Origin of the sequence: Nostoc sp. DedQUE07 (assembly GCF_034530975.2) — a bacterium.
Taxonomy (GTDB): Bacteria; Cyanobacteriota; Cyanobacteriia; order Cyanobacteriales; family Nostocaceae; genus Nostoc.
The window spans coordinates 1-57,671 of sequence record NZ_JAVRCC020000043.1; the positions used below are offsets into that span (position 1 = coordinate 1).

Consider the following 57,671-nt stretch of genomic DNA (forward strand, 5'->3'; position numbering starts at 1 on the left):
ACCTTGATTGAAACCAGATGGAGGACGAATAACAGTATCGTCGTTTGATTGTCTCGGAACCGTTTCGTGGTTTGAGCCAAGATTTGAAGAAGGTTGCGATCGCCCAGTAAGTTCTCCGGGTACGCTGGATTCGGTGGCAAATTTGGCAGCAGCTTGTAAAGCTTGATTTAGTTCTTCTACTGTTGCAAATCGGTTGGCTGGGTTTTTTTGGAGACATTTCATCACCACCGCTTCTAATTGTTCGGGTAAATGCTCACACCCTGGTTGCTCGCGCAGTGGTTTTGGTGGCTCATAAGCATGAGCTAATACCCAAGAAGCCTCACTCACATGACTACCCTTAATGCTGATTCCAAAGGGGTCGGCTGCACTCAGCATTTCATAAAGGATAATCCCTAAGCTATAAATATCACCTCTAGCATCCAGGTTGCGATCGCTTTGGATTTGTTCAGGAGGTGCGTAACGAAATGTACCGATAAATGTACTAGTTATATTTGTAATATTGGAATTTTCTGAAGATTCACTACGAATTTTGGCAACACCAAAATCCAAAACCTTCACCCATTCTCCCAAATCTGTCGGCATCAAAAATATATTATCTGGTTTCAGGTCGCGATGAACTACCTGAATATGTTCAGTGGTTTTGCCGCCATCCCGTTGGAGAGTCACTCCTTGATGAGCAAGCTGTAAACCCTTACAAACTTGCGCCATAATCTTCACCGTCCGCTCAACAGACAGCCGCTTTTCGCGCAGCAGTAATTGCCTGAGCGTTTGTCCCCGTAAATATTCCATGACATAAAATGGAAAACCTTCCGGGGTTACACCACAATCACTAATCTTCACAATGTGGTCGCTTTGCAAAGCAGCACAAACTGCCACCTCCCGCTCAAAACGCTTTCTCATTTCTTGTGATGCCACTAGCGTATCTTTGAGCAACTTCAACGCTACCTGCTGACCTACACGGGTGTCCGTTGCTAGGAAGACTTCTCCCATGCCACCCCCGCCTAACCGTCTGTCTAAACGGTATCGCTGGTTATCACCGACGAAGCGACCATTCCAAGAATTTGAAGAAGGTGGGGATTTCATCTGGGGCAACCCATCCTAGTTACTTTAAGTGTTAACTTTATTCAGAGATAATACTAGTATTACAAATATGATTGCTTCATAACTTAGATGAATATTAGTAATATATACTACTAGTAGTTATCTAATTATACTCAGCTTAACATATTAGTAAGTTAAAGTAATATGATAAATTTGATAAAATGTTTAAACTTTAGACCTAATAGCAGTTGAAATTTGTTCCTGATATTAAGTTAGCGCGAGTTGCCGAGAATCGTCTGCTTCAGTAGTACTGAGTGACTAAAAGAGTAAAACCGTAGAGCGCAAACTACGAGCCTAGCAAGTCAAACTTTACAGACAAGTAATTGAATTTAACACTCTGATTAAATTACACTGCTAATTTTGACTAGCAAATCAGGAGGCTAAGATGGAAAGCAACACCACAACATGGTGGATATATGCATTATTGTCAGCTGCCTTTGCAGCATTGACAACTATCTTTGCCAAAATTGGGATAGAAAATGTGAATGCTAATTTAGCAACAGCAATCCGAACTGTTGTGATTTTAATAGTTGCTTGGGGGATTGTATTTTTTCAGGGAAACGTAGTTAATATCTCAGCTATACCCCAAAAAACCATGATTTTCTTATTATTATCTGGATTATCTACAGGGTTATCATGGATTTTTTACTTCCAAGCCTTACAAGCAGGAAAAGCTTCCCTTGTTGCACCAATTGATAAATCAAGCTTAGTATTAGTTTTATTATTTTCAGTCATTTTTTTGGGAGAAACATTAAGCTGGAAGATCGTTTTAGGAACTGGGTTAGTAGTTATCGGCACTTTAGTTTTAATCATTTAAAATCTTAATTAAGCTCTACTCGCTCCCAAATTAAGAATTAGGTTTTCTTTATCCGGTAAAATCCTAGCTTTTTGACAAATACTTTTTTCACATCACAGATTATCGATGAAGTGAAAAAAGTAAAACCACTGTCCCATAAAGGTTTAAGTTGAAGCGTTCGTGCTGATAGTCTTGGCGACAACAGGACTTAAAGTTTTGCAAAATAGATTATTCTATTAATGTACTCTGGCGTACATGATTAATATGTGCTATTGCCATGAGGAATCAGGATGAGTAATGTGCTATCTATAGCCGCAGTGACAGCAGTACTAAAAGTCTTGCTGGAAAATGGTTTAGTCAGCGATCCGATCGCTGCTAGTGTTGGTGATGTGATTGTAACTGCCTTACCGCCGGATCGAATTTCAGTTGAAGCTGACGAGCGTGCCCAAATCAACCTTTTTCTCTATCAAGTGACGCAGAACCGCAATGTCGATTGGGTATCTCAAGAATTTCGGAGCAGGCACTCACGGATTAATGGAAACCCACGCTCTCCAATTCCACCACTAGCTCTCGATCTCCACTACTTACTCACCGCCTACGGAGCTAAGGATTTTCAGGCAGAGCTTTTACTCAGCTATGCAATGCATTTATTACACAAAACACCAGCGATCGCATCTGATATTATTGAAAATACTTTGATAAATGCATCTACAACCAATACCTCAAGTGCTTTTTCGCAAGCCGTAGCAAGTGTGTCTGTATCCGATTTAGCTGAACAAATTGGGCAGATCAAACTGACTCCAGAGTTTTTTAACATGGAAGAAACTTCTAAGTTATGGTCTGCTTTACAAACACACTATCGACCTTCAGCTACCTATTTAGCATCAATGGTATTGATTGAAAGTAGTAAATCTGACAAAGAAGAAGATTTCTACATGATGCCCTTGTCTCAACCGAATATAGAGCAAGTTATAGCTTCAACAAAAACTGAACAAATGATTGTTGCAGGTACAAAATTAGTAATTCGTGGTAAACGATTACGCGGTGAAATCACACGAGTTCGTTTTAGTAATACGGAAACATTACTAGTACCCCAAGAAGTAAAAGAAACGCAAATCAGTTTATTAGTCCCGCCAGATTTATACGCAAGTATACAGGGTGTCCAAGTTGTACATCTAACAATGGGTAATGCAGAGCAAACCAATCATCTAGTTGAATCAAACGTGGCGGCTTTTGTCTTACATCCAACAATTACAGCATTCGTCACTCAAGTAGAAAATAGCGGCGACAATTTACGCACGGCAGAAATTACCGTTAAATTCCAGCCGAAAGTAGGTAAAGCGCAGCGGGTAGTTTTGCTACTCAATCAGGTATCAAGTGAGAATCCGGTAGCTTACTCTTTTTTGGCTGCACCACCTACCCAAGACACTGATGCGATCGCGATTCCGGTCAAAAATATCAAACCCGGAACTTATATTGTCCGCGTGCAAGTAGATGGCGCCGAAAGTCCACTTCACAAAAATCAGTTAGGGGAATATGATTCGCCACAGGTGACAATTTTATGAATGCTACAACAATTAATCACAATTGGGATGAGGCAAACTACCGCTACCTATCAGCAGCTCTAGCTGTAGTGCGTGGTATTTTGGAAAATCACACGGCAAAAGATGAAGAGAACCACCAAGAGCATTTACAGCAAGCGTTACAGGAAGCTGCTGCTGCTATGCCTGCACCATCGGCATTGGAGAGAGTCTGCAAAATGTTTCGCCTCTCATCCTTTGAACGTAATTTGTTGCTGTTGTGTGCAGGTATGGAATTAAATGGAGATTTTGCCAAATTGTGTGCTATAGTTCACGACGATTCACAACGAGCTTACCCAACTTTGGGTTTAGCTTTGGCAGCTTTACCTGACGTTCACTGGGATGCGATCGCTCCAAATGCTCCCTTACGTTATTGGCGGTTAATTCAAATTGGTGATGGTCATGCCCTAACTCTTAGTCCCTTAAGAATTGACGAGCGGATTTTACATTATCTCACGGGTATTCAATATCTTGACGAACGGCTAGCTGGTATTATTGAGCCATTACCAGAGGTTAGCGATTTAGTACCTTCGCATCAAGATTTAGCAGAGCGAATCGCAGCAGTTTGGTCGCAAGCTTACAAGGTTAATAGCTTGCCAATCGTCCAGTTATCTGGTAGTGAAACTGCTAGTAAACGTGCCATTGCCGCCACAGTTTGTCAGCTTCAGGGTTTAAGCTTATGGATAATGCCCGCACAAGTCATTCCTTTAGCACCTGGGGAGTTGGATAATCTCATTCGCCTGTGGACTCGCGAGACGATTTTAAGTAAGAGTGCCTTACTGATAGACTGCAACGAACTGGATACTAATGATACAGCGCGGCTGAATGCGATCGCTCGTTTCATCGAACGCATAAACGGCTTTTTAATAGTTACGAGTCGAGAACGCATCGGCTTATCACAACGCCTAGTAGTTAATTTTGACGTACATCAACCAACTAGTAAAGAACAAGGTGCAGTTTGGCAAGATGCATTAGGTGCGAGTGCATCGCAAATGAATGGGCAAGTCAAAACCTTAGTGGATCAGTTTAATCTCAGTGCTGCAACCATTCGCGCTGCTTGTGCAGAAGCCGTAGGACAATTAGCACAAACACCAGAAACCGATATCACCAGCATTTTATGGGATGCCTGCCGCGTGCAAGCACGTCCGCGCTTAGATGAACTCGCCCAACGGATTGAGCCATCTGGTGATTGGGATGATTTAGTATTGCCAGAGGCGCAGAAACAAGTTCTCCGCGAAATCGCGGCTCATGTGCGCCAACGTAGTACTGTATATAACAATTGGGGTTTTGGAGGCAAGAGTGCTAGGGGATTGGGAATCAGCGCTTTATTTGCAGGTAGTAGCGGCACTGGTAAAACTTTGGGAGCAGAAGTACTGGCCCATAAATTACGCCTCGACCTCTATCGGATTGACCTATCATCGGTAGTCAGCAAATATATTGGTGAGACAGAGAAGAATTTGCGTCGGGTATTTGATGCCGCAGAACAAGGTGGAGTGATTTTGTTATTTGATGAAGCCGACGCTTTATTTGGTAAACGCAGTGAAGTTAAAGATGCGCGCGATCGCTATGCCAATATTGAAGTTAGCTATCTATTGCAACGGATGGAAAGCTACCCAGGTTTAGCAGTATTAACTACGAACTTGAAGAGTGCAATTGATACAGCCTTTCTGCGGCGGATTCGCTTTGTGGTGCAGTTCCCCTTCCCTGATACTATGCAACGAGCCGAGATTTGGCGGCGTGTCTTTCCAGCCGAAACCCCAACCGCAGATTTAGATGCTCTACAACTAGCACGGCTAAATGTTGCTGGGGGTAATATCCGTAACATTGCTTTAAATGCCGCTTTTTTGGCTGCCGATGCTGGGGAACCAGTGCAGATGAAACACGTATTGCGGGCGGCTCAAACAGAATATAGTAAGTTAGAGAAACCCTTGACTGATGCGGAAGTTGGCGGATGGATGTAATTTTGCAATTTTGACCTTATACCAATTTGAAAAATGATTGCGACAGATGGATTCACACCAAGCCAGACGCACGAAAGCAATTCCAAATCTAAAATCTAAAATCCAAAATCTAAAATGATATTACTCTGGTAATTCACCAAACCTTTCCCGATAGCGAGCAAGCATAGACTCCATTTGAGCAAGTTGTTGCTCGGCTTGCTGACGCTGTTGCTGTTCTTGATGTGCTACTTCTTCTGGCGTGGGGGTTAGTTGTCCATCGGGAGTGAAAAAGCGCAACTTCGATTGATAAACTCCCAAATATAACTGCAATTGCTGACTCCATAACCAACCAGCTTCATTTGCTTGCAGTTCTTGATAACGACCATCTAGTAAATGAAATCCTTTAAATTCTAAACTTACCGGGTCAAACCAAAAATAATCAGGAGTCCGCCAAATATCCTGATAGATTTCCTTTTTCAACCCTCTATCAGTAGCAGCTGTTTTGTCAGAAAGAATCTCTACAATCACATTTGGGTATTTGCCATCTTCTTCCCAAACTACCCAGCTTTTGCGTGTTTTGCGTTGGGTATTTAAAACTACAAAGAAATCGGGGCCTCTAAATTGCTCAGACTTGCGTTGACGCGGACTGTAATAAATCGTCATATTACCGCAAGCGTAGAAATCTTGACGCTCTTGCCACAACCATTCCAAACACTGAATCAACAGCAGTATTTGCCGCAAGTGAAGTTCTGTTTCCAAAGGTGGTTCATCACTGTATAAATCACCAGGAGGAAATATAACATCTTCTGGTGTGTCTTCTAAAATTATTCCTAAATCTTGAGCAGAAGACATAATTATTTCTCGTTTGACAAGATAAATCTAACTTAACCCAATTCATTCACCTGCAAAAGCGATCGCCCCAGCTTTCTAGAATTATAAATCTCACTCACACAGAGTCACTGCTAGCACAGAATAATTTCTACTTAAGTCGATAGCGATCGCCACGAAGCAAATTGTATAATTTGATTCAAAAATATGCTTGAGGATGTGAGATGAGCGATCGCATATTTAAACCCAAGAAAGCAGGTATATCCACTTCAAATCCGTCGCTGCTCTCAGCAACAACTCCAACGCTGGCAAATCCAGTGCGTGGCTTTGACATCGCAAATAAAGCTCCAATCCAAACATCCTCTGAGGTATCAACAGACCTGCAAGCAGCTCGGTCTGCTGGCGAAGAATCCTGGGAATCACAAGCTATCAAAAAAAAGCCTGTTCACGACATTAGTAGTATAGCGTTGCGTCGTCCACAAGCAAAACTGACGGTTGGAGAACCAGGAGATCGGTATGAGCAGGAAGCCGATAGAGTGGCTAATCAAGTCATATCAATGCCTAATACTGCTATGCAACCGCAGATGACACCAGAAGAACAGACTCAAGAGGAAGAAGTGCAAACTAAACCTCTCGATGTTTACTTTGGGCAAAGGAAATCGGCAGGGAATAATCAGTTGACTCATGTAGTACAACAGAAAGGTGGGATATTGCAGAGAGATGTGTTGCAGAGAGCGCCAAAAAACTCAGTAGTTACAGAACTTTCGACAAAATTGCCACTGACGGAAGCCAATGCAAAATTAATTGATGCTTGTCATAATTTAGGTAGTATTTATGTGGATTTATCTGTAGCAAATACTGATTTAATCAGTACAAAATTAAAAATTTTCTCTATAAATTACGATATGGCTTACAGCAATTACTCAAGAGTAATTGGTCAAGGAAGAGCAGAAGCACAAAATCAAACTCTTTGGAGAGGAATATTTTTAGGAATAGGAACGGGTGTTTTAGCAGGTCTTGCCGCCGCCTATATTGCTCCTTCTACCGCTGCTGGATGGTTTGCTCTCACCCTAGCGGATGCAGGTACAGCAGCCGGTTCTTCATTTTTACAAGGAGCTGCCTCTTCAGCAGTAGCTCTTGCTGTATCAGATGCCATCACAACGCGAGGCAGTGATTTACAACCTGGTGGTCTTTCACCTGATATGCTGCGAAGTAATATTTGGCAACACGTTGCATCAATGTATCGTGGTGCATTGCAAACCAATAAAGTATTAGCAAACCTACATAAGAATACTGTTATTCTTGAGCGATTAATTGCAGAAATTAGGGTACAAATTGCTGGTGGTGCATCGTCATATTCGCCAGCAGATATATTAACAGCAACTAATGCCATGAACGATCGCATTAATGGAATGGCAAGTGTCTTTAGTGAATTGAGACAAAAAGCAACTGCAATGAGTGCCTTCGGTAATTCTATTTTGGCTTACGATCCTACTAAACCTGGAGTCGATCAAATAGAAAAAGATATTTGGATTATGTGGATGGGAACTTTAAGTAATGATGACTCAGACATTCTTGATTTAGATAATATTGAGGATCATTTGAAGAGTATCGGGATTTTAGGTAATGGTGGTTTATTAGGTGTAGATTTTGGAGACTATACCTCGGAAGACGATGAACTAGCGGCTTTAGCAGCAGCTCGTCCTCGCGCTGCAACTATAAAAGGGAAGTACGATCAAACCACTTCTCAATGGACTGCACCAAGTCCTTGAGTCAACTTTTAATTATTTACTTTGATTTGTTTGCAGAGCCGTTTACTAAATCAAAGATTTTTACCTCGTTTCCAATCTCCGACTGGTGACACAGATTTGAGCAGCGCAGTTTAAAACTTTTTCAACTTGTTTTGGTGCTTTGATTTCAGTAAATAGCTGAATCGCTCGATCGAGATTGATTTGACTTTCATTAGGCTTCAACATCTTTTGATTAGTTAAACCCAATTGAAAATAAGCTTCAGCCAGATCGCATTTAGCGCCTATTTTATCCAAAAGTTCGATTGCTTCTGTATGCTTAACAAGAGCTAATGCAAAATCTGTTTTTTGTCGATGGATTTCTGCTAAACCATTGAGTGTTTTTGCTTTGACTTGCATATAATGACTTTCTTCAGCAAAAGTAAAAGCTTGCTGGAATATCTGATTTGCCTGAGAAAATTCACCTAAATTGACATATGTTTGACCCAAAATTTGCATGAAATAGACAAATCTCCCAGTTTGTTCTACCAGTTTTTCCTTCGTAATATTTTGATAAGCTACATCTGCTAATTGATATGAAGAATCGCGCAAACCTAAATAAGAATACACCAAAGCTAAACAGACTGAAGCTTTCTCTGCCCAGCGATGATGCTCGGTATTTTGAGCTAAATAAATTACTTGTTGAAATAATTTTGCGGCTGCCTCTAGTTCCCACAAATCTATTTTGTAAAGACCAATACTTAATAAAGAATCTACCTCTAGCATCCTCAGATAGTAAACTGTATGTTTATTTTCTGGCTGAGGTACAAGTGATTTGAGTGCTTGGGTTGCGAGTGCAATAGTCTTTTCTTGACAAGCGATCGCTTGACTAATTTTACCTGTTATCCAATATAAATCGCCTAATATATTATAAAGTTCGCTGAGATTTTGGTCATCTTCTAGATTGTTAACAACTCGCTCAATTGCCGTAAGTATCGGTTGAATTAAACCCATTCGATACAATGTGCTACCAAGAGGTAAAAACTGCTGCCATTGATTATTTCGGCTTTTTAAAATGACCTTACCCGCCAAATTAAACTCGTGAATTTCTATGTAGTGATAATATGCTTCCAGAGCTTGCAAAGCATCTTTAAAGGTTTCAATTTGTTGAACACTAATTGTCCAAAATTCTGCGGCTTTGTGGTTGGCAATTTGCCATTCATCGGTGAGGCGTAAACGCGCGATCGCTTCTTTTTGAATCACCGGATGTAACCAATATTCGCCTTTTTCACACTCCACCAAAGACCGATTTCTCAAGGAGGCGATGATTTGGCGATGTTGATCGGCTGGAACATCCCACAGTAAACAAAACAATCCTTGTGATGAAATGCTGGGTATATCTTGGTAACGATAACATCCTAAACGGCAAAGGAGGCGATATGCTTGGGGATCGAGAGCTTGCAAACGATTGATTTGACTAACGGCTAAATTTTTTAAGTCGGTTGCGGCTAACGGATCGGCATAATTTTCTTGCCAATAAAGAACCATGTCACCGTCAAAATCTTCCTGAATCGAACCGCAGAGAATTCCCATTGCTTTAGCATTACCGCCATAAGTGCGATGCATGATTTGCAAGGTTGGCGAGTTGATAGTTAACCCACGGTTGCTAAAAAACTGTTGCCATGCGCTTTCATCCAAACCAGGAAGCCGATAGTGATTCACATTTAACCCAGGTTCACAAAGGCGATCGCGACTAGTAATCAAGGTAACAGATTGCACCCTGGCATCAGCCAACACTCGCAATAGTTCTACATAGTTGCGGTGAGAAGCAATCAACCCACCTTGTCGATCTAATGCAGGTTCGAGATTGTCAATTAACACCCCAATGCGCCGATTGTGGAGTTGGCGTTTGAGCCGCGCCAAAGTTACCCCAAATTCTACCCCAGGTTCTTCGTCAAAATCTTGTTTAAGCCATTCCTCTACAACTCGTTCAGCGGGGGTGATGTTTTGCGTTTCCTTCGCCATCAGTAGTTCCAAAACCAAATCAAACCCCTGATGGAGATATTGCTGCGCTAGAGTAGTTTTGCCTAAACCGCCTTCACCTTGGATCACAATCACTTTTGAGCCTTGATTTACCAAAGTATTTAAGTGAGCGATCGCTTCTGTTCGTCCAATAAAATTGGTATCCTCTAATTTTGGGGTGGGTTGGGGCGATCGCGAGTAATCAATCAGACTTGATATCGCAGAAGTTTTTCTCAGAACTCGCTCTAAAGTAGCGCGACAATTACTTTTGGTAATCTTTTCTCGCAATACTTTAGAAAGCAACTTCCATAACTGAGAACCTGCATCCTTGGCGTGTCCTTCTGTACAACCGTAAGAATGAGCGATATCCAAGTATTTTCTACCCAACCAAACTTGCACGAGAATCACTTTTTGCAAATCGCTCAACCGTTCCCCAGTCTGCGGGGGAATTGTAGCGTCTAACCATGCTAATGCTGCTTCAGCGTCCATTGTGTAACGACAAGGGTAGTTCAGATTTTAGGGACAACTATAAATTACTTTACAGTTATGTTGCTGGAGTTTTCGGATAAGATTCTGTAAACCCGACTTTTTTCCCGACTTTTGCAAACTTTATTCAAAATTCAGCAGCAAGTTATTGAAGGGAAGATTCGGTCACATCAAGCTACATCATCCAACAAAAACAATTGCACTACCATAACGAATACTGGCTACTGCTAAATTGTATAAACAAAGAAGAGTCCATTTTTCCGATCCAAATGCGTCTTTTTCCAATTCTTGCTCTCTTTCTGCACGCAATGCTCCAAAATGAGGAGTATATTCACCTAAATCAAGATTTAATTTTATTGCAAGACATTGTAATTCGTCACGAAAAGCAATACTCGATCCTAATAGAGGAGATCGATGAAACAACAGCGACTTGAAATAAACAGGAACATAGTAGCCACTAATTTTGGGTAAACAAACTATGTGTGATTGACCCTTTTGAATAATCTTCTTATGTGATGTCGCTGATATTGGGTAATAATCTTGTCGATTGATAGGAATAATCCAGTTTGGATTCTCAATAAACTTAGCAGCAAGAAGCTCAAGAGGTTCGCTTGTTGAGTAGAGCCATTCAATTTCAGGTAGATCGCTTTCCTCAACTTGCGATGTATGAGGCTTATTATAAGTAGGAAGATGCTCCTCTTCAAGTATCTTATTGATACGTGCAATCTCTCTTTTACACTGATCGGAGTTACATCCTTCCAAAAGATAAATTGATAGTCCCATTAGAATGAAATAGCCCTGATTACTTCCCTTTAAATAAATAACTTCTAAGACTCTTTTCTTACGAGACGCTACGCAAACGCTTACGCACAATAGCTTCGGAATTAGCAGCCAAGTCAGCTTCTCCTTTGAAACAGCCGATAAATTTACTTTGCTTGAGTTTCGCTAACGGATCTGTTTCTTGTTGCTGAAGTTGTTGATAGCGCAGTTCAATTGAAGATTTAATTGCCTCTACTGTATCTTGGTCAGCCTCCTGTTGGATGTAGGCAAGCTTTTGAGCATATTCTTCATCTAGCTGAATATCAAAATTCTTCATTGCCACTAACTAGGAACGTTTACCTAAAGTATATCGTCCGCCTCGAATCGTCTAGAATAAAAATCATTAGGTAACACCACCATCATCATTACTTATGGTGAAATCAGACCCCCGTCAATTGCCTAGCAGTGCTGAACTTCCTTGTTCAGACGATACCCCTGTGGATAATGAAGACCAGAACTTTATTCCCAACTTGCTTCTCTTCTTGCTGCAATATATTTGGGCAAACCGTAATGACTGGTTTTTCAGCGTGGATATGGGCGTTTACCATACCACAGGGGTTAGTCCACTTGTGCCAATTGTCCCAGACGGATTTTTGAGCTTAGGTGTAGAACGCCGCAAGGCAGATAAATCTCGTAAAAGCTATGTTGTCTGGGAAGAAAATAACATAGTGCCTATCCTGGCTTTGGAAATTGTCTCCTTAACTCCGGGTGGAGAATACGACAAAAAATTAGACACTTATGCCAAGTTAGGGGTACTGTACTACATTATTTATAATCCAGATTATTGGCAACGCGATCGTCACCAACCTTTTGAAGTTTATCGTTTAGTAGATGATAGCTATCAACTGCAAATTGGTGAACCCTTTTGGATGCCAGAAATTGGTTTGGGAATTGGTAGAGGGCAATACGTATCTGGTAATATCCAGCGTCAGGTTTTGTATTGGTATGACCAACAAGGAAAGCGCTATCAAACTCCAGAAGAAGTTGAGCAGCAAACTCGCCAGCAGTTAGAATTAGTGCAACAACAACTTGAGCGTTACCGTCAGCAATTTGGAGAACTGGCAGAAGGTTAAGCAGCTATTATTGGTTAAGATAAAATGCTTAATTAGTAAGAATTATTCCCTTTGGTGAACCATACTTTTGAGCGATTTCTCCTACTATTTTACAGTTTTTACGAATTTTATCATCATAATCATCAGTACCATAATCTTCATCATCATAGTTCCTGGACAACTCTGGCAGAATTGTCCCTACTGTCTCTAAAGCCTCTGCGATCGCTAACATCATGTTCGTCAAACTTGGAAACCATAACTTATCTTTAATGTCTTCTCGTTGCAGGACTGGAGAAGTCTCAATCTGAGTTTCCGAACCAACAATTACTAGCTTGCCATTCTCATAGGAAACGAATGGCAAGCACTTTGGATCATATATATCCGCATCCCTTGGAGAATAATATTTCTCAGCTTCCTCTAAGGATAGAAAATGAATTAAATCGTCTGCACCTTCTAACAATTGCTCCAAGAAGCAATAATAAGTTGAGTTGTCATTATAAGAACCATCCCAACCGTCAGGCTGTCGATCCCCAGTGGGCGCACCAGCCCATTGATAAAACTCGTAAGCTTCATCAGACAGCCGGAATGGGAAAAAACGAAGTCTTCTTTCAACCTCTTCAAGACTCATGCCCTGTTTAATAAAATGAACACCGCTACTTATTCTTTCAAGCGCCTCAGTCAAAATCGACATTACCTTATTATTCTCATGAATTTAAATCGAGTTATTGTTAGGGGTTGTCAGGCATTGCATTGTTAGAAATCGTTATATATTCAGCAATTTTGAAAAAACAAAATTATACAATTTCATTGTTATACCATCCAAAAACAAATAAAAAAGTTATATAATTTGACAAAATCTTTCCCTGTAAGGATTTGGGAATATTTGCTTTAAAATTTAGTGACATCGCATTCCAAGTACAAAGCTGAATCAACAGGTTGAGTTTGCGAGGGATGCGATCGCACTCTATTTCACTTTACCTGTAGCCACTAGCATTGAGTGACGCAGCATTTGTACAGGCAAGATTAGCCGCATTAGTCACAGCAGTTTGGCTCAGATTCATGAAATCCTCTAAACCCCAAAATCGCTTGGCATCACGGAAGTTAAACTCGATTTGAAAGCGGAGTTTGTAATAATCTATTATTTTGTCAAATGATAGCTCCAAGTCACTAGTAAAGAGAATTATATGGCTGCGAACATTGGTTTTGAGATTGGTTTTAACCATAATCACTACATTGAGGAGCTGGGCAAATTCTTTATGAAGAAGAGTAGCTTGGTAAATATCAGTTTGAATTCCATCTTCAATATCACTTTTATATAAGTATTGGTCAGGTATATGACGACCGAGATATTCCCAACATTGTGACTCGGACATTTATCGCTAACATGGCTAGTATTATCCGGTTCAACTGCCGCATTGTTGTAGCGTTTATTTGCGGTAGAAGGCATTGCAATAGTGATAAGATGTCGGGTATGGGGGAAGAGTGGTTTCTGAGTTGTCGTTGTGAGAGACAATAACTCTACTACGAAACCCCTATCTCTTCATGCTCTTATTTTGGCAACGGTATTGCTTCGACTATGCATTTAGCATATTTTTCCAATTTTTAATAGGCGATTCAACCTCAACATTCGACGAAACATCTGCTTGTTGAACCATACTTACCGCTTTGCTTCGCGCTTCTATAATTTGACCGATCTCACGTCCCAAGCTTGGTTGACGTTCAATCATCATATTTACAGCGTCTGAGTAAATAACAAGAACTTGCAAATCGTCAACTGCTTTGATTGATACCGGACTCGGTTCCCCAGTAAACAGTGCCATCTCGCCAAAGAACTCACCACGCAAGATAGTCATTACCTCCAATTCCATACCAAACTCGTTTGTGACGGTGACTAGAGCCTGACCCGCAATGATAATATACAAAGCATTACCAGGCTCGCCCTGCCGGATGACTTTCTCACCCGCACCGAATTGTTGTACAATAGTTCCCTTAGCTAAGTCATCCAAATTTTTTGGCTCCCTAGTTAAAGGCATAAATCCGGGAATTGAATGCAAGTGGTTTAACTTACTTGCAGCGCTATCTGCCTTATCAGCAGCTTTTACAGCTAACTCGTATCGGTAGCGATATAGCGTCAGGTTGTTTCGCTGCGCTGCGTACCAGACTCGCGTCATGAATCTATCAAGTATCTGCTCCACATCCTCAAAGTTTTCGATAAAGAACTCCACCTCATACATAATTGCAGTCTCATCATAGGATGTAGTTTTGCTCTCTGGTTCGGGTTCGGCTAATATTCCCTGTGTAGCCAAAGCAGTACTTTGTAGTACCTGCTTCACGAGGTTAGGGGGGCTATCGTAGGAAAAGCCAATATTGATGCGTTGGTTATAAATGCGTTCTGGTTGGCTGTAATTATGGATTATTTCTTTGCCAATGAACTGATGGGGAACGACAATCACCTGGCGCTGGAGAGTTAGCAGGCGGACAGATCGCCAATTGATATCAATTACCTGCCCTTCAATAACCTGGTCTTCGCTATTGCCAACGCGCAACCAATCACCCACGCTGAAGGGGCGTTCGAGAAGCAGTGCAATGCCAGACATGATGCTACCCAATGTATCCTGAAGCGCCAAACCGATCACAATCGAGCTAACACCTAATCCGGTAGCAAGACCTGCCAAATCTGCACCCCACACTGCTGCCAGCACGATCGCACTGCCTACAAGCACCAAAAACAACCTGGAAAGGTCGATCAACAGTTTGGGCATCCTTGCCCGCCATGTATTTGCCTCTGCTTCTTCAAACAAAATCACATTAAACAGCGACAGAGAAGCGTAGATAACAGATATCCAGAACAGAGTTTCGACGAGCTTGGCAAAATTCCCGTTTACGTCAAGCTTCAGGACATTCCTGATTAAAAGCATCAGCATTAAGACGGGCAAAACGAGGTTTCTCACAACCCGCAGCGTAGCCGCCATCGGTCTACCGCGCCTTTTTAGATGATAAATAATTTCTCCTAGTAAAACTACCAGGAGTGGAAATCCTAATCCGACAATTACCGCCCAGGTGTGCCAGTCGCTGGAAAACCTTAAATTACTCATATACTTCTTCCTCTCGAACACTTACTGTCTGCTTAGAATTTTTGAGTTGCCAAGCCATTAGCTTTTCTTTTCCAGGTTCTTGAATTTCACCAAAAAGCTCAAAATCATAGAGATCGTGCAGGCGATCGCAGACGTTCTGAGAAACTAAGATAGCTCCTGGCGGACAAGCCGACTTCAACCGATTGGCAATATTTACGCTATCGCCCCAAACGTCGTAGAGCAATTTATTTTTGCCAATCACGCCTGCAACCACATCTCCAGAATTGATGCCAAGCCGTAGGTCTAGATGCAAGCCTTTTTCATAATTAAATCGGCGGACAAACGAAAGCATTTCCAAAGCAAAATCTATCGTGCGTTTGTCATGATCCAGACGCAATACACTCAGCCCGCATACAGCCATGTAACCGTCACCAATAGTTTTAATCTTCTCCAAACCGTATTTATCTGTCATTTCATCGAAGGCTGTTACCAGTTCATTAAGCAAGCCAACAACTTCTTGAGGAAACATTGATTTCGTGAGCTTGGTGAATTGGTCGAGGTCGGAAAACAAGACCGAGACATTAGAAATCTGATCGGCAATTTCTCGATCGCCTTGTTTGAGGCGTTTAGCGATCGCGGGACTAAATATATTTAAGACTAATGCTTCATTTTCACGATTTTTCTGTTCGATTAGTTGAGTCTCGGCACGAAGGCTGCCTATCGTTTGGTTAAATGACTTAGCTAAGTCTTCAAATTCATCTTGCGAACCGGATTTCACAATCGCATCAAATTCCCCGGTTCCCACCTTGCGAGCGCTTTTGATTAAAGTATTGATCGGTTTGACAAAGATTCCGGTCAGCCACATGGCAACAAGCGTGATTACGGCGATGACTAAAGTAGCCCCAATCAAAACTGTTTTTTCAAACGAGTGAATTGGGGCATAAGCTTCAGAAACATCTATTTCTGCCAAGATAACCCACCTCAAACCATCAATATCTAGTGGAGCATAAGAACTCAAAACCGGAATATTACGATAATCGTCGATCGCCTGCGTACCCTGTTTGCCAAACAACGCTTCCTTTACTGCTTTTGTTTGTACTTGTTGTAGGAGAATTGTAGTATTGAACTCTTTGATTTTGTTGATGGTCTTTTCATCAGTACCTATAGAGGCTAGGGTTTTTGCATGACCTTTTGGGTCTTCAATCTGGAAACGAGACGCAGAACGCATTTGATAATCCGATCCCACCAGATAACTTTCTCCAGAATCGCCCAGACCATTTTGCTTCCACTGTTTGTTACCAGTCATCACATTGTTAATTTTGTCAACCGGAAGCTGGAACGCCAAAATACCAATGAATTGGGAGCCGTTAAAGATTGGGGCAGCGATAAAAGCCGCAGGCGCTCCGTAGGAAGGGTTGTACGGTTTAAAATCTACTATTTTTACATAGCCCTTTCCGTTTGCTTGTCGTGCGGCAGCGATCGCTTCTGCTAAGTTACTATCTTTGTAGGAACCGTTGATGAAGTTTGTGGTAAAATCGGTTTCTTTAAAAACCGTGTAAACAACGGTTCCGGCGGGATCGACCAAAAACATATCGTAGTAACCGTATTTTTGCACTATATTGCGAAAAATCGGCTGGTAGCGGGCGTGAACGCGGCTGTAGTCACTGCCATCGCCTGGGTCGTCAAGGAGAAGTTTCTTGCCAACGGGGTTGGGGTTAGCGACGGTGTAGTAGTACTGTAGGTAACGGGCAGCAGTTGTTTTTGGCGTGTAAGATGCCACAATCGGCGAACCCTCGCTAGTTCGCGCCAGTCTGGGGAGAAATTGTGTTTGGTAGTAAGTATCAATTTTTTTGTCAAAATCTGCTGGTACTGTTGATTTTTCCAGTTCGCGGTAAGCTGTCTGAAACTCCTGCATGGCGGCGACGATTGTCAAATCTTCGCTTAAAGTTTGGCTATGGATGTAAAGGTTTTCAAAATAATCTTCGATTTGATAAGTTTTGGCAGCCCGAAGGCTGGTTAATTGATTGAAGACTCTTTCCGTCAGAAGAGACCTACCAGCAGTAGAGCATGTAAAGGTGCTTGCCAGCATAGCGCAAAGGCTAACTACCAGCAACATGACTATGAGTTTTGTCTTTATACTTAATTGCTTAAATAATTGCATATAAATTTTATTGATATTTTTTGCCTTATTTCTGAGCTATAAACCAATAACATTCTATAGAGACGCGAAATTTCGCGTCTCTATAGGTGTAAAATCAGTAACAAAAATCCTCAAATCAAGCGCATCGATACTATAATCAAGGTTTTTGTCAAGACTAATTTAAGATGTGTTTACCCTGCAAGAGCAAATTATGTTGTCACCGGGGATGCAGCAGCAGAAACAACGTTAAGGTTAGCAACTAACCCATAAGTTGATACATAGTCTTCTAACTCTTGCATATCAACCGTGCCATTTTTATCGGAGTCAAGAGTAGCAAAAAGATAATCAGTTACGTACCTCCTAACATCTTCAGAGCTACGTTCACCTGTTGTCATATCTTCTATTCGACCTAAAAGTTCCATAATCTCGTCTTTATCGAGTGCATTACTGCCATCTGTATCCAATTGCTGGAACAGTTTTCTCACATCTTCTGTTGCCATTCTCGAAGAACGCAGTGTTTCTCGCAATAATTCATTACCAAATGAATTCATAAACAATATTTGCTCGACGAGTGGTATGCAGAAGAACCCCAGCGCTGCCCAAAAAATTGCATATTTTACGGCTTCAGGATTTGCAGTTGCACTAACTCCGAGGAAAAGAGCAGCCCAAAGGAAAAAGTTGGGATTAACTAGCAGGATATAAGCATCTCTGGCTTCTGCTTTGATCAGCTTGCCTTTTGTAAACACTGAAGTTAAGGCGGCAAAGACGCGCATTAAGATAAAGACTAATGTTGCCACTGCTAGTTGTTGCAGACAAGCTAGCGATCGCGTTGCATCCGTTGAGAAAAATAAATCGCTCAAAAATGTTGATGGAGTAAACTGAAACCCAGTTGCTAAAGCCATTAATGCGACAGCAAGCACTCCAATAAATTTCCAGTTCTTACTGTGGTGATTTGATTCAACAGGAGATTTGTCACGCCAAAATTGAGCGATCGCTCCCGGTATTGCTAAACCAACAATTAGAATCACACCGAAAAATATCAGGCTGGAACTATTAATTGGTAATTGTTTTGCCAAACCAAATGTCACAATGAGTGCAACTGGAGCGATGATTGATAATGTCCTTGATAAGATAGCCGAGGGATAAAGATTACCACCCCAGAGTACCGATAAAACTGGGGAAGTAAGGGCGGGTGGAACCATCCAAAAAAGCACCCACATAACTTTGTACAAATCTCCCGGATTTTGATACAAGATTCCAGAAAATATTAAAAGTAGCCCAACTACCCATCTCACCAACATCCAGGCGTAGACTAAATACTTTACTGTTGGAGTTACTTTGCGTTTACTCGCTGCAAAGTCAATGTCCAGGTAGGTATAAAACGTTGAAGCCGCCAGACAAGCAACGATAATCGCTCGAAATAGCTCTGAGGGAATTCCGACTGAAGAGGCACTGATTGCCCTAACCAAGCATCCCAGTAAGAAAGCAGCAGCATAGAGCAAAATTGCCCACATAATTGACAGATCGTTGATCTGTTTACGCACCGAAGCTGCACCGCCGGATTCCTTATCGCGAAACTTGATTAGCTCCTCACCACTGAGAGCTTTACCGTTAGGGAGTTTCAGGTGTTCATAAGCAGTCGGTGGTAAATCACTTAAATAAAGTGCTAAAGGCTCCAACACATATTGGTGGCACACTACTAAAACAGTTTCACCCCGTTGCAAGTGCGGTACAATCCGCTCCTCATAGAAAGAAGCAGCGCGTCCGTAAACTTGTGCAATCTTCTCGCCAGCCGGAGGTGCTTCGTTATGGGAATGCAACATTTCCTCGAAACCTTCGTAGCCAAGGGCAAGACGAAGTAGATTTAAGTTACGTCCCGCAAAGATGCCAAAGGATTTCTCACTAATTCGATGGTCGATCTCAACAGGAATATCGGGCGACTTCAGCGCTTGACTTTCAGCAAGGGCGATTTCACAAGTTTGCCGCGCCCGCCTCATGTGAGATACATATACTGCATCAAACTTCACGCCTTTTTTCTTAATGTCAACACCTGCACGGCGTGCCTGCAACCTACCAAATGCTGTGAGGTCAACATCCAGTACTCCTGCAAAAATGTTACGTTCGTTGCTGGTACTTTCACCATGCCGAATAAAGTAGGCACGTCCTGGATAATCATCCTTTTGTGCAGCAAAAGGGTTGTTATTGTCAGTTTTTACCACAATTGATAATAAATAGTTTATCGATTATTTAGTTTTTTAGTTCAGCGAGAAATAGGTAAAGTTGTTGTGTTTGCGTACGGTTATATTACTGTGAGCCATGAGTTACACAATTAGTTACTTTTGTCAATTATCTAAATTGTCTATTTGGGAGAACGATCGCACAAATGTCTGTCTTCCTCCTTCACTTCGATATTAGTGAGCAGATAATCCCGTACCCAATCGCAACCCGCTGCTACTACCTTATCTAGCTCTACAGACTGCTCTAAATTCCACAAAATAACCGTTCTGTCCTCAGAAGCTGAAGCCAAAGTTTTACCGTCAGGAGCAAAAGCTAATCCCTTAACTCCAGCACTATGTCCTATTAGATTGGTCAGCAATGTGCCATTACTCTTCCAGAGTTTAATTATCCCATCATTACTTCCTGTAGCGAAAGTCTTGCTGTCAGGGCTAAACGCTACGCTCCAGATGCCAGAATCATGTCCTTTAAGAGTATGCAGTAACTTTCTGTCGCGACTCCAAAGTTTAACTGTCTTGTCTTCACTTACCGAAGCGATCGATTCGCCATTAGGGCTGAAAGCTACGTTCATGACTGCACTACTATGACCTTGAAGAGTCTTGAGTAAACTATCCTCACCGAGAGAGGCAGAAGGCAGAGGGCAGAGGGCAGAAGGCTTATTTTTATATCCAATTGTCTGATGCCTTCTGGCAATTGAAAAGAAGCAAGGGTTTGAAGCCGAGTCCTTATCTTTTATTTGGTGGCTTCCAACTGGTTCCCTTGTGCCTTCTACCTCCTGCCCTCTGCCTTCTTCTGATTGAGAATCTAGCTCCTGCTTTTTATTCAAAACTGAAGCCAAACTCCAAAACTTTAGTGTCTTGTCGCCACTGCTCGAAATAAGTGTCGAACCATCGGGACTAAAAGCCAACCCCCAAGTCCCAGCCGTGTGCCCTCTAAAAATAGCGATTTCGGTGCCGTTGACGCGCCAAAGTCTAACCGTGCGATCGCTACTCGAAGATGCAACCATATTACTATCAGGGCTAAAAGCGATTCTCCTAATATCGCCCTGATGTCCTTTGAGACTATGAAGCAACGTACCGTTTGGACTCCAAAGCTTAATCGATCGATCTGCTCCAACAGTAGCGATCGTTTTCCCATCTGGAGCGATCGCTACTGAGCTAAACTGAGGATTTGGCCCGTTTAAGCGCCTATTGATAATCCCGTCGGAGCGCCAGAGGATCGTCTCCTTCGGACTCGATGAAGCCACTAACTGTCCGTCGGGGCTAAAAGCGACTCCCCAAACTCCAGCCGTATGCCCTGGCAGAACTTTCAGCAACCGAGTGCGTAATTTCCAGACTTTTACCGTGCCATCCCAAGATGCAGAGTATAGTGTCTCGCCGTTGCGACTCAATGCAAGGTCTTTAATGGTACTATCATGGGCTTTAATGGCATTCAATAAAGTACCGTCAAAGCTCCAGAATTTTAGCATCTTGTCGTCAGAGCCAGAGACGATCGTCTGCCCATTTAGGCTGAAAGCTAGGGCGTTAATTGCAGCATCGTGTGCGGTGAATGTCCTTAACAAAGTGCCGTCACGTCGCCACAGTTGCAACTTGCCGTCTCCATTGCCTGTTGCCAGGGTTTTGCCGTCAGGACTAAAGGCAATTGAGAAAACAGGAGATTTCATATCTGAAAGTGTTTTCAGCAATCTGCCATCCCGCTGCCAGAGTTTGACAGTGCCGTCGTCAGAAACCGAGGCAATCACGTTTCCATCAGGGCTAAAATTTAGATTTGTGACGAGTCCACCATGCCCTTTGAAAGTGTTTATTAATGTGCCATCGCTACGCCAGATTTTTAGCGTACCGTCCGAACTGCCCGAAACAATCAGTTTTCCGTCGGGACTAAACTTTACATAGTTAGCTGAAGCTTTAAAGCCTTTCAAAGTTTTCAGCAGAGTGCCGTCACGCTGCCAGAGTTTGACGGTTGTATCTCCGCTTCCTGAAGCAATAAGCTGACTGTTGGGGCTGATGGCCACTCCGATCGCTGGGCCAACATGTCCTTTGAGAGTGCCCAGCAACCTGCCATCGCGCTGCCAAATTTGGATGCCATCTTGCAATGTTGCTACAGGAATTATCTTGCCATCAGAACTGACATCTAATGCGTTATTGGCGGCACTATAACCCGAAAAGCGGTTAGATTCAATAGCTCTATAAATTGACCGCCGCAAAGCTAACTCCACCATTGTTTCTGTTTGCGGGTCGGTTGAGGCTGAGTGTTCGAGTTCACTTCTGGCTCTAAGCGCTTCAATTATAGCATCTAACCTTTTATCTAAGGACAAGAGGGCTTCCGAATATCTAGCCCTGCCTTGAATTTTTTCAATTTCTTCATTGCGTTGGCTAATGAGGGCTTTTTGGTACTGGAAGAACGCGAAGATTCCCGCTGCGATCGCGATCGCCAAAGCAAACGAAAGCGCAGCAATCCAATATTTTTGGCGTTTGGCATTTTTTCTCTTGAGTTCCAGCCTAGCTTCTACTTCCTTAACCCGTTCTGCTTCTAGAAATAATTGCAATTCAAGGCTATCTAATTCTTGGCTAGCGGCTAAAAACTGATAGTCCAAATCGCTTAAACTTTTGCCCTGCGCCCAGTATGAAGCGTCTTTTAATGCTTGTCCGCGCAAGAGGCGGGAGTTATCCTGCTGCCCTGAAGCTACCCAAGCATCAAACGCCTGCGAGTAAGGACGCAATGCCGCTAATTTCTTTTCAATCCATTGCAGATTGAATACTTGTTGATAGATGCGATTTTTTACCTTTAATATTCTTTTGTGCTTAACAACTAAGCCACTGAGTAACAATTCAATCTGTTCTAGACTATCATCATTCTTTATTTCGGTTCCTAGCAAAACTTGTTGATAAATGCCCAGAATTCTACCAGCCCGTTGTCCGTTACGTTCAATGCGATCGCGTATAGTTCGCAAATGTTCTGGTTCATCCTGCGATTCCCAATGCTCAATAATCTGAGTTTTGACTAAGTTTTCAATCCAGAACGATTCCGTACCTGGTGGAATGGAACCTAAGCTAGCGTCCAGCACTTTCCGCTGACTCAATTGTGCGACTAATTGACACAACTTTTGAGTCAGAAATGGTTGTCCACCCGTCCAGTCTAAAATCGCCCTGACAACCGATGCTGGCTGTTCAACTTTCTTTTCCAGCCCTTGAATTAAAGGAGTCACTTCCGACCACTCAAACCCTTTGAGTTCGATCGCTTGTCCAATATTGAACGGTGTCTTAGTTCTATCTCGAATCAAATCGGAAGGAGTTGCTACCCCAAAAATGGCAAAGGTAATGCGTTGATATTCTGGGTTGATTGCCCGTTGGTTGTAGCAGAAGCGAATGAAGGCAAAAAAGTCATCGATCGAAAAGTTCAGCCCCAGCAGAGAGTCAATTTCATCAACAAAGATAAACAATTGTTGTTGAGGAAACTGCACCAGTAGCAATTCTTCAGTAAACCACCGCAGCCGTTGTAGTAAACCCAAATCGTTGCGCTCTTGCCACCAAGTTTTCAGGTTCAAGGTTTCCATTAGCCCCAACTGTCGCCATAAGTCACCGACGAATCCCTTGTACCATTGCAGGGGAGTAATTTGTTCGCTTCCCACTACACTCAAATCCACCGCAGCGCAGCGAAAGCCATCTTGCTCAAGGCGATACTTAGTTCGCACTAGCAGTGAGGATTTGCCTATTTGCCGGGAGTTGAGGATGTAGCAGAATTCTCCTCGTTTCAGTGCTTCATATAATTGTGAGTCGGCTTGTCGCTGTACGTAACTCGGTGCATCAATGGCTAAACTTCCGCCCAATTGATAGCTATATTTGTGCATCAGGAACTAATTATTAAAGTATATTATGTTAGCTTTTCATAGATTAAAGGTTAATGTTGCTTAACAATCAAGAGAAATAATTGCAGAAGTACTCTCGATATAGCTCACAGCTAACAGTTGCTTGATTTTCAGTTAGATGCAGCAATCCTAAACTTTTTAACTTAAAGGCTACCTGCATTTCTAACTGCATTGGGGCATTTAAAATTTGTTGAAACGCCTCTGCTAATTTAGGATCTTGTTGAAGATTCCACAACTGAGATTGAAGATGTTGTTGATAAATGCCAGTACTTTTCGTAGCATCTTGCAGTAAGGTTCGTATAGGAATATTCAAGCAACTACTTTGATATAATGCTAGCCGAATTAAGTAGGGAAAGCCGCTAGTAAGCTTCATTAACTGCTCAAATTCAGGATTTGTGAGTTGAAGTTCATGACGTTGAGCTAAATCCTGCACCTGTTCTAGGCAAAAGGTCGGCAATTCGATCGCCAATCCTACATTAAACGGAGAGCGATGTGTAGGTAAGGGAATGTAAATTTCAACAGCATGAGCTATCACTATTCGTAATTTCTGCCAAACGGAAATGTCTTTTGTTTCCTCATACCAAGAACGCAACAAAGCGAAAAAATCACTAGCAACTTCTGGGTATTCAAATAATTGATCTACACCATCTAATGCTAAAATCAGAGGATGAGAAAGTTCTTTGAGGAGATAGCCTTGAAAATAAATCGTGCTATTAATCAAAGCTCCCATATCCTCATCCCAGTAGTCATTTAATTTAGATTCCAGACTTAATTGCCGAGTGACATTAGTACAAAACCAACGTAAAAAGCGATCGCTCTTTTCCAACACCTGTGTTCCGGCATGATATAAGTTCAGTCTTACTGTGTAGTAATTCTGATTACTGCCATAATCCAAAATTCGTGCCATCAAGGAAGTCTTTCCCATTTTTCGCGATGCTTTAATCCGAATTAAGGCACGGGGGTGAAGAATTTCTTGATAACAGGTTTCTTCGATGTTCGATCGCTCAATGTAGAAATAGGAAGCTAGAGGAACCTGTCCCTCTGGAGATTTTATAAAATAGCAATTCGGTGGAACTTCTGTTGTTGGAGTTGCTGTTGTTGTCTCTGCGATCTGTAAACTATTCAGAGCAGCAGATTTTGCTAATTGCTGTTTTAGCAACATTGGGAAATTTGTCTTATTAACTTTTTCATCCAGTACCTGTGAAAGCAACATCCATAATCTAGGTGCAACTGTGAACTTAATATAGCTTTCAGAGTAGTTATTTTCTTCAGCAAGAAGAGCATAAGTTTTTTTATTTTCTAGTAGAGATTCTCGTAAGATTACCTTTTGAATACCGCTAAGTGAAAAACCAGTTTTTTTAGCCACTAACTGGAGCGCAAATTCAACAAGCTCTTCAGTATTACCCATTTAAATAACTACTTTTTATGCAGGAATATTCAAAGCTCAATTAATTCTAAGCCACTCTTTTTATTGGTAAATTAACCCTTGAGCATTTGTAAAACAGGCTCCTTTGACACGAGAACCGGAAAAATCAGAACCCCTTAATTGAGTATCTTTAAAATTGACGTATCTAAGATCGGTATCAACTAGTGTAGTATCATATAAGACTGCTCCTTCTAGATCGGCTTGAAATAAAGAGGATTGTTTTAGAGTCGCACGGCTTAAGTCAGCACCGACTAAGCTAGCTAACTCTAGAGCAACTTGGGACAGGATTGCTTCCGTCAAATCAGCATATCTTAAATCAGCCTATGCCTGCTAGCGTCCCAATGGATGACGGACAGGTACAAACAGAATTGACTCGCTACCTGGAAGATAACTGGGTGCCAGTGATTGAAAAAGATGTAGATGGATATAATTCTCTCCCATTGGCGTGCGATCGCCAAAATCCGAATTTAGGACGTTACTCTGCCTGTCGCCGCGTTGCTCGGACAATTTACCTTGGTTCTGCTCCCACTCTAAGAGCAGTCAATCGCGGTGTAGAAGATCATCAATTGACTGCTGTAAGATTTATTATTCAGTCTTGCAGATATATTTGGGGCAACTTCCAGCAGTGTTTTCTGGGCAATATCGTATAGGCGGACAGTTAAGATTTGTACTAAGTAGTCGCAACACATGGATCTTAACAATTTCGCAAATGCCAGATGGAGTTTGATTTTACGTCACTTAGGTATTTGTTTTGTGGATCTTACTAGCCATTGCTCCAGTGTTCTTGCAAGTAGGTGAGTGAATATGCCAGGTGATAGAATGAATTCCTAAGAGTTTCCTACTCTGATAAATCTACTCTTGTAGACAAATAATTCGGTTGAACAATTTTAGCCCATCAAATGCTTGTTATTTCGTGACAATTAAGAAATAACGGTTGAACAATTTCAGTCATGACTTTCTAAGATACTTGACTCCTAGTCCAATAAAAAAATAAAACGATTAAACAATTTCTGAAAAGCTTTACATAACAAGAGTTTGACGGACTCTCCAAAATATTAAACATCTTCTAATTCTATTGCTGGCATGGTAGTGTTCACAAAAATACCTCAGTGGCGATCGCACTTTATTTCACTTTACCTCTAGTCAGTAGCATTGAGCGATCGCTGCTTTCGTTGAGCGCGCTTTGTGATGGCTATCCGCCTGCCAAGAGCGATCGCTGTGCCTGACAGAGACACTGAAATTAGATGTACGGGTTGCCCAAAATTTCTTTGAGATAAGAAAAGCTTACTTGTTCATGAAATACTTTCATTGATACGAATAAGCCAACAACTTTAATCCCCCTGACAGGTGTAGGTTTTTTACACGATGGCTAAAACCCAGATTATTACGTGGTTAATATGGGTTCTTGATATGCGTCTCCATATAAATGCGTACATACAACGTTACAGTCTGTTGACAAGCATCTATGTGAGGATATAATCGTCTGTAAATCAACAATTAGGCTAATAGAGTAGAAGAACGTATAAGTTTCTTGAAACGATGTTTTGGCTTACAACGTTGTTTATATAGGGGAGAGTTGGGATTCTGTCGTTGGGTTGGCTGGGGAATTATTGCTCATAATTTAACTATTATTAGTCGCGAGACTCTCAAAACTGAAAAAATTTATAGCAGTCGCCAAAGCTATTAGGACATTAGGATAAGTTTATTAAAACGCAAAGGAGCGCAGAGTTGAGTGCAAAGTAACGCAGACTTTATTTCGGCCTTTTCGCTACGTGTACTAAGCCTGCTGTCCGTTGCTATGTCACCTGTTTATTTAAATTGTTACTATCAATTAAACTTGAGTCTAATTCAACATTAGACTATTAAAAATAGCAGAGTAAATAGTTCAATACAGCTTGATAGTTAATCAATAGTTTGTGTATACAAATATTGATTAATTATCAAGTTTTACTCTGATTTGTTTGGCAGTTTCGCACCGGAAACTAGTCTAAACTCCAGTTAATAGAAATGTCCCAACATAAGCAGAAAGCTGGTACGCTGAACACTGCAATCGATAACTTTATAAAAACCACCCATAGCTACTGGTCTGGGCTTTTTCATTGTTACGAAATTGAAGATTTTCCCAGAACTAATAATGACTTATAACATGCTTTTGGTATGCTACGTCATCATCAACGTCGTTGTACAGGTTGTAAGGTTGCCCCCTCATCCCTCGTTATTCGTGGTTCTGTCAAACTTGCCTGCGCGATCGCAACTTCGCTTCATTCTTTTACCGCATCTGATTTAGCACAAGTTGATATTCATACTTGGCTCGAATTACGCTCTCAATTGCAAAAACACCACGCATTGCCAGAATTGAACAGTATCGATTTCGCAGAGATCCCAAGGCTTACTTGGCTAATCTAGAGAGTCGTCTTCTCTAGTAAATTTTACCACACTAAGTGTAAATAATTACTCAATATTTGCGTAATGTGGTGATTTTTACTGTTATTACTAACAGTACCCTAGCAAAATTACTGACATCGGGATGGGGAAGTTCAGTAAAGGCGTAGAGCTACAGATGACACCCTTGTTTGAGGTCATTGATTGCTAAAAGGATTACTGAATTCAGGATAAGCGAGTTCATTAAACGCGTAGAGCTACGAATTACAAAGTTACTTGGGGTCATTAAATTAGAGAAACGAGCGTGACTGAAAAGCAAAAAGGTTGAGAGCATCACGCTCAATGCCTCTGAGACATCAGGCATCTCTGGAACATCATTCAACATCCATTCAGTTAACTTGAGGAATTCATTATGCGTCGTATTCTACTACTCTCGGCAATGATTCTTGGTAGCACGTTTGCGTTCAGCTCTGTTGCTCAAGCAGGGAGTACCGATGTTCATTTTAATGGAAATGTCCTTTCCTCCTGCACATTTAGCAATGTCCAGAATGGCACATTAGGATTAGACGTTGCTGGCACAACTCTTAGCAGTCTGCCAACCAGTGGCGGCACTTCTGGCCAAGCCAAACTCACCTGTAATAACATTCTGGCAACCCTTTCGGCATCTGCACCCCAACAAACCACTGCACCCGCTGGCTATGACCATACTACAGCCGTAAAGACAGTTGCAGTTACAGGCACAGGCGCAAACCTTGTTGCTATTGTCGCACCCTCTATTCCTTTTCCTGTGCCCCTGCCAGGTGTCACCAATTTGAGTGTGAATATGACAACCACAACCCTTGGTCTAATCCCCAGCGGTGCCTACGATATGTTTGTGACGTTGACAGTGACCCCTTAATAAAGCAACGTACAAAGATACAGATGGGGGAATTCTAGCTAACTTGTTTACTTCCCCCATCAATCATTCTTTCATTCCTTCTAATCCTTAGATTTATTCGCAAAGCCAGGATCGGTCATCATGTTCTCCCGTGTTCACAAGCCCGCTTCATCCACAACTTTAAAAGCCATTCAACTGAGTGGCTGGTTACTATCAGCAGCTTGTTTGGTCAATGGTGCTGCTTGGGCAAATCTGGGAGCATCCCCTCTGGTGATTGAAGCCCAGGCAAACCGGGGACAAGTAAAAGCAGTGCTTAACGTGATCAACTCTGGGGATACGCCGTTGCGGGCGAGGGTTTATACGGAGCCATTCACTTACAGCCGCGATCGCGGGTTCCAAACAATACCCTCTGATTCAAGCTATCTGGGTTCTTATATACAGTTTTCTCCTAGAGAATTGATTGTGCCACCCAGAAGTAGCCGTCGGGTTCGTATGGTGGCTCAACTTGCTCCCAGCCTAGCGAATGGTGAATACCGGGCAGTCATCTTTACAGAAGCCTTGAATGAGTCAACAGACACAATCGGACGGAAAGTTGGCATTATCACTCGAGTCGGTACGACTGTTTACGTCCGCAAGGGAGATACAGCGCCGAACTTAGTTGTCGATCGTGCCAGTTTCAATGCCAAGCAAAAGCATCTCGAACTATTCGTCAAAAATATAGGCAATGCATCTGTGCGCCCAATGGTTCGCTGGTCGTTGAAACAAGCAAACAAAGTATTTCGGAGTGGAGAATTGGCGCCTACTGCCATCATTGCTCTGGGCGATCGTAATTTAGCTTTAGCCGTTTCAGAAAAAGATACATCGCCCTTACTCCCTGGTAACTACCAACTAAGTGGACAGTTGCTCTGGGGTGAGGACAACGCTCAGACAGTGCCATTTTCGGTGGATTTGATAGTACCTGCAAAGTAGGAACTGCACAATCAAGAATTTTTAGGACTTACGTACTCGTGATACTCGTGAGGAAAAACTAAGCCTTTGCGATTACTTCTCTACGAGACGCTCCGCAAACGCTTTGCTCGTAATGACGTAAAATCCTTGTCCGTGCGTCCTACTTTTATCGAGCAGAATTAATTACACAACGCCATTGTGAATGAAGCGTACCCCTGCGGGGAAGCTTCATTCACAATGACTGTAAATATTCTTGTCCAACTACTTACGACGATGACTGGCCGACTGTGTAGGGTCTCAACAGATTGCTTGCTAACTAATTTGCACAAAGTTAAGAGCCACCTAGAAGACCTGAGGAAGGCTGATTTTGCCTGCTGATTTTAACTCCGCTTACCTCTATGTTCCCAACAATTCCCCCACCCGCCATCGTCCACTCAATTCCCCACAACATTTCTAATAGTAAATCTCTTTCGGAGATCGGCATCTTTAGCATTACTCCTAAATCTATTGATGAAAAACAGATTGCTTTAAGTCCATCAGCACGCGATCGAGAACAGGAACCATCGGGTGCTGATGCACAATCAAGCGTTAAATCAATTGCTTTAAGTCCATCAGCACGCGATCGAGAACAGGAACCATCGGGTGCTGATGCACAATCAAGCGTTAAATCAGATGCAAAACTGCTGGGACAACCGTTATCCATTGATTTACAAGATATAGAGTTTCTAGTTACAGAACCTCCATCTGTGCATATTCCGGCAACACAGCCTGAGATTGCCCCAAAGGTTGTACCTGAGTCTTTGGGTTCTGAAAAGGCGAGTCCGGTTGAACCTGTGACTGTTACGCCTACAGGTTCCGAAAAGGCGAGTCCGGTTGAACCTGTGACTGTTGCGCCTATAGTTTCAGCAAATTCCGCCACTTTGCCAACAAGCGATGCGAAGATGCAGACATCGGAACCGAATCTGTCTCCCATTGCTCAGGTGCCGGAGGGCTTTACAGTGTTTCCGGTGGGTATCAACATTGGTGGGCGCAATGTCAATGAGGGGGTTTCTGTTCGGGGGCAGGAAAATAGCTCGAAAGCGCTCGATCTAGAACATTGGTTATTGCCCTATGATGCCGTGGTGCAAGCGCTGAAATTAAGCACAAAAGTTTTACCCGACAATCAAATCGAATTACGATCGCCCAGTCTTGCCGTTCGTATCGATCCTGCCAAACTCCACACCGATCCAAAATTGGGTCTGGTTTTTTCAGTGGGGGAGGTGCGATCGCTATTTGGAGTTCAGGTTGAGTTTGATCTCAAAGAGTACGCGATTGTGTTTGACGCACCCTGGCTGACGGCACCGGAACAAAGCTCATCACTGGAAGAGGCTCCTGTGCAGCTTGAAGGGCTACCCCGAATTGCATCGCCAGATATTTCTCTGGCTGCGATCGAACAAGGGGTCAGCGTCAGTGGTGGAGATTCAACCCCAACTGCTTTCCGCGGAGATTTGACTGCGGTGGGTAGCATTTTGGGCGGCAGTTGGTTTGTGCGGGCAGACCAGCCCAAACTATTTAGTTCCAATAGCTGGCGGATTACAGATGCGCTATTTCAACGCCAGACCGATGCTAATGATTATTTTGTGGGTACTCAGCCCCCCTTCTGGCAGAACCTCAGCCCTAACGACTATGTAGGCTTTACCTTCATTCAGCGCCAGGGCTACACACCACCGCCACAATTTTATGGCGAAAGCGATCCGCGCCAACGCCTGCAAGCAGCACAGGTGGGACGAACGGTGTCCGGGCAGGCAGAACCAGGGACTTTAGTGCGATTGGTAAAAGGATTTAGCGATCGCATCATTGCCGAAACCCTGGTGGATTCCTCTGGCGTGTATCGGTTTGAGAATCTCAAATTGGAAACCCCAGCGCTGGGCGGCTACTACCAGGTCTTCCTCTATCCCAAAGGACAATTAACTGCCCAACCAGAAATTCGAGACGCGACGTTTTCCAATTTGGCTGGTCAACTTCCTGCTGGTGCTTCCGCGTTGATCGTTTCCGGTGGAGTGAATCGAGATTACAGCAAACAGGATAATAACAATCTCTTTGGCGATTTTTCCACATTTCGGGGTGGCATTGCTCAACGATGGGGCGTTTCAAATAGCGTGACGCTAGGTGCAGGCACTGTCTACGATCGGTCTTTAAGAGGACTAGCCGAACTCTTCTGGCAGCCAGAAAACGTCCCCTTCAAGGCAGCAGTTTCAGTCCTAAGCGGCAGCGATAATTCAGCATGGGACATCAATGCAGATGTCAGTTACGACCCATCGCAAAACTTCAGTGCCCGGTTCACCCACGATCGCTTCTCCAGCCGATTAGATGCCTATTGGCAACTGGCTAAAGGCATCACTTTGCTGGGCAACACCAATAGTAATGATGCCACCTCTGGAGGCATTCAACTCAACTTCAGTGGCAGAGATTCTTTTACCTTTGCCCGCCTTACTTTTGACACCAAAAGTCACTTGCGCTGGAATCTGATTCAACGGTTGGGAAAACTTGAACTGAACTCTATCGGCAATGAAATCAGTTCCCAGTCGGCGCTAAGTTTTTACCTGGGAAAGCACAGCGATTTTACAACTGGACATTCCTTTGTTCTCGGCTACGACACTTACAACCAAAATAGGAATGACGATCTAGTTAATCTCGCTTGGCGTTATCGCTCAAAAGAACGTTCCATCGATGGCACGTTGTTATGGGAAGCCCAATTAGGCTATGGTATCGGCTCGCGGGGTTCTGGCGTACTTGCCTCTGTGGGCACTACAATCATCCCTGGCGTAATGCTCCGCGCACGCTATCAGGGCGTATCAGTGACAACAGGCGAATCGACTTTTGGTATCGAGTTAGTATCGGGGCTGAATCTTCAAGGTGGTATCACTCCTGGCGATCGTCATGCCAACTATTTACGGACTCAGGGTGGTATTCTGGTGCAGCCGTTCTTTGATCGCAATAACAACGGCCAACGCGATGCAGGCGAGGAGTTTTACACAGATCCCAATCTCGTGACGATCAATAATCAAATGGTTCAAGCTGCTAGGGCACAGGTTGACCGCGATCGCATCTTGGTACGTTTGCTGCCCAACACCTATCGTCTGGATCTGGATGCAGCAGGGCTACCCCCCGATTGGCAGGCAGCAACCAGTGCTTATGCAGTTAAGGTTGTGGCTGGCAGCTATACTCCTGTGCTAGTTCCCCTCGTCCCTGCCTATTCGCTCTCAGGCATTGTCACAGATAGCCACGGAACCCCATTGAGTGGTGTCCGAGTCGAAGCAATTCAGGTTGGCTCCGGCGTGGATTCCGGGCAGCGGCTCATATCAGTTACAAATGATGCCGGGGTCTACTTTATAGAACACCTGCGGCAAAGTAGTTATACGTTACAGGTGAATGGCAAATCCATTCAACCGAGTAAAATCAAGCTAACCGAAACGTCTCCACCCTTTCAAGAACTCAATTTGCAACAATTAGAAATATCTGCTGTGTTGCAAAAACCATGAAATTAACTCGCTTTCACCAACCCTCTTCAGATGAATCAAGTATTTTACGCTTAACCCGGATTTCTCACAAAGAGATAAAAAAGGGGGTGAAAAACTGCGAAAATGTGGATATATTAAGTGTTTCAGCAGTTACAAGTATGACCCCATCTTCAACAGATCGTATACCAAAACAGTTCAGATTTGAACAGCCAAAGTCAGTCCCAGTGGTTGCTTAAGTTGAAGTTAAATTCCTTTTTATGTATTTCTAATAAATGATACTTTGGGCTTGGGTTGATTCAAGTTTTGTTTTGGAATGCAGGCATTTTATGAACAGAGCATTCTGATTCGAGTACTGATACAAAAAGAGTAACTATTTTAATTTAATAACTGGGCTTTATACTTAATTCATCTTTGCGCCTAAATTTTGATTGATGATATATCAAAAAAAAGCCTCACATCAGGTCATGTAAATTAATTTTTTACTGCTTGTGAGAACTGCGGGCTAGTATTGACAAAATCTACTCGTTTTTAACTTGTGACAAATGGATACAGACTGGTTTTCAAATTTTCGGACAAGTCTATTCATTATTGGATGGGGTAGCCCTACCAGCTATGAGTTCCATTTGATTTGTAGGGATTATAACAGTGAAGACTGTACCTATATTTACTTGACTGCATACCTTAATTTCACCGCCATGCAGGTCAATGCATTTTTTGACAATTGAAAGCCCTAAACCTGTTCCGGGAATATTCCCTACATTCTTAGCCCGATGAAAGGGCTTAAACAAGTGGTCTCGATCGTCATCGGGAATCCCAATACCTCGATCTTGAATTTTGAAGATCGTTTCTTCATTTTGACAAATCAGGTTGAAGTCAATTGCGCTTCCTGAAAAGGAATACTTGACAGCATTCGACAACAAGTTAGTCAAAATAGATTGGAGTAACTTTTTGTCGAGTTGAGTATAACTATTGCTGCCTGCGTTCCGTTTGTCGGTAATAAACAGCGTAATCTGATGGCTAGGGGCACTCAGTTGTATTTCTTCTACTAGATCGTGGCAAAACTGCATAACATCGATCGCAGTTGGCATGAATTCCACTTTCCCACCTTCTACGCGGTTAATCATCAACACATCGTCTAGTAGTTGGGTAATATGAGTGATAGATTTTTGGACGTGCTGAAACTGCTTTCGGCTTTGGTCTGGATTGAGGCGGTGTCCGTAGTCTTCTAAGATGCCGATGGAAGATGACACGATCGCCAATGGCGTGCGGAACTCGTGAGAAGCCATTGAAATAAAGCGCGACTTCAATTCATTTAGTTCTCGTTCTTTCTCTAGTGCTTTACGCACTTCGGCTTCTGCTTGTTTTCGCTCGGTGATATCTCGACAGGTGATCACAATGCCCGCTACATTTGGCTCATCTAGGAGGTTTTTCGCGATCGCCTCAAAATCATGCCAAGAACCATCCGCATGATGCAAACGAAATTCTACTGTTGTTTTTTGAGATGGATTATCAATGGCTCGATACAGCAGCGCTGACGCAGAAAGGCCATCGTCTGGGTGGACTAACTCAGGAAGATTTTTAGCAATCCAATCTTCTGGCTGATGTCCTAGAATATGCATCAAAGAAGGGCTAACATAAACAACCCGTCCACTTGATTCTAAGGTAGCGATGATATTCGATGCATTTTGGAGCAACGAGCGAAATCGCTCTTCACTTTGCTGCAATATCTCGGCTTTAGCCAGTTTAATCTCGGTTTTAATTAGTTGAGATTGTGCCTGCTGCAACTGTTTGAGAGCTTGTTCTAGCTCCTGGTTTGCTGCTTCTAACTGAGCTGGACTCGATAACGCTAGCGCCTTAGGAATCAGAGGAATGAGTTCCAAAGCTGTATACATTGAAACAAGGGCTGTCAAGGCTTTGACTACACCTGACAGCCAGTAAGTTGGATACCATAATGTCCAGATATCCATCAGATGTCCGGTGCCACAGGCAATAATGAAAGCACCAAACATCAGAAATATCCAGTTAAACGGAATATCGCGTCGTTTGGAGACAAAGTAGACGAGCAAGCAGGGAATAGAGAAGTAGGACAATGCAATCACACTATCAGAAAGCACGTGCAGCCACACCAATCCTGGTTTCCAGAGATAGCAATGTCCGTGTGGAATAAAACTGTTTGAATTTAAAAGAGGATGGAGTAAATCTAGCATCTTGAAGCCTCTTCTCAAGTCCTTCAATATGATTCAATTTGTATCTGGCCGATCTTCTTGAGAAGTGAGTGGCATTGGCAATGCAATCCGAACAATAGTCTGTTCGCCAGTTATGCTTTCGATTGTCAACTCTCCTCCATACAATTCAATTAAGCGTTTTGAAGTAACTAGCCCTAACCCAGCACCATTGTGTTCGTACAACTTATGATGAAACTGTATATAAGCACCCACATTCTTAATTTGCTCAGAGGTCATGCCACGACCGCGGTCGATTATATAGAGCGAATAAAGGTTATTGCTTGGAAGGCCAACGACACTGACTTTAGAACCTGACAGAGAAAATTTGAAAGCATTGTTAATCAATTCTTTCATAACTTTCTTGAGACTAGTAGGTGAAATCTGTACGGCTGCATCTTGTAGATCGATCTCTAAATCTAATGTTCGCTGTGCATTCTGGGCTTCCTGATATGCAGTCTCTTCAACTATCATTTTGAGAGAGGTCTTAGGGGCATATTCTCGGAAACTAGCAACTTTTTCTGCATCAGATAGGGTTACTTCGAGTTTGGCGTAGAGCAAAAAGTTTTGAGTCAAGCCATAAAGCTGCTTGCCGGATGTATAAACTGCCTCGATCATTTCTAATTTCTCAGTATCTGACGTACATTCCCAGTCTTCGATTAATAACTGTGGTAATGCAATAATAGTTTGCAATGGCGTATGCAGTTCGTGGGGTAATGACACCGTAATCGTGTTACACAACTGCTGAAATTTTATTTGGTTCTTTTGAGCAATCATCGTTTGCTTTTTGAACTGAACCTCAATTGCTCGTCGCAGTTCAGAAGGAGTGAAGGGTTTGGTGAGATAGTCATCCGCACCTAGTTCCATTCCGTATCGCAAATCAGTTCGATCGGCTTTAGCGGTGAGAAAAATCACAGGGATAGTGGCCATTTTCGGGTCTTGACGGAGCGATTGGACAAACTCGTAGCCATTTAATTCCGGCATCATCACATCGCAAATAATCAAATCTGGCATCTCTTCTTTGGCCTTTTGCAAGCCAATCAAGCCATTCTCAGCCGTAGTTCGATAAAACCCTTCAAACCCTAAAATTGAGGCAATATTCTCGCGGACTTGAGGTTCATCTTCGACAACTAAAATCTTTTTGAGAGTAGATTGCATGATGATTTTTCCTTATGCTGCTAAAGCAAGATGTTTAAATGAAGCTACTACTGATTTTTCGTAATTTGCTGATTGGATTTGTTTCCCCTTTAAGGGACTTCCAAGTAAAAAAATATTCCATAGCAGAGGGACAAGGAAGACAAGGGGGACAAGGGGGACAAGGAAGAAAATAAGTCTAGTTGAGTAGACAAATTGGATAATTTATTTTTTGGAGTTCTTTAATTCGGAATGCAAGCCAGAGCGCGATGATGGAAGCACATAAGGCAAAAAGAATCGAGGCAATAATAAAAAGCAAATTATAGTCAGCCGTTCCCTCAAGTTTCATAGCTGACATACCGTTGTAGTGCATTGCGCCAACTCCACTTCCTAGTAAAATTCCCCCTATGACCAGATTGAAGGTTGTCTCTCGTAATAAACAATGCTCTTCCTGATGCAGCGATCGCCACCATTAGGGACAAAATAACGATAGGCAGATCGTAAAAAACTGGGACAGGGAACTGGTAAGTCAGCATAGCAATAAAGTGCATTGACCAAATTCCAATGCCCATTGCAGCCGCACCTCCAGCGAGCCAAAAAAGACGTGCCAGATTACGAGCTGCCATGATTCGTCCTGCTAGGTCGAGTGCTGTATAAGCAGCAAAGACAGCAATGCAGAATGAAAGGATCGCGAGCTGAATATCGTAGGTTGCCGTCATAATTAAACCCTGAACAATGAGAGTGGAGTTGAATTTAAAACTCTACTCTTTAACATTAGGGCTGAGAGGATTGCCCTTAAAAGAGAGTAATTCCTTAATCTCTAATGGATTTTGCCTTTGCGGTATTATTTACTTAAGTGCATCAAGAACAAATTTTTATCCGTATTGGGGGAAGTACTGGATGCTAAATACTGTTTTCGTAGAATTACTGTGAAACTTATACCAATTCGCAATTCCCTGCTTTTGGCAATGGGCTATGCTCTAAGCGCAGCTATACCGCAGGCTTTATGCAATGAAGATGGGTCAGATATGGCAAGCCTTTTGGGGTTTGAATATATTGCCTTATCTCGTTGAACCAAGAATCCTCATGCCTTTACCCGCATTTCTCACAAGTTTGACGAACTTCAGGGGCAGAGGAGCAGAGGAGCAGAGGGGCAGAGGGACACAGGAGAAAGAACTTGTACAACAACTCTCCCCTGCTCCCCTAGCTCTCTGGAGATGTGGTGAGAAATCCGGGCTTTAGGCTGAGGAGTGTCAATGAGCGAGAATTGGTATTAGCCACTTAATTTACTGACTTAGCTTTCTGGGAATTCAGTATAAGCCGAGAGACTGCTTTTGCAGAATAGGCTAGACTGAATCGTTAAACCAATCTCTAAGTAGTAAGTAAGTCAGCACAATAAAACCAAATTGTCTAAATAAAAGTAAACAAGGGTCAAACTTTTTTCCCCCTGCCCCCTGCCCCTTTTCCTCTTGTTGACCAACCCGATGTTTCTCATCTCAGTATTGTGGCTGGAAATGTTATGTTCTTGCCCCGCTCATTTCTGTTAAGGCTTGTCCTAGAAAACACGATCGCACCGCCGCCCATCACCGTTACCCCAGATGTGCTGGTGACAGAGGCGATCGCACTTTTGAACTCCAGTTCTGGCAACTTTGATCCCGGTATGGGGGCTAACGACTGCACAGGCTGTTTAGCTGTAGTCAGTGAAAACCAACTGATGGGACTGTTCAGCGAACGAGTGGTGACACGTTTGGTTGCCAGTGGGCGATCGCTTGCTGGAGTCACTTTAGCAGAGGTAATTGAACCACCAGCGATCGCCTTACGGCAATCTGAGTTAACGAATCCTGATGTTGCCCTGAGCCTTTTACAAAAACACCAGATTCAGCACTTGCCGATATTAGACGACAATGGGCAGTTACTAGGGCTGCTGACCTACGAAAGTTTATGCCGTTTGCTGCAACCTGTAGAACCCGATCGGCCAGATGAGGCATCAATCGCCGCTTTGAAACTTCAGACAGAGCGATCGCAGCTTTTAATGGCAGTCTCAACGCGGATTCGGGCTTCGCTGAGTTTGGCGGAAATACTCAATGCCACGGTGTCTGAAGTGCGGCAGTTTTTGGGCTGCGATCGCGTGTCGATCTATCACTTTTTGGAAAATGGGCAGTTCCAGGTAGTAGCAGAGTCCCTCGCCGCCGGTCAACGCTCCTTTGTCAGTGAAGAGATTTACGATCCTTGCTTTGCTCCAGATTGGACAGAACGATACGGCCAAGGACGAGTGCGAGTAGTTTCCGATATCTATACGGCAGGGATGACCCCCTGCCATGTTGAGTTATTGGAGCATTTGCAGATTAGAGCCAAAATTCTAGTGCCGGCGATCGTTAACAACCAATTTTGGGGACTGGTTAGCGCCAGTGAATCGGCTGTGCCGCGTGATTGGCAACCGGCTGAGGTCACATTTTTAGAACAACTTGGCATTCAGGTGGCGATCGCCATTCAACACAGCGAAACGGCGGCCCGATTCCAGCAACAAGGGCAAGAGCTTACCGCATTGCTAGATCGTTCCCCTGACGTGATTTTTCGGCTCAATCGAGACTTACACTACCTCTATCTCAACGCCGCTGTTGAGGTCGAATTGGGCTACGCGCCAGAAGCGCTGATTGGTCAACCACTGCTCGCTGCCACCCTTGCCCCAGAACATCTTGCTGAGTGGCAAACTCTCACTCAACAAGTAGCAGCAACCAGGCAAGAACAAACGATTGAATATCAACTTCGCCTTCAATCGCGCTCCATCTGGTTTCAAACCCGTGTCGTTCCAGAATATAACATGGATGGAACCGTCACGTCGTTTTTGTGCGTGGCGCGCAATATCACCCAAAAGAAGCAAGCTGAAGCTAGACAAGCCGCCTATATCAACGTCTTGCTAGAGTGGCAAAACCGCCATCATGCTGCCCAGCTAGCCACTAAACAAGTGCTGTATGAATGGGATACATCCTCCAATCGCATGATGTGGGGCATCAATGCCGAGCAGGTGTTTGGCTATAACGCCTCTGAAATGCCCCAGACATCAGCCGATTGGTTTGCCAGCATTCATCCAGAGGATGAGAAACGGGTGCAAACGGCCGTCGCAGAGTATTTTGAACATCAGGGACATCTCTACTTGCAATATCGGTGGCAACATCAGGCTGGGCATTATATCTGGATTGAAACTCAGGCACAGTTTTTTGCAGATGCTAACGGCAACTTAACTCAGATTATCGGGTATGTCACTGATATTAACGAGAAAAAAAGGTTAGAAGCCGAACGCACGCAGCTAGAAACTGCCCTCAGAGAAAGCGAAGCCCAACTCCGACAAATTTTTGACAATAGTCAGGATGTGTTTTTTCTCAAATCCCTCGATAGTAAGCAGATGATTTATACCAGCCCAGCCTGGGAATATCTTTACCAAACGCCGTTGCAGCAAACCTATGACAATCCTCAATCTTGGCTCGATTTTATTCATCCAGACGATCGCGATGGCGTAGTCACGTTTAACCAGCAAGCTTGTCAAGGGAAAGAGGTTTGCTCCTTTGCCTATCGGATTATCCGTCCCGATAACTCCATTCGCTGGCTCTGGAACCGCAGCTTTCCGATTCGCAACGAAGCCGGAGAGATTTACCGTCTTGCTGGGGCCAACATCGATATTACTGAGCAAAAAAAACTGGAACTGGAATTAAGCGTAGTCAAAGAACGCTATCAACTCGCCATTCGGGGTATCGGCGAAGGAGTGTGGGATTGGGATCTTGTCAGCGATCGCGTCATTGCCAGCGATCGCTATTGGGAAATTTTAGGCTACCCATCCCCAGCCAAAAACGCCTGGAAGTTTGCCGATGAGATGCTTAGGGAAGAGATCCATCCCGACGATCGCGATCTGATGCAATTAACCCTAAAAGGCCACCTAGAAGACCATTTGCCCTATGAAGTAGAATTTCGCAGACGTAAGCAATCAGGTGAGTATATTTGGTGTCGTTCTCGTGGAGAGGCAATCCGGGATCAAACTGGCAAGCCGATTCGCATGGTGGGAGCGATCGCAGATATCACAGAACGGAAAGTAATGGCAACTGCTCTACAAGCTAGTGAAGAAACCTTACGCCTGGTGGTCAATACAGTTCCGGGAGTGGTTTATACCTATTGCCGTTGTGTGGATGGAACGAAAAGTTTTCGATTTATTAGCCAAGGTATTATCAAGCTTTGCGATCGCACCCCAGAGGAAATCCTCAACGACTCCCAAGTGCTTTGGCATCTCATCGTTCCAGAGGATGCAGAGAGGATGCGGGATTTGATTGACCAATCTGCTGCAATGCTCACTCCTTGGACGGCGGAGTTTCGCCTGATAACTGCTAGCAAAGTCTTAAAATGGGTTTTTGGTCATTCCATCCCCTCCCGACAAGCAGATGGTAGCATTATTTGGCACGGCATTCTAATTGATATTAGCGATCGCAAGCACGCCGAAGCCAAACTGCGTCAACAGGAAGAATTTCTCCGTAGCATCTACACAGGAGCAGAACTGGCGATTTTTGTGATTGAGGTGAGCATAGATCAAGAATTTCGCTTCCTGGAATTCAACCCTGTGGCTGAACGATATGGCTCAGTTACCTGCGAAGAAATTCAGGGTAAAACGCCAGAGGAAGCATTTGGTGAGGCGGTCGGTTCAGCAATCCGGCAAAAGTATGTCCTATGTCTAAAATCGGGTCAGAAGATCAGCTATGAAGAATATATTTCTTTTCCAGGGGGTTCAATTTGGGCGCTCACCAACCTATTTCCAATCCGGAGCGAAGCGGGAAATATCCATCGCATCATTGGTACAGCTATTAATATCAACGATCGCAAACAGGCTGAAGCCGCTCTGCGAACGAGTGAACAAACCTTAAGTCAGGTCATGAATACCGTGCCTGGAGCGGTTTTTAAATATCGGCGGTCGGCGGATGCGGCAGATGGTTTTGTATTTATCAGCCAGGGCATTGTCGATCTGTATGAGCATACACCGGAGGAAATCCTCAACAATGGACGAATCGCCTGGGATATCGTCCTACCCGAAGATATGGAGCAGATGAGTGCTTCGAGAGACCGAGCGGCAGCAACCCTCGATCCGTGGGAAATGGAGTTTCGCATCCGAACTGCCAGCGGTGTCTTGAAGTGGATTTTAGGACATTCTATCCCCTCCCAAGAAGAGGATGGCAGTATTGTCTGGTGTGGCATTTTCACCGATATTAGCGATCGCAAACAAGCCGAGCTAGAACGCCAGCGCAGCGAAGCTCTGCTTCAGGCATTGATCGCAGCATCTCCAGTTGGGCTAACCCTGTTCGATCGGGAACTGCGCTACCTCTATGGCAACGAGGCATTAGCCAAAATCAACGACCTGCCATTAAGTGAGCATTTGGGACACACCTTATGGGAAGTTTTTCCGGAAATGGCATCTCAGTTTGCTCCCATGCTGCTCCAGGTTATAGAAACCCAAGTGCCAGTTCTGAATCTGGAGTTTAGCGGTGAGGTCAGGCCGGGTGTATTTCGCAGCGCCATCTCCAATCACTATCCCGTTTGTTTACCCAATGGGGAAGTAATCGGCGTTGGCGTATCCGTGATGGATATAACCGAACTTGTCCAGGCACAACAAAAACTGAGGGAAAGTGAAGCCCGGTTCCGTACCCTAGCAGACAACATTTCTCAGTTTGCCTGGATAACTGACGAACATGGCTGGATTGAATGGTATAATCAGCGCTGGTTTGACTACACAGGCACCACACTGGCAAAAATGCAGGGCTGGGGATGGCAGCAGGTACATCACCCCGATCATGTCGATCGGGTAGTGAAGAAAATTAGCCACTGCTTTGAAACAGGCGAAATCTGGGAAGATACCTTTCCCTTGCGCGGTCGAGATGGGCAGTACCGCTGGTTTCTCTCTCGTGCTATTCCCATCCGAGATCAACAGGGTAGGGTGTTGCGCTGGTTTGGCACCAATACAGACATCACCGAACAAAAACAAACCGAAATTGCTCTGCAAACAAGTGAGCAAATACTGCGTCAACTTACTAATATGGTGCCTGGAGCCGTCTATAAATATCAGCGCTTGCCGGATGGGTCAAACAACTTGATCTTTATGAGCGAAGGTATTGTCGATTTGTATGAATATACGCCAGAGGAACTCCTCAAGGATGTGCAAATCGTGTGGGATATTATTTTCCCAGAAGATATAGAAAAAATCGGCGCTTCCATCGATCGATCGGCTGCAACGCTCGAAGCATGGGAGATGGAGTTTCGCATCAGAACTCCTAGCGGCATCTTGAAGTGGATTTCCGGACATTCTATTCCCTCTCAGGAAGAAGATGGCAGTATTATTTGGTTTGGTATACTTACGGATATTAGCGATCGCAAACAAGCCGAGCTAGCGCTTCAAGCAAGCGAACGGCGTTATCTAAACTTGGCTGAACTATCACCAGTTGGCATTTTCCACACCGATCCGAGCGGAGACTGTAAATATGTTAATTCCCGCTGGTGTCAACTAGCAGGGCTATCCTTCAACGAGGCAATGGACATGGGGTGGAAACGAGCATTGCACCCCGAAGACCGCGATTGGGTCTTTCTCAACTGGCAGAGAGCTACCCAATCGCAGACTCCCTTTTTAATGGAGTGTCGCTTTCAGAGACCAGATGGAAAGGTGCATTGGCTGATCTGTCTGGCGATTGTTGAAACTGATACCTCTGGCAACGTAATTGGCTATATAGGAACTATCACTGACATCACTGAGCGCAAATACTCTGAACAAGCTCTGCGAGAAAGCGAACAACGCTACCGCGACCTGGCAGAAGCAATGCCCCAGATGGTCTGGTTGACAGATGAAACAGGTGCCGTTAACTACTTTAACCAACGCTGGTATGACTACACGGGACAAAGTCAAACTGAGGCAATGGGATTGGGGGGAGCAGCAGCGATTCATCCCGATGAGCGCGATCGCACCCTCCAGGAATGGGAAGAAGCGATCGCCACTGGCAGTTTATTTGAGAGCGAATATCGCGTCCGTCACCATCAAGGACTATACCGCTGGTTTCTGGGGCGGGGAATACCAATCCGAAACCAATCAAGAGAAATTACAGGCTGGGTAGGCACAGTTACTGATATCGATGACTTTAAACGCACACAAATGGCACGCAAACAAGCCGAGCTGGCTTTGCAAGCTTCAGAGGCAAAACTGAATGATGTGTTGAACAGTGCAGGTGCGTCAATTGGGCATTTTCGATATTATCCAAATGGTTTTTGGGAAACTGATTATCACTCTAAGGGATGCGAACGAGTGTTTGGCTATCGACCAGAGGAATTTCTGGCGGAAGTTTGGTTATCAAACATTGTCCCAGAAGATTGGGCAGTCATACAGGAGCGGATGCAGGCGGCGATTAAAGCCGAGAGAGAAACCACACTTGAGTATCGTTTTTATCATCCAGATGGCTCGACTCGATGGATTTTAGATACACTGACATCTCGTTGGAATGAGAGCAATCACTGCTGGTTTGTAACGGCAATTGGTACAGATGACAGCGATCGCAAACACGCAGAACTGGAACTACAAAAGCTTAACCAGGAGCTAGAAGCCAGAATTGCTCGCCGCACAGCAGCATTGAGTGAAAGTGAGGTGCGTTATCGGTCTTTGTTTGAACAGGCAGCTGTCGGCATTAGCCAATCTCACCCATCAGGACGTTATATCCAAGTCAATCAACGCTTTTGTCAACTGACTGGCTATACTCAATCTGAGCTACTGGATATGTCTTGGCAAGACTTGATCCATCTAGAAGATTTAGAAGTAATCCAAGGTGAGTTGGCTCATTTACATCACGGTGAGTTGGCATCAATAACCCTTGAAATCCGCTATATCCGCAAAGATCGTCGGCTACAATGGGTTAGTCTTACAGTATCGATGCTGTATAATGCTGCGGGTACACTCATTGGTGACTTGGCGGTGGTGGAAGACATTAGCGATCGCAAGCATATTGAGCAACAACTGCAAAACAGCGAAAAGCGCCTCAAAAAAATCATTTCTAAGACAGTTGATGGCATCCTGATTCTAAATTCCCAAGGACAGATTCTTTTCAGCAATCCGGCTGCCGATCGAATTTTCAATTGCCAAAAGGCAGACTACCAGGGTGCAGATTTAGGAATTTCCATCACGCTCCAAAAGACGTTTGAACTGGAGATTCCGCATCCCACTGGCAGGGTGACTACAGTTGAAGTGCGCGTTGAGGAAATTACCTGGCAGGATCGTAAAGCCTTTCTAGCCGCGATCCGAGATATTAGCCACCGCAAGCAAACTGAGATCGATCTGCAAGCAAGCGAGCTTTCCTATCGCACCCTGGCTGAAAACCTACCGGGAATTGTCTACAAGCTGTATCCCGATCGACATAATACATTTGTCTTTTTTAACGATCGCTTAACGACATTATTCCAGCTTGACCCGATAGATATCGCCAATCAAGGCACTCTCTGCCCAGTCAACTCGCTGATTGTACCAGAAGACCGCGATCGCGTTATCGAAGTAATTCAAGCCGCGATCGCCAATCAACAGCCCTTTCAGGTCGAATATTGCATTTACATCCCCGCAACCCAAGAAAAGCGATATTTGCTCGAACAAGGCAGCACCGTAACTGACGACATTGGACAAGCACTGCATATCGTTGGCATTATTTTTGATGTCACCCAAATCAAACAGACTGAGGAACAACTTCGGAAAATTAACGAACGACTGACCATTGCCAATGCAGAACTAGCCCGTGCGACTCGCCTCAAAGACGAATTTCTGGCGAATATGAGCCACGAACTTCGTACCCCCCTCAACTCCATCCTGGGACTGTCTGAAGTCTTGGAAGAAAGAACATACGGGGATTTAACCGAGCAACAACACCATACCTTAACCACAATTCAAACCAATGGGCAACATTTATTAGAACTAATTAATGACATTCTCGATCTAGCCAAAATCGAATCCGGTAAGCTAGACCTACAAATAACACCCGTTTCAGTGGAGCAACTTTGTCGCAGCACAATTCCTTTTATCCAACAGCAAACCTTCAAAAAGCAAATTAGTTTTACCCTCGAACTGTCTCCCAATCTGCCTGACATTGAGTTAGACGAACGACTGATACGCCAGGTATTAATCAACCTGCTGACCAATGCCATCAAGTTTACACCCAATGGTGGTGCTGTCATCCTCAAAGTGCAAGGCAATGCAGCCGAACAAACAGTGAGCTTCAGCGCCATCGATACGGGCATTGGCATTGCTCCAGAAAACATTGACAAATTGTTTCAGCCCTTTGTTCAAATCGATAGCAGCTTATCTCGGCGTTATGCTGGTACGGGGTTAGGTTTAGCCTTAGTCCGGCGGATTATCGAGCTACACAAAGGCTCCGTGAAAGTTCGCAGCACCGTCGGTCAAGGCAGCGAATTTATAGTGATGCTTCCCTGGAAACAGGTCAATCAGCCTAACTCAGATAAGCCTGTCCATTGCACCACTGCTATTGCCGAAATTGCTTCACCCTTCTTACCTGTAGAAACAAAAAATACAGCAGAGAATGTAGTAAAGAAACCTGTTGTTCTCTTGGTAGACGATAACCTCGATAACATTGAGACGCTACAAGCTTATTTAGAATTGAAAGGGTTTAACATTGTGGTTGCCCACAATGGTTTGCAAGCGATTCATCTCACCCAAATGCAGTCTTTCAACTTGATTTTGATGGATATTCAAATGCCAGATATGAATGGACTAGAAGCGATTCGCCAAATTCGATCGCAGGAGCAATACAAGCACACTCCCATTTTGGCGGTAACGGCTTTAGCCATGTCGGGGGATAAAGAAAAGTGTTTAGCCGTTGGAGCGAATGATTATTTGACCAAACCCATCAGTCCCATCCATCTCGTCAACACGATGAAGAAATATCTCCAGTTGTGCTAACTGAATATGTCTGGTACGTGATATCATGTCCGGCTAATCAGTTGCGTCTATTAAAGTTATTTTGAAGGCTAGTACAGCACGGCGTAAATAAAGCAACCATTAGTAACAGACAAAAAGCTTACAATAAGAGCTTTTGCGCCTTCTGCCCTCTGCCTCTGTACTTCTGCCTTCATTTACTAAGAGTATAATCAATTTGGCTCAGTCTGGTTTACGCTTTGGGGTTGTTCGTGCATGAGTGAATTTGAAATAGTGAATCAAGAACTGACGATTCTATTAGTGGATGACGAACCCGATAATTTTGAAGTTATCAGCGGCATTCTATACAATTGTGGCTATCGTTTGGGATATGCATCGAGTGGTGTTAGTGCCTTAGAACGGCTACAAAGAAGTCAGCCAGATTTGATTTTGCTTGATGTGATGATGCCAGGATTAAATGGCATTGAGCTGTGCCGTCGCATCAAGACTAATCCAAATTGGAAGCATATTCCGGTCGTTATAGTCACTGCATTGAATGGGAAAGAAGATTTAGCCCGTTGCCTCGAAGCTGGCGCAGATGATTTTCTCAGTAAGCCTGTAAGTGCATTAGAGTTACGCGCCAGAATTCGCTCGATGCTCCGCATTAAGCAACAGTATGATGCCCTCAAAGCTTCTCTACAAATGCGATCGGACATGGCAAATATGATTGTACACGATTTGCGTAATCCTCTGACTAACATTGTTTTGTCTTGTGAAATACTCAGCCGAGCGAATTTGCCAGAGCAATGTCAAATTCGGATCGATCGCATAAAAATAGCGGAACAACAGTTGCGATCGCTAACCGAAAGCCTACTGCTCATGGCAAAACTAGAGTCAGGAAAAATGCTCGTGAATCTGGAGACAATCGAGCTGAATCGCCTGATTGATAGTTGTATCAGCGATATACAGGCGATCGCCAATCAAAAAATGATTCAGATAATTTCCCACCTCCCAGAACCCGAAAGACCGATTTACGCCGATAAGCTCGTGATGCGTCGAGTTTTAGACAATTTATTATCAAATGCAATTAAATTTTCTCCGTCTAAAAGTCCAGTTACGGTGCAAGTCAATTATTTAGACGAGCTGACAACCCAGATTCTAGTGATTGATATGGGTGTTGGAATCAGTGACGAACTCAAGCAAAAAGTCTTTGAAAAGTATGAAATTGGGACTCTGATGAAAAACATTGAGCAAGTTGGTTTGGGCTTGGCATTTTGTCAGATGGCGATCGAAGCTCATGGCGGCAAAATCTCAGTAAAAGATAATCAGCCTCAAGGGTCAGTCATTTTAATAGAAATCAGCAGTCTCTTTCCAGGAGCAAAACACGCTTATTTCTGAAACAGGGCGATCGCTCGGTTGAAGGTTAGAGCTTGAACAATAAGGAATAATCAGAAGTTTTGCCGTACAAAATAATACGTTATCAAGAGAAAAATGGCTATACTTTCTTCAAAGCTAGGTGATATGAGATATTGCTAGTAGTCATACGAATTTGCAATTCAAAAATCCTTACTTGATAAGAGTTTCCAGTTTTGGATCTGTTTCAGGATTTTAGTGAATTGGTATCACAGAAGTTTCTTGTCAACAACTCTGGTTGTATAAAAATAAAAAGCATAGCGTTGATAACCGTATTGTAAGTTTAAGTCAACCATATACGTCCGAATGGCACTAAGAAAAGCGGGGAAAATCGTGGAATGTGCTGCAAAACTGTCTGCTAGTTGCTTTGATGAATATGTATTTTTTAGACTATATTTAGACTATATTAGTTAAGATAACTTTAATGAATAAAGAAACTTGAAAACACTTTTTAGTCACCTTGAAAAACTATACTAGTACACTAAGGTATAAATATAGACACCCTTTCAAAAGCCCAAAATAAAGGCTTTTTGACTTTTGATCCTTCGACTACCCTCAAGGTCAACTTTTGACTTCCAACGTAGCGGTACTAGTTATTGTCCAGAATCCGTTGATGTTGACAAAAATTATCGCACCAGAGAAAATTCAGTTTATGAAAACAAGGAGATATTAGAAGTACTGGTTCACCTTTGAGCAGACTCCAGAAGACTGTAGTAACGAAAAAAAGAAGCAAATTTTAGAATTCCAAATATTGGTTTTCAAACTGGCGACATTGTTAAAGCCATAGTTAATAGTGGCAAGAAAATAAGCATCTATGCCGGACGTTTGCTTTGTCGAAAATCTGGAAGCTTTGATATTTCAACTAAAAACGGTCGTGTTGCGGGAATCAGTCACAAATACTGTTTAGCAATTCATAAACTGGATACAGTTATGCGTTTTAAGACGGCGTTTGTTGACTTTTTTATTATGTTTTCAGTAAGCCCTAAATATTATGGATAATCCAAAAATTCTGGTTGTAGAAGACGAAGTTCTGATTGCGAGAGAATTAGAAACCAATTTAATGAGTCTGGGCTACACCATAGTCGGAATTGCAGGGAATGGAGCAGAGGCGATTGCCAAGGCGGCAGAACTTCAGCCTAACTTGATTTTGATGGATATTATGTTACCGGGAGAAATCGACGGTATTGAGGCGGTAGAGCGCATTCATCAGACTGCTCCAATTCCGGCGATCTATATCTCTGCCTACGATGATGAAACTATTTTGGAACGGGCAAAAGCAACCCACCCCCTTGCTTATCTGATCAAACCCTTCAACGAGCGCGTCCTGAGAACAACTATTGAGATTGCGTTGGCATTGCACACAGCTGAATCCGAGATCGGAAAAGCGATCGAGATAGCTCAAAGGCAAACCAAGGCTGAAAGCCAACCCAAGCAACAGCAATTAAATCCTTTGTTTCAAAACTATTTGGGCATGGTAGTGCATGAAATAGGCAACTCTATCAGTGTGATTCAGGTCAGTGCCGAACTATTGAATGAATTTGAGGCTCCACCCTTGGTAAAGCAGCGTGCCATTGAGCGTATTCAGAATGCGGCGCTCCGTATGAACTGGTTACGCGAGGATTTACTGGTTCTGGTGCAAACCGGAACAAATCAGTATCAGCTGCAACTGACTGAGATTGAGTTGTTGAGTACGGCTCAACAATTAATCGAAATAGTGACAGTACAACAACGGCAAGATCGATTGCGGCTGCTGAGTCAGCAAGAGACGCTTGTTGCCTTCATGGATGAACGATTGCTGAATTATCTGTTAAAGAATTTGTTGTTAAATGCTCTGAAATATTCGCCTGAAGATACGTCGATTTTACTCCTGCTCGATCGGCAAGCAGATCGAGTTGAAATTGAAGTTCGAGATCGAGGTATTGGGATTCCAGCCGATTATTATCCTAATATTTTTCAGCCGTTTCACCGAGGCAGTAATGTAGCTGATATTCCAGGCACGGGCTTGGGTTTAGCAATTGTGAAGCGCTGTGTTGATTTGTTGCGGGGAGACATTACTTTCGACAGCGAAGTTGGTAAAGGTACAACGTTTAGGGTAACTTTGCCTGTAACCAGACCGTCGAGTGAACAAAAAATCTCTGTTGATACTGGCGTTCGGTAAATTTGAGTTCAAAGCGCGTTCCTGGTTGGCAACTAAATTGGCTAACTTCTTTTAATTAGTTACGAGAAGCCGTATGGAAACAGTTAGATAAATTAACTGCTCAATTTAAATCTATTGCTGGCTGGAATTTTATTTTGGAAGCGTTATTTGTATCAGGCTTTTCGTGAAATGGTATAAGTCCAATGATTATTGTTTTGTTTGGAAGTCCGCCGTTTGCGGAATTGGCTTTCTGGAGTTTAACTAAAAATCCCATTGGCGATCGCTTGCGTGGCTGCTTGGCTGGTCAACGGTTTAGAGAACAAGTAACCCTGTCCCAACTTACAATTCAATTCTTTTAATTTTTCCAGTTGAACTGAGGTTTCTATTCCTTCTGCCACGATGTTAATATCCAGGCTGTCAGCCAGGGTAATAATAGCTTTAATGACGGCATTTTGGCCATCTTCATCAATCTGGCTAGTAAAAGAGCGATCGATTTTCAGCGTTTCAATTGGGAACTGATGCAAACAGTTCAAGCAGGAGTATCCCGTGCCGAAGTCATCAATACATAACTGAATTTGCAGCGATTTCAGCGATTGGAGGACTTGACTGTTATCCTCTGTCATTTCTAACAGATAACTCTCAGTCACTTCTAATTTTAAGTACTCACCTGACAAATGGGAGTGCTGCAATATTTCTGCCAACCGTTGACTAAAGTCAATTCGATTCAATTGCAAGGCGCTGATATTGACATTCATAATCAAGTCAGCGTGTTGAGGAAACTGTTGTTGCCAACTTCGCAGTTGCTCGCAGGCTTCTTGGAGAATCCACCAGCCCAACTCCTGAATTAGCCCCTTTGCTTCCGCGATCGCAATAAACTGAATCGGTGGTATGAGTCCTTTTTCAGGATGATGCCAGCGAATCAATGCTTCAAACCCTATTAACTGATTTGTAAACAAATGAACAATCGGTTGATAATGCAAGCAAAATTCTTGCTGTTTACCCGAATATGTGCTTTTTAAAATCGCTCGTCTCAAGTCTGTTTCTAACTGTAACTGCTCGGAAAGATGGACTCGTATTGCCGGATCGAACACAGTATATCCGCTGCTTGCTGTTCTGGCATGATGCATTGCTAAAGAAGCATCTGCAAGCAGATCGATGGCGTTGCTATAGTTAAATTGGCTGTGCGTAATCCCGATACTTATGTTGTTGAATACTTCACAACTTCCTAAATCTAATGCCTGTTTCAAGCTTTGTTGATGAAATTGTTCGGCTAGCTTGGTTGCCGTCGATAGATGCTGAAGGTTTTCTAGAATAATAATAAATTCGTCACAGCCAAAATAGGCGAGGAACTGCTCAGGTGCAAGGATTTGCTCCAGTTGAGTAGCTACAGTTTGCAGCAAGCGATCGCTCATCAGTTGCCCAAAAGCATCATTGATTTCCTTAAAGTTATCTAAACCCACAAATAACACGGCATACTGAGAGGTTGTATTTGTGGGTGTCTGTTGAGTTAACCGATTAAGTTGCTCGATTAAGTACGCTTTGTTAGGTAAGTTGGTCAACGAATCCCAAAGTGCACAGTGCTGCTGCGCCTGGAATGCCGCTTCTTGCTTGGCGAGTCGGGCGGCGATCGCTGCTAATAATTCATCGACACCAAAGGGTTTCGTCAAATAATCGTCTGCACCGAGATTCATACCCTGACGAATATCTTCATGGGTGCTTTTAGCTGTTAAAAAAATAAAGGGGACTAATGCCGTATCTAGATTCTGCCTTAATGTCGATAGCACCTCGTAGCCATTTGCGCCTGACATCATCACATCGCAGAGAATTAATTCGGGATGCTGGGACTGAGCTAAAAAAATCCCTGTTTGACCGTCTTCGGCTTCCACGACCTCAAAGCCTTCTGCTTCTAAAATATCAAGAATTTCTTCGCGCAATGAAACTTCATCTTCAATGACTAATATTTTGGACATATTAAGTAAGTTGGCACAAGAAAACTAAAAATGGATTACCTTCATTGAAAGTCGCGGGAAACTCAATCGAATTGTGGGTGGAGAGGGATAGCCGCCCGCCTACTTGGGGCATTGGGCATTGAGCATTGAGGAGGCAGTGCTTTGTGCTTTGGGCGGGTTTCCGGACTTGTAGCAACTGCCGTCATTAGTGGCTCTTTTCCATGCCCCATGCCCCATCCCCCATGCCCAAAAACTTCACCCACAAAAGGATGGAGTTTTTCATTTATTAGGAGCCAAGGTAGTAGGCGGATTAGTCTCAATCGGTAGTTGAAGCGTAAACTGAGTCCAACCCGCTTTACTACTAATTTGAACTTTACCGTTCAGTCGTTTAGCCAATTTCTCAACCAGTGTTAAGCCTAGACCATTGCCGCCTTGCTGCCAGCGATCGCTCTCTGGAACTCGATAAAACGGTTGGAACAGATTGGGAATGAACTTATCGGGAATCTCTGCTTCGTTGCTAACAATAAGCATAATCATCTGACCATCTGGATTTATTGCCTCGGATGCAGTCAAATCACAACGAGCTTCTAAAACAATTTTGCCACCGGGAGCAGTGTATTTACAGGCATTGTTAAGCAGTTCGCTCAAGATGCGCTTGAAATCTGCGGCATCGATTACAGGCATTGGCAAATAAGGTGGAATGTTGCTCCAGAGAGTTTGTTGGCGTTTTCGAGCCTGGGTTTTGAATGGTTCGACGATCGCAGGAATCCAGGTTTGTAAATTCAATTTTTCGGGTTGCAAAGGACGTTCGTTTGCGCCTAAATAATGCAAATCGAGCAAGTCATCGATCAGATGAATTTCGCGGTAACACTCTTGTTGCAAGCGATCGATGTAGCGTTGCGTTTGCTCTGGGTTAACAGCTTGTTGCAAGAGTTTCAACGCCATCATTATATTAGTCGCTGGGCCTCGTAATTCCTGTGATGCAGTCCCAATAAACTCGTCTTTAAGCAAATTGGAGTGTTGAAGCTGGGTAACTTTCTGATGAATCTGGACGATTGTTGCTTGTTTAGTCAATCGACTTGTAATCGCGTTAAGCAACTCATCCATCCTAAAGGGTTTTGTCAAATAATCATCTGCGCCTAAGTCCATTCCCTGCCGAACATTTTCGCGGGTCGCTTTAGCGGTGAGGAAAATGAAAGGAATCAGTGCTGTGTCCGGATTTTGTCTCAGTCCCGATAACACTGCATACCCATCAGATCCGGGTAGCATTACATCGCAGAGGATCAGGTCAGGGAAGTTTGTTTGAGCTGAATCCAGCCCCTCTAACCCGTCTTCTGCTCCCATTACATCAAAGCCCTCAGATTCTAAGATATCGAGGATTTCTTCGCGTAATGATGGCTCATCTTCAATTACCAGGATTTTGGTCATGAATTTGCTCTACTAAAGCAATTGGCAAAGTTACTCTAATTAAAGTACCCTGATTCACTTGACTAGTAACATTGATTACACCTTGACACTCTTCCACAAATTGCTTAACAATTGCTAGCCCTATGCCCGTCCCAGGCAAATTGCCAACATTGCTACCGCGATAAAACGGAATGAATAATTTGTCCTGGTCTTCTAGGGGAATGCCAATACCCCAATCTTGAATAGAGAATCTTACATATTCGGGAGCAAAAATCAAGTCAAACATCACCTTTCCAGAGTCAAGAGAATATTTAATCGCATTGGAGAGTAAGTGGGTGAGTATGAGTTCCACCACAGTTGGATCGAGGTAAATTTGCCGACTATTGCCCTGACTTTCAAAGATAATTGGGTGTTCGCTGGTGGTTAATGTGGCAATTAATTCTTGACAGAACTTTTCTAAGTTCAACGGTACGGGGTTGAGTTTAGCTTGATGTGCCCCCGAACTGTTCATAACCAGCATATCGTTAAGCAACTCAGTCATGCGCTGTACTCCAGCAATGATGCGATTGTAGCGAATCTGGTTTTTTTCTGGAGTCCATTGATGAGCATAGCGTTTTAACGTCTCTGTTGCTACCAAAATCACACTCAGAGGTGTCCGGAATTCATGGGAAACCATCGTGATGAATTCAGACTTGAGTTGGTGCAATTCTCTTGCTTGCTGCAAAGCTTGTTGCATGGCGGCTTCTGCTCGTTTGCGATCGCTAATATCTCGGAGAATGCAGACTGTTCCTCCATACGGTAACAATGAGATTGACAGTTCTTGGTCAAAGGGTTGACTATTACATTTATAACCAACGGTTTCTCCTCGCCAAAATTTCCGTTGCTGTAGACTTTGCTCAATTTCGCCCCTCAAGCCAGCTTGTTGATTCGGGTGATAGTGAATTTTCCAATTGGTTTGTAGCAGGAGACTGGAATCTTTGTAACCGTAAATTTTGGAATATGCTTCGTTGACATACACATAGTTCCATTGGGCATCTAAAATGGCAATTCCTTCACTTGATACGGCGATCGCCACTGACTGTTGATGCATTATCTGTTGCATTCGCGATCGCTCGATGGCATAGTGAATGGAGCGAATCAGGGCATGGGTGTTAATTTGCCCTTTGACGAGATAATCTTGTGCGCCTTGCCGCACTGCTTCTAAAGCGATCGCTTCGTCTTTGAGGCTGGTGAGTACGATAATCGGCAAGGTTGGAGCTGCTGTATGGAGTTGGGCGATCGTCTCTAAACCATGAGCATCGGGCAGGGACAGATCGGACAAAATCACATTAAAACTGTGGCAACGCAGTTTTTCGAGGGCTATTCTCAGTTTTTCTACGACTGTCACCTTCCAACTAGTTCGATCTGTGTTTTCCAGAAATTCTTGTAATATATCTGCATCTTCTAGGCTATCTTCAATTAATAGAATTTGTAGAGAATCATTCTTCGTCATGAGTTTTGCCCATAGTGATGCCAAAACCTATCTTAAAAGAGATATCCCCAAAATAGTAACATTCTGCCATAGAAGAACTTTCAAGAGCTTTTTTGACAAAAATAGATAGTGACATATTGAATTATATTGAATACAATACTAAAGCAACAAAACGTTTAATTATTTTGAAGTACGAACAGTTACAACAATTAATCCAAAATGCAGAACAATTGCACCAGGCAGGAAAAACGAAAGTTATTACAATCTAAAAAAGATAGAATAATCCTAAATACTACTAGCAAAAATATTCACGTTTTTACTAGATTAAAATTAATATATAGCTTCATTTTTCGTTTGATAAACCAACCCTCAATCCCTAATCCCCAATCCCCGGTCCCTTTTACAGAATTGGATCTATAGCGATACTTGCGGCGGTCGTAGCCATTGCTTCTTTCTCATGTAAGTAGAAAACAGTAATAATCGAAATCTGATACTAACTTAATAAGCTATTCTTAATACGATTATTTAAGAGTTTATTAACAAAATGCGTTAGCCCTAATCAGTACCTTAGCCAATTTACGAGGATGATTTGATGTCCAAACTCCCATTTCTCCGAAACTGGGCAAAAACAATAAGTCCTAAAAATTCCTTTCAGGTTTCCCGCAAGGTATTTTTTAGCGTATTGCCCAGTACATAAAGGTTCTGACAGTTCAAGCTACCTTTTCAGCTAAAAGCTTATATATGGGTCATTTTGCCAGTTTTTGCCAAAATTTTTGTAGGCTCTTATTTTGGCAAAGGTATTGCTTAATACAAGGGCTTTGAATGCACCAGAGGTTATCTAAAGCCTACTATACAACTTTGGGAAACTTAACAGCCGCCAGCCAAAAAAATTCAATCGAACGAATCACCTTAGCAAATTCTTCTAGACCGACAGGTTTGGTTACATAACAATTGACGTTGAGTGCGTAAGTTCGCAAAATATCTTCATCAGCCGCAGAGGTTGTTAAAACCACAACCGGGATCAACTTCAGATCGGGATCGGTTTTCAGTTCCGCTAAAACTTCTCGACCATCTTTTCTCGGGAGATTCAAATCCAGTAAAATCAAATCTGGACGAGGTACATTGGCATAATCGTCCTGCCGCCGCAAAAATTTTAGGGCTTCAACACCATCCTCCACCACATGAATTCGGTTGAGAACTTTAGCATCGCCCAGGATTTCAATCGTTAAATCGGCATCTTCCGGTGAATCTTCGACTAAAAGGATTTCAATAGGTTCAATCGGGTGAGAGTCTTTGCTCATTGGGAGTTTTCTTTTTTTATGGGAATTGTAAACCAGAAAACAGATCCTTTCCCTACCTCTGATTCCATCCAGATATTTCCGTGGTGACGCTCAACAATTTTCTTACAAATGGCTAAACCCAGTCCTGTGCCAGAATATTGGCGACGGGTATGTAAGCGCTGAAAGATGATGAAGATACGCTGTGCATATTGCGCTTCAATCCCAATCCCATTATCCTGCACTGCAAATAGCCATTTGTTATCTTTTTGGGTTGCACTGATGTGAATTTGAGGTGGCTGTTCTTGACGATATTTAATCGCGTTGCTGATTAAGTTTTGTAATAAACGGCTAAATTGCTCTTTGTCGGCTTCGATCGTTGGGAGGCGATCGCGCGTGATGGTGGCGTGGCTTTCAGCGATCGCAACATGGAGTGTCTGAATCACTTGGTCAACTATCCGATCGCAATCGGTTGAAACTAATCGAAAATCGCAACGACCGACTCTGGAATATGATAGTAAGTCTTCAATTAGTGCTTGCATTCGAGTCGCAGCATTGACAATATAAGTGATGTATTTATTGGCTTTCTCATCTAACTGTTTTTGATATTTCTCTGCCAGTAGTTCGGTATAGCTGACAATGACCCGCAAGGGTTCCTGTAGGTCATGGGAAGCAACATAGGCAAACTGCTCTAACTCTTGATTAGATCGTTGCAGTTCGTTTTCGGTTTGCTGGCGCTGTTCCACTTCATTTTGTAGTTGCCGAATCGTTTTCGTTAGCTCTTCTGTGCGTTGAGCCACTCTTATTTCCAGTGCTTGATTGAGTTGTTCAAGGGTCTGATTTGCAATTTCTAGTTGAGCCGGACTGGGTAATGTTAAAGCTTTAGGAGTTAACAAAATCAGCGTCAGTGCTGCATGGAGAGAGACGATCGCTGTCACTGCTTTCATTCCTCCTGTCAGCCAGTATACTGGATGCCACAGCGTCCAGATTTCTAGCAGATGAGTGGTTCCACAACAAACAATGAAGGCTCCAAATAGCCAAAAAGCCCCACGAAAAGGGATATCTGAGCGTTTATAAGACAAGTAAATCAGAAAGATGGGAATGGAATAGTAAGCCAGGGCAATTAACGCATCTGACATTCCATGCAACCAAACTAACCTTGGCTGCCAAAGGTAGCAATGTCCATGCGGTATATAGTCGGATGAAAAAAATGCTTGTAAAAATGCTTTCATCTTTTTAGCTATTAGCGAATGGTTATGTGTGTAGGACTTACGCAAAAAACCTCTCTAAGTCTTATTACCAACGAAGTTCCAATACCTGCGCCAAGCCGCAAAGCGTCTACAGCAAAAGCAGCCGCTCCGGCTTCTCTGTGTTTTCTGCATCCTTTGAGATTTAATTTTACATTACCTGTGCGTAAGTCCTGGTGTGGTCTAAGAGTAAAGGAGGACTAAGAATACTCATAAATAACCATAATCTTATTTCATTAGACTCATAGGCACTGCGGCTTAACAATTAAAATGTGTAAATAATTACTTATAAAATTGCTAAAATTGCGGTTTATGCTGAAATAAATAATAGCACCCTGAGAAAATTACTGAGATTGGGATGGGTAAGTTCAGTAAAAGCGTAAAACTACAGATCGCACCCTTGTTTAAGGTGATTGGTTGCTAAAAAGATTACTGAGTTCGGGATGAGTAAGTTCATGAAACCCGTAGAGCTACGAATTACGAAGTTTCTTAGGGTCATTAAATTAGAGAAACGAGTGTGACTGAAAAGAAAGTAGAAAAGTAGAAAGGTTGAGAGCAAAAGTTCATTCAATCAAAAACATAGTGTGGATAAATCCATACAAGGGAAATACCTGAACTATGGATTTTCTAAACCTATTTGCGATCGCACTCAATTTATCTTTTGCATCAGCCATCTTTGGAACGCCATTAAACA

General features: G+C 43.2%; 34 protein-coding genes and 4 pseudogenes. 16 read left to right on the top strand and 22 right to left on the bottom strand.

Annotated elements, in window-relative coordinates; genetic code table 11:
* Positions 1–1,083 (bottom strand): serine/threonine protein kinase (locus tag RMZ95_RS25520; RefSeq protein ID WP_409883792.1); only part of this gene is annotated, 1,083 nt, incomplete at its 3' end.
* A 403-nt stretch (positions 1,084–1,486) separates the two neighbouring features.
* Between RMZ95_RS25520 and RMZ95_RS25525 the strand changes: the two genes are divergently transcribed.
* From RMZ95_RS25525 to RMZ95_RS25535, 3 genes are all read left to right on the top strand, one after another.
* Positions 1,487–1,918 carry an EamA family transporter gene (locus tag RMZ95_RS25525; RefSeq protein ID WP_322683204.1) on the top strand — a complete coding sequence of 144 codons (432 nt, stop codon included), beginning with the start codon at positions 1,487–1,489 and terminating at the stop codon, positions 1,916–1,918.
* A gap of 269 nt (positions 1,919–2,187) precedes the next feature.
* Positions 2,188–3,462 carry a DUF4255 domain-containing protein gene (locus RMZ95_RS25530; protein WP_322683205.1) on the top strand — a complete coding sequence of 425 codons (1,275 nt, stop codon included), beginning with the start codon at positions 2,188–2,190 and terminating at the stop codon, positions 3,460–3,462.
* On the top strand, positions 3,459–5,438 hold the full coding sequence (locus RMZ95_RS25535; RefSeq protein ID WP_322683206.1) for an ATP-binding protein: 1,980 nt from the start codon (positions 3,459–3,461) through the stop codon (positions 5,436–5,438). Before RMZ95_RS25530 ends, RMZ95_RS25535 begins: the two co-directional genes overlap by 4 nt.
* Positions 5,439–5,558: 120 nt before the next feature.
* On the opposite strand, the gene RMZ95_RS25540 is transcribed toward RMZ95_RS25535, so the two are convergent.
* Positions 5,559–6,269 (bottom strand): Uma2 family endonuclease, encoded by a 711-nt coding sequence (locus tag RMZ95_RS25540; protein WP_322674078.1) that lies wholly within the window; start codon positions 6,267–6,269, stop codon positions 5,559–5,561.
* 200 nt (positions 6,270–6,469) lie between these two features.
* Between RMZ95_RS25540 and RMZ95_RS25545 the strand changes: the two genes are divergently transcribed.
* Complete coding sequence (locus RMZ95_RS25545) at positions 6,470–8,017, top strand: hypothetical protein (protein WP_322683207.1); 1,548 nt, start codon at positions 6,470–6,472, stop codon at positions 8,015–8,017.
* A gap of 60 nt (positions 8,018–8,077) precedes the next feature.
* On the opposite strand, the gene RMZ95_RS25550 is transcribed toward RMZ95_RS25545, so the two are convergent.
* The 3 genes from RMZ95_RS25550 to RMZ95_RS25560 all read right to left on the bottom strand — a co-directional run bounded on the left by RMZ95_RS25550 (position 8,078) and on the right by RMZ95_RS25560 (position 11,576).
* The gene (locus RMZ95_RS25550) at positions 8,078–10,483 is read right to left on the bottom strand and encodes a tetratricopeptide repeat protein (protein WP_322683208.1); all 2,406 of its coding nucleotides are present in this window, start codon (positions 10,481–10,483) and stop codon (positions 8,078–8,080) included.
* A gap of 177 nt (positions 10,484–10,660) precedes the next feature.
* Positions 10,661–11,263 (bottom strand): hypothetical protein, encoded by a 603-nt coding sequence (locus tag RMZ95_RS25555; protein WP_322683209.1) that lies wholly within the window; start codon positions 11,261–11,263, stop codon positions 10,661–10,663.
* 58 nt (positions 11,264–11,321) lie between these two features.
* Entirely contained in the window at positions 11,322–11,576 is a 255-nt protein-coding gene (locus tag RMZ95_RS25560) for a CopG family transcriptional regulator (RefSeq protein ID WP_322683210.1), read from the bottom strand.
* 94 nt (positions 11,577–11,670) lie between these two features.
* On the opposite strand from RMZ95_RS25560, the gene RMZ95_RS25565 reads away from it, so the two are divergent.
* Positions 11,671–12,372: a Uma2 family endonuclease gene (locus tag RMZ95_RS25565; RefSeq protein WP_322683211.1), complete on the top strand. Its 702-nt coding sequence runs from the start codon at positions 11,671–11,673 to the stop codon at positions 12,370–12,372.
* A 28-nt stretch (positions 12,373–12,400) separates the two neighbouring features.
* Here the strand turns inward: RMZ95_RS25565 and RMZ95_RS25570 are convergent, their stop codons facing one another.
* The 8 genes and pseudogenes from RMZ95_RS25570 to RMZ95_RS25605 all read right to left on the bottom strand — a co-directional run.
* Positions 12,401–12,979, bottom strand: a complete 579-nt coding sequence (locus RMZ95_RS25570) for a hypothetical protein (protein WP_409883798.1) — start codon at positions 12,977–12,979, stop codon at positions 12,401–12,403.
* A gap of 388 nt (positions 12,980–13,367) precedes the next feature.
* Positions 13,368–13,646: pseudogene (locus tag RMZ95_RS25575) on the bottom strand (transposase); the annotation flags it as partial.
* A gap of 279 nt (positions 13,647–13,925) precedes the next feature.
* On the bottom strand, positions 13,926–15,446 hold the full coding sequence (locus tag RMZ95_RS25580) for a mechanosensitive ion channel family protein (RefSeq protein WP_322683213.1): 1,521 nt from the start codon (positions 15,444–15,446) through the stop codon (positions 13,926–13,928).
* The gene (locus RMZ95_RS25585) at positions 15,439–17,586 is read right to left on the bottom strand and encodes an adenylate/guanylate cyclase domain-containing protein (RefSeq protein WP_322683214.1); all 2,148 of its coding nucleotides are present in this window, start codon (positions 17,584–17,586) and stop codon (positions 15,439–15,441) included. The genes RMZ95_RS25580 and RMZ95_RS25585 overlap by 8 nt, the downstream gene beginning before the upstream one ends.
* A gap of 188 nt (positions 17,587–17,774) precedes the next feature.
* The gene (locus RMZ95_RS25590) at positions 17,775–19,784 is read right to left on the bottom strand and encodes a histidine phosphatase family protein (protein ID WP_322683215.1); all 2,010 of its coding nucleotides are present in this window, start codon (positions 19,782–19,784) and stop codon (positions 17,775–17,777) included.
* Between the two features lie 140 nt (positions 19,785–19,924).
* Positions 19,925–23,647, bottom strand: a complete 3,723-nt coding sequence (locus RMZ95_RS25595; RefSeq protein ID WP_322683216.1) for an AAA-like domain-containing protein — start codon at positions 23,645–23,647, stop codon at positions 19,925–19,927.
* A gap of 67 nt (positions 23,648–23,714) precedes the next feature.
* Positions 23,715–25,073 carry an AAA-like domain-containing protein gene (locus RMZ95_RS25600; protein ID WP_322683217.1) on the bottom strand — a complete coding sequence of 453 codons (1,359 nt, stop codon included), beginning with the start codon at positions 25,071–25,073 and terminating at the stop codon, positions 23,715–23,717.
* Between the two features lie 60 nt (positions 25,074–25,133).
* Positions 25,134–25,400 (bottom strand): annotated as a pseudogene (locus tag RMZ95_RS25605) (pentapeptide repeat-containing protein); the annotation flags it as partial.
* Positions 25,401–25,414: 14 nt separating this feature from the next.
* On the opposite strand from RMZ95_RS25605, the gene RMZ95_RS25610 reads away from it, so the two are divergent.
* The 6 genes and pseudogenes from RMZ95_RS25610 (at position 25,415) to RMZ95_RS25635 (ending at position 32,819) form a co-directional block, all read left to right on the top strand.
* A complete protein-coding gene (locus RMZ95_RS25610) occupies positions 25,415–25,741 on the top strand; it encodes a hypothetical protein (RefSeq protein WP_322683237.1) in 327 nt (108 codons plus the stop codon).
* A gap of 854 nt (positions 25,742–26,595) precedes the next feature.
* Positions 26,596–26,778: pseudogene (locus tag RMZ95_RS25615) on the top strand (ISNCY family transposase); the annotation flags it as partial.
* Between the two features lie 470 nt (positions 26,779–27,248).
* The gene (locus RMZ95_RS25620; RefSeq protein ID WP_322683218.1) at positions 27,249–27,497 is read left to right on the top strand and encodes a hypothetical protein; all 249 of its coding nucleotides are present in this window, start codon (positions 27,249–27,251) and stop codon (positions 27,495–27,497) included.
* 388 nt (positions 27,498–27,885) lie between these two features.
* Positions 27,886–28,371: a hypothetical protein gene (locus tag RMZ95_RS25625; protein ID WP_322683219.1), complete on the top strand. Its 486-nt coding sequence runs from the start codon at positions 27,886–27,888 to the stop codon at positions 28,369–28,371.
* A gap of 120 nt (positions 28,372–28,491) precedes the next feature.
* Entirely contained in the window at positions 28,492–29,319 is an 828-nt protein-coding gene (locus tag RMZ95_RS25630) for a P pilus assembly protein, chaperone PapD (protein WP_322683220.1), read from the top strand.
* 377 nt (positions 29,320–29,696) lie between these two features.
* Positions 29,697–32,819, top strand: a complete 3,123-nt coding sequence (locus tag RMZ95_RS25635; RefSeq protein WP_409883803.1) for a carboxypeptidase regulatory-like domain-containing protein — start codon at positions 29,697–29,699, stop codon at positions 32,817–32,819.
* Between the two features lie 557 nt (positions 32,820–33,376).
* Here RMZ95_RS25635 and RMZ95_RS25640 read toward each other — a convergent pair.
* From RMZ95_RS25640 to RMZ95_RS25655, 4 genes are all read right to left on the bottom strand, one after another.
* On the bottom strand, positions 33,377–35,005 hold the full coding sequence (locus RMZ95_RS25640) for a PAS domain-containing sensor histidine kinase (RefSeq protein ID WP_322683222.1): 1,629 nt from the start codon (positions 35,003–35,005) through the stop codon (positions 33,377–33,379).
* A gap of 33 nt (positions 35,006–35,038) precedes the next feature.
* Positions 35,039–36,178, bottom strand: coding sequence for a response regulator (locus RMZ95_RS25645; protein ID WP_322683223.1), 1,140 nt, complete (start codon positions 36,176–36,178; stop codon positions 35,039–35,041).
* A 175-nt stretch (positions 36,179–36,353) separates the two neighbouring features.
* Positions 36,354–36,527, bottom strand: a complete 174-nt coding sequence (locus tag RMZ95_RS25650) for an MHYT domain-containing protein (protein WP_409883806.1) — start codon at positions 36,525–36,527, stop codon at positions 36,354–36,356.
* Positions 36,493–36,873 carry an MHYT domain-containing protein gene (locus RMZ95_RS25655; RefSeq protein WP_322683224.1) on the bottom strand — a complete coding sequence of 127 codons (381 nt, stop codon included), beginning with the start codon at positions 36,871–36,873 and terminating at the stop codon, positions 36,493–36,495. Before RMZ95_RS25655 ends, RMZ95_RS25650 begins: the two co-directional genes overlap by 35 nt.
* 210 nt (positions 36,874–37,083) lie before the next feature.
* Here RMZ95_RS25655 and RMZ95_RS25660 point away from each other — a divergent pair, with 210 nt between their 5' ends.
* The 5 genes and pseudogenes from RMZ95_RS25660 (at position 37,084) to RMZ95_RS25680 (ending at position 49,647) form a co-directional block, all read left to right on the top strand.
* Positions 37,084–37,227, top strand: coding sequence for a hypothetical protein (locus RMZ95_RS25660; protein WP_322683225.1), 144 nt, complete (start codon positions 37,084–37,086; stop codon positions 37,225–37,227).
* Positions 37,228–37,673: 446 nt separating this feature from the next.
* The gene (locus RMZ95_RS25665; protein ID WP_322683226.1) at positions 37,674–46,121 is read left to right on the top strand and encodes a PAS domain S-box protein; all 8,448 of its coding nucleotides are present in this window, start codon (positions 37,674–37,676) and stop codon (positions 46,119–46,121) included.
* Positions 46,122–46,352: 231 nt separating this feature from the next.
* Positions 46,353–47,474, top strand: a complete 1,122-nt coding sequence (locus RMZ95_RS25670) for a hybrid sensor histidine kinase/response regulator (RefSeq protein WP_322683227.1) — start codon at positions 46,353–46,355, stop codon at positions 47,472–47,474.
* 223 nt (positions 47,475–47,697) lie between these two features.
* Positions 47,698–47,900: pseudogene (locus RMZ95_RS25675) on the top strand (IS5/IS1182 family transposase); the annotation flags it as partial.
* A gap of 580 nt (positions 47,901–48,480) precedes the next feature.
* Entirely contained in the window at positions 48,481–49,647 is a 1,167-nt protein-coding gene (locus RMZ95_RS25680) for an ATP-binding protein (RefSeq protein ID WP_322683228.1), read from the top strand.
* A gap of 236 nt (positions 49,648–49,883) precedes the next feature.
* Here the strand turns inward: RMZ95_RS25680 and RMZ95_RS25685 are convergent, their stop codons facing one another.
* The 5 genes from RMZ95_RS25685 to RMZ95_RS25705 all read right to left on the bottom strand — a co-directional run bounded on the left by RMZ95_RS25685 (position 49,884) and on the right by RMZ95_RS25705 (position 56,962).
* Entirely contained in the window at positions 49,884–51,596 is a 1,713-nt protein-coding gene (locus tag RMZ95_RS25685; RefSeq protein ID WP_322683229.1) for a putative bifunctional diguanylate cyclase/phosphodiesterase, read from the bottom strand.
* A 258-nt stretch (positions 51,597–51,854) separates the two neighbouring features.
* Positions 51,855–53,003, bottom strand: coding sequence for a response regulator (locus RMZ95_RS25690; protein ID WP_322683230.1), 1,149 nt, complete (start codon positions 53,001–53,003; stop codon positions 51,855–51,857).
* Complete coding sequence (locus RMZ95_RS25695; protein ID WP_322683231.1) at positions 52,981–54,474, bottom strand: sensor histidine kinase; 1,494 nt, start codon at positions 54,472–54,474, stop codon at positions 52,981–52,983. Before RMZ95_RS25695 ends, RMZ95_RS25690 begins: the two co-directional genes overlap by 23 nt.
* A gap of 827 nt (positions 54,475–55,301) precedes the next feature.
* Entirely contained in the window at positions 55,302–55,754 is a 453-nt protein-coding gene (locus tag RMZ95_RS25700; protein ID WP_322683232.1) for a response regulator, read from the bottom strand.
* Complete coding sequence (locus RMZ95_RS25705) at positions 55,751–56,962, bottom strand: sensor histidine kinase (protein WP_322683233.1); 1,212 nt, start codon at positions 56,960–56,962, stop codon at positions 55,751–55,753. Before RMZ95_RS25705 ends, RMZ95_RS25700 begins: the two co-directional genes overlap by 4 nt.
* Positions 56,963–57,671 lie beyond the last annotated feature (709 nt).

Excerpts from the sequence above, each read along its gene's own strand:
- RMZ95_RS25535 (WP_322683206.1), top strand. The coding sequence starts at position 3,459 with ATGAATGCTACAACAATTAATCACAATTGGGATGAGGCAAACTACCGC.
- RMZ95_RS25610 (WP_322683237.1), top strand. The coding sequence starts at position 25,415 with ATGCCTGCTAGCGTCCCAATGGATGACGGACAGGTACAAACAGAATTG.
- RMZ95_RS25680 (WP_322683228.1), top strand. The coding sequence starts at position 48,481 with ATGGATAATCCAAAAATTCTGGTTGTAGAAGACGAAGTTCTGATTGCG.
- RMZ95_RS25595 (WP_322683216.1), bottom strand. The coding sequence starts at position 23,647 with ATGCACAAATATAGCTATCAATTGGGCGGAAGTTTAGCCATTGATGCA.
- RMZ95_RS25650 (WP_409883806.1), bottom strand. The coding sequence starts at position 36,527 with ATGCACTACAACGGTATGTCAGCTATGAAACTTGAGGGAACGGCTGAC.
- RMZ95_RS25705 (WP_322683233.1), bottom strand. The coding sequence starts at position 56,962 with ATGAAAGCATTTTTACAAGCATTTTTTTCATCCGACTATATACCGCAT.
- RMZ95_RS25580 (WP_322683213.1), bottom strand. The coding sequence starts at position 15,446 with ATGAGTAATTTAAGGTTTTCCAGCGACTGGCACACCTGGGCGGTAATT.
- RMZ95_RS25525 (WP_322683204.1), top strand. The coding sequence starts at position 1,487 with ATGGAAAGCAACACCACAACATGGTGGATATATGCATTATTGTCAGCT.
- RMZ95_RS25655 (WP_322683224.1), bottom strand. The coding sequence starts at position 36,873 with ATGACGGCAACCTACGATATTCAGCTCGCGATCCTTTCATTCTGCATT.
- RMZ95_RS25625 (WP_322683219.1), top strand. The coding sequence starts at position 27,886 with ATGCGTCGTATTCTACTACTCTCGGCAATGATTCTTGGTAGCACGTTT.
- RMZ95_RS25665 (WP_322683226.1), top strand. The coding sequence starts at position 37,674 with ATGTTCTTGCCCCGCTCATTTCTGTTAAGGCTTGTCCTAGAAAACACG.
- RMZ95_RS25685 (WP_322683229.1), bottom strand. The coding sequence starts at position 51,596 with ATGTCCAAAATATTAGTCATTGAAGATGAAGTTTCATTGCGCGAAGAA.
- RMZ95_RS25555 (WP_322683209.1), bottom strand. The coding sequence starts at position 11,263 with ATGGGACTATCAATTTATCTTTTGGAAGGATGTAACTCCGATCAGTGT.
- RMZ95_RS25640 (WP_322683222.1), bottom strand. The coding sequence starts at position 35,005 with ATGCTAGATTTACTCCATCCTCTTTTAAATTCAAACAGTTTTATTCCA.
- RMZ95_RS25550 (WP_322683208.1), bottom strand. The coding sequence starts at position 10,483 with ATGGACGCTGAAGCAGCATTAGCATGGTTAGACGCTACAATTCCCCCG.
- RMZ95_RS25645 (WP_322683223.1), bottom strand. The coding sequence starts at position 36,178 with ATGCAATCTACTCTCAAAAAGATTTTAGTTGTCGAAGATGAACCTCAA.
- RMZ95_RS25635 (WP_409883803.1), top strand. The coding sequence starts at position 29,697 with ATGTTCCCAACAATTCCCCCACCCGCCATCGTCCACTCAATTCCCCAC.
- RMZ95_RS25700 (WP_322683232.1), bottom strand. The coding sequence starts at position 55,754 with ATGAGCAAAGACTCTCACCCGATTGAACCTATTGAAATCCTTTTAGTC.
- RMZ95_RS25540 (WP_322674078.1), bottom strand. The coding sequence starts at position 6,269 with ATGTCTTCTGCTCAAGATTTAGGAATAATTTTAGAAGACACACCAGAA.
- RMZ95_RS25565 (WP_322683211.1), top strand. The coding sequence starts at position 11,671 with ATGGTGAAATCAGACCCCCGTCAATTGCCTAGCAGTGCTGAACTTCCT.
- RMZ95_RS25690 (WP_322683230.1), bottom strand. The coding sequence starts at position 53,003 with ATGACCAAAATCCTGGTAATTGAAGATGAGCCATCATTACGCGAAGAA.
- RMZ95_RS25695 (WP_322683231.1), bottom strand. The coding sequence starts at position 54,474 with ATGACGAAGAATGATTCTCTACAAATTCTATTAATTGAAGATAGCCTA.
- RMZ95_RS25545 (WP_322683207.1), top strand. The coding sequence starts at position 6,470 with ATGAGCGATCGCATATTTAAACCCAAGAAAGCAGGTATATCCACTTCA.
- RMZ95_RS25630 (WP_322683220.1), top strand. The coding sequence starts at position 28,492 with ATGTTCTCCCGTGTTCACAAGCCCGCTTCATCCACAACTTTAAAAGCC.
- RMZ95_RS25620 (WP_322683218.1), top strand. The coding sequence starts at position 27,249 with ATGCTACGTCATCATCAACGTCGTTGTACAGGTTGTAAGGTTGCCCCC.
- RMZ95_RS25530 (WP_322683205.1), top strand. The coding sequence starts at position 2,188 with ATGAGTAATGTGCTATCTATAGCCGCAGTGACAGCAGTACTAAAAGTC.
- RMZ95_RS25600 (WP_322683217.1), bottom strand. The coding sequence starts at position 25,073 with ATGGGTAATACTGAAGAGCTTGTTGAATTTGCGCTCCAGTTAGTGGCT.
- RMZ95_RS25670 (WP_322683227.1), top strand. The coding sequence starts at position 46,353 with ATGAGTGAATTTGAAATAGTGAATCAAGAACTGACGATTCTATTAGTG.
- RMZ95_RS25560 (WP_322683210.1), bottom strand. The coding sequence starts at position 11,576 with ATGAAGAATTTTGATATTCAGCTAGATGAAGAATATGCTCAAAAGCTT.
- RMZ95_RS25570 (WP_409883798.1), bottom strand. The coding sequence starts at position 12,979 with ATGAGTCTTGAAGAGGTTGAAAGAAGACTTCGTTTTTTCCCATTCCGG.
- RMZ95_RS25585 (WP_322683214.1), bottom strand. The coding sequence starts at position 17,586 with ATGCAATTATTTAAGCAATTAAGTATAAAGACAAAACTCATAGTCATG.